Annotated in this window: 52 protein-coding genes and 3 pseudogenes (2 of these 55 only partly in view); 19 read left to right on the top strand and 36 right to left on the bottom strand. The window is 63.5% G+C overall.

Features of this window, described 5'->3' with window-relative positions; translation table 11 throughout:
- From ACVCNR_RS18595 to ACVCNR_RS18570, 6 genes are all read left to right on the top strand, one after another.
- Positions 1–391 carry the 3' end of an ABC transporter permease gene (locus ACVCNR_RS18595; RefSeq protein WP_354195328.1) on the top strand. Its footprint begins 458 nt before the window's first position, so only the last 391 of its 849 coding nucleotides appear in the window; its start codon lies beyond the left edge, outside the window; it ends in the stop codon at positions 389–391.
- Between the two features lie 2 nt (positions 392–393).
- The gene (locus ACVCNR_RS18590; protein WP_354195330.1) at positions 394–1,185 is read left to right on the top strand and encodes an ABC transporter permease; all 792 of its coding nucleotides are present in this window, start codon (positions 394–396) and stop codon (positions 1,183–1,185) included.
- 40 nt (positions 1,186–1,225) lie between these two features.
- Complete coding sequence (locus ACVCNR_RS18585) at positions 1,226–2,287, top strand: ABC transporter ATP-binding protein (protein WP_447075971.1); 1,062 nt, start codon at positions 1,226–1,228, stop codon at positions 2,285–2,287.
- Positions 2,288–2,304: 17 nt separating this feature from the next.
- A complete protein-coding gene (locus ACVCNR_RS18580) occupies positions 2,305–2,694 on the top strand; it encodes a RidA family protein (RefSeq protein WP_447075970.1) in 390 nt (129 codons plus the stop codon).
- A 144-nt stretch (positions 2,695–2,838) separates the two neighbouring features.
- Complete coding sequence (locus tag ACVCNR_RS18575; protein ID WP_447075969.1) at positions 2,839–3,876, top strand: ABC transporter substrate-binding protein; 1,038 nt, start codon at positions 2,839–2,841, stop codon at positions 3,874–3,876.
- 131 nt (positions 3,877–4,007) lie between these two features.
- Positions 4,008–5,210 (top strand): pyridoxal-phosphate-dependent aminotransferase family protein, encoded by a 1,203-nt coding sequence (locus ACVCNR_RS18570; protein WP_447075968.1) that lies wholly within the window; start codon positions 4,008–4,010, stop codon positions 5,208–5,210.
- Positions 5,211–5,277: 67 nt separating this feature from the next.
- Here ACVCNR_RS18570 and ACVCNR_RS18565 read toward each other — a convergent pair whose 3' ends face one another.
- Positions 5,278–6,114: a universal stress protein gene (locus tag ACVCNR_RS18565; protein ID WP_354195340.1), complete on the bottom strand. Its 837-nt coding sequence runs from the start codon at positions 6,112–6,114 to the stop codon at positions 5,278–5,280.
- A 193-nt stretch (positions 6,115–6,307) separates the two neighbouring features.
- On the opposite strand from ACVCNR_RS18565, the gene ACVCNR_RS18560 reads away from it, so the two are divergent.
- Entirely contained in the window at positions 6,308–7,144 is an 837-nt protein-coding gene (locus ACVCNR_RS18560; RefSeq protein ID WP_447075967.1) for a universal stress protein, read from the top strand.
- 13 nt (positions 7,145–7,157) lie between these two features.
- On the opposite strand, the gene ACVCNR_RS18555 is transcribed toward ACVCNR_RS18560, so the two are convergent.
- Complete coding sequence (locus tag ACVCNR_RS18555) at positions 7,158–9,839, bottom strand: bifunctional acetate--CoA ligase family protein/GNAT family N-acetyltransferase (RefSeq protein ID WP_447075966.1); 2,682 nt, start codon at positions 9,837–9,839, stop codon at positions 7,158–7,160.
- A gap of 183 nt (positions 9,840–10,022) precedes the next feature.
- Here ACVCNR_RS18555 and ACVCNR_RS18550 point away from each other — a divergent pair, with 183 nt between their 5' ends.
- A complete protein-coding gene (locus ACVCNR_RS18550) occupies positions 10,023–10,409 on the top strand; it encodes a hypothetical protein (protein WP_447075965.1) in 387 nt (128 codons plus the stop codon).
- A gap of 58 nt (positions 10,410–10,467) precedes the next feature.
- Entirely contained in the window at positions 10,468–10,914 is a 447-nt protein-coding gene (locus ACVCNR_RS18545; protein ID WP_354195348.1) for a universal stress protein, read from the top strand.
- 48 nt (positions 10,915–10,962) lie between these two features.
- Here ACVCNR_RS18545 and ACVCNR_RS18540 read toward each other — a convergent pair whose 3' ends face one another.
- The 4 genes from ACVCNR_RS18540 to ACVCNR_RS18525 form a co-directional block, all read right to left on the bottom strand.
- Positions 10,963–11,679, bottom strand: coding sequence for an LrgB family protein (locus ACVCNR_RS18540; protein ID WP_354195350.1), 717 nt, complete (start codon positions 11,677–11,679; stop codon positions 10,963–10,965).
- Entirely contained in the window at positions 11,676–12,044 is a 369-nt protein-coding gene (locus ACVCNR_RS18535) for a CidA/LrgA family protein (protein ID WP_354195352.1), read from the bottom strand. Before ACVCNR_RS18535 ends, ACVCNR_RS18540 begins: the two co-directional genes overlap by 4 nt.
- Before the next feature lie 148 nt (positions 12,045–12,192).
- Positions 12,193–12,873, bottom strand: coding sequence for an FMN reductase (locus ACVCNR_RS18530; RefSeq protein ID WP_447075964.1), 681 nt, complete (start codon positions 12,871–12,873; stop codon positions 12,193–12,195).
- Positions 12,874–12,943: 70 nt separating this feature from the next.
- Positions 12,944–14,083, bottom strand: a complete 1,140-nt coding sequence (locus tag ACVCNR_RS18525; RefSeq protein ID WP_447075963.1) for an LLM class flavin-dependent oxidoreductase — start codon at positions 14,081–14,083, stop codon at positions 12,944–12,946.
- Between the two features lie 313 nt (positions 14,084–14,396).
- Here ACVCNR_RS18525 and ACVCNR_RS18520 point away from each other — a divergent pair, with 313 nt between their 5' ends.
- Entirely contained in the window at positions 14,397–15,521 is a 1,125-nt protein-coding gene (locus tag ACVCNR_RS18520) for a GNAT family N-acetyltransferase (RefSeq protein WP_447075962.1), read from the top strand.
- On the opposite strand, the gene ACVCNR_RS18515 is transcribed toward ACVCNR_RS18520, so the two are convergent.
- From ACVCNR_RS18515 to ACVCNR_RS18495, 5 genes are all read right to left on the bottom strand, one after another.
- Positions 15,472–16,818 carry a glycosyltransferase gene (locus ACVCNR_RS18515; protein WP_447075961.1) on the bottom strand — a complete coding sequence of 449 codons (1,347 nt, stop codon included), beginning with the start codon at positions 16,816–16,818 and terminating at the stop codon, positions 15,472–15,474. The two genes, ACVCNR_RS18520 and ACVCNR_RS18515, sit on opposite strands and share 50 nt — an antisense overlap.
- A 7-nt stretch (positions 16,819–16,825) precedes the next feature.
- Complete coding sequence (locus ACVCNR_RS18510) at positions 16,826–18,037, bottom strand: GNAT family N-acetyltransferase (protein WP_447075960.1); 1,212 nt, start codon at positions 18,035–18,037, stop codon at positions 16,826–16,828.
- A 285-nt stretch (positions 18,038–18,322) separates the two neighbouring features.
- Positions 18,323–19,720, bottom strand: a complete 1,398-nt coding sequence (locus tag ACVCNR_RS18505) for an NAD(P)/FAD-dependent oxidoreductase (protein ID WP_447075958.1) — start codon at positions 19,718–19,720, stop codon at positions 18,323–18,325.
- A gap of 56 nt (positions 19,721–19,776) precedes the next feature.
- On the bottom strand, positions 19,777–20,148 hold the full coding sequence (locus ACVCNR_RS18500) for a cupin domain-containing protein (protein WP_447075957.1): 372 nt from the start codon (positions 20,146–20,148) through the stop codon (positions 19,777–19,779).
- 116 nt (positions 20,149–20,264) lie between these two features.
- Positions 20,265–21,968 carry an amidohydrolase gene (locus tag ACVCNR_RS18495; RefSeq protein ID WP_447075956.1) on the bottom strand — a complete coding sequence of 568 codons (1,704 nt, stop codon included), beginning with the start codon at positions 21,966–21,968 and terminating at the stop codon, positions 20,265–20,267.
- 247 nt (positions 21,969–22,215) lie between these two features.
- Between ACVCNR_RS18495 and ACVCNR_RS18490 the strand changes: the two genes are divergently transcribed.
- Positions 22,216–23,070, top strand: coding sequence for a LuxR C-terminal-related transcriptional regulator (locus ACVCNR_RS18490; protein WP_354195370.1), 855 nt, complete (start codon positions 22,216–22,218; stop codon positions 23,068–23,070).
- Positions 23,071–23,085: 15 nt separating this feature from the next.
- Here ACVCNR_RS18490 and ACVCNR_RS18485 read toward each other — a convergent pair whose 3' ends face one another.
- The 4 genes from ACVCNR_RS18485 to ACVCNR_RS18470 all read right to left on the bottom strand — a co-directional run bounded on the left by ACVCNR_RS18485 (position 23,086) and on the right by ACVCNR_RS18470 (position 27,078).
- Entirely contained in the window at positions 23,086–23,883 is a 798-nt protein-coding gene (locus tag ACVCNR_RS18485; protein WP_354195372.1) for an ABC transporter permease, read from the bottom strand.
- 12 nt (positions 23,884–23,895) lie between these two features.
- Positions 23,896–24,780: an ABC transporter permease subunit gene (locus ACVCNR_RS18480; RefSeq protein WP_447075955.1), complete on the bottom strand. Its 885-nt coding sequence runs from the start codon at positions 24,778–24,780 to the stop codon at positions 23,896–23,898.
- 10 nt (positions 24,781–24,790) lie between these two features.
- Complete coding sequence (locus tag ACVCNR_RS18475; protein WP_447075954.1) at positions 24,791–25,864, bottom strand: ABC transporter ATP-binding protein; 1,074 nt, start codon at positions 25,862–25,864, stop codon at positions 24,791–24,793.
- Positions 25,865–25,986: 122 nt separating this feature from the next.
- Positions 25,987–27,078, bottom strand: a complete 1,092-nt coding sequence (locus tag ACVCNR_RS18470) for an extracellular solute-binding protein (protein WP_447075953.1) — start codon at positions 27,076–27,078, stop codon at positions 25,987–25,989.
- A 132-nt stretch (positions 27,079–27,210) separates the two neighbouring features.
- Between ACVCNR_RS18470 and ACVCNR_RS18465 the strand changes: the two genes are divergently transcribed.
- The 4 genes and pseudogenes from ACVCNR_RS18465 to ACVCNR_RS18450 all read left to right on the top strand — a co-directional run.
- Positions 27,211–28,149 (top strand): LysR family transcriptional regulator, encoded by a 939-nt coding sequence (locus ACVCNR_RS18465; RefSeq protein ID WP_447075952.1) that lies wholly within the window; start codon positions 27,211–27,213, stop codon positions 28,147–28,149.
- A 116-nt stretch (positions 28,150–28,265) separates the two neighbouring features.
- Positions 28,266–29,225: an agmatinase gene (speB, locus tag ACVCNR_RS18460; RefSeq protein WP_447075951.1), complete on the top strand. Its 960-nt coding sequence runs from the start codon at positions 28,266–28,268 to the stop codon at positions 29,223–29,225.
- Between the two features lie 118 nt (positions 29,226–29,343).
- Positions 29,344–30,792, top strand: a complete 1,449-nt coding sequence (locus ACVCNR_RS18455; protein WP_447075950.1) for an aldehyde dehydrogenase family protein — start codon at positions 29,344–29,346, stop codon at positions 30,790–30,792.
- Between the two features lie 191 nt (positions 30,793–30,983).
- Positions 30,984–31,226, top strand: a pseudogene (locus tag ACVCNR_RS18450) (NAD(P)/FAD-dependent oxidoreductase); the annotation flags it as partial.
- Between the two features lie 123 nt (positions 31,227–31,349).
- Here ACVCNR_RS18450 and ACVCNR_RS18445 read toward each other — a convergent pair.
- The 14 genes and pseudogenes from ACVCNR_RS18445 to ACVCNR_RS18380 form a co-directional block, all read right to left on the bottom strand.
- Positions 31,350–31,712, bottom strand: coding sequence for a hypothetical protein (locus ACVCNR_RS18445; protein ID WP_447075949.1), 363 nt, complete (start codon positions 31,710–31,712; stop codon positions 31,350–31,352).
- A 94-nt stretch (positions 31,713–31,806) separates the two neighbouring features.
- Positions 31,807–32,166, bottom strand: a complete 360-nt coding sequence (locus tag ACVCNR_RS18440; RefSeq protein ID WP_447075948.1) for a type II toxin-antitoxin system PemK/MazF family toxin — start codon at positions 32,164–32,166, stop codon at positions 31,807–31,809.
- The gene (locus tag ACVCNR_RS18435) at positions 32,163–32,387 is read right to left on the bottom strand and encodes an antitoxin MazE family protein (RefSeq protein ID WP_447075946.1); all 225 of its coding nucleotides are present in this window, start codon (positions 32,385–32,387) and stop codon (positions 32,163–32,165) included. Before ACVCNR_RS18435 ends, ACVCNR_RS18440 begins: the two co-directional genes overlap by 4 nt.
- A 21-nt stretch (positions 32,388–32,408) precedes the next feature.
- A complete protein-coding gene (locus tag ACVCNR_RS18430; protein WP_447076658.1) occupies positions 32,409–32,780 on the bottom strand; it encodes a LysR substrate-binding domain-containing protein in 372 nt (123 codons plus the stop codon).
- Positions 32,781–32,888: 108 nt separating this feature from the next.
- Positions 32,889–33,518, bottom strand: a pseudogene (locus tag ACVCNR_RS18425) (IS256 family transposase); the annotation flags it as partial.
- A pseudogene (locus ACVCNR_RS18420) lies at positions 33,515–34,252 on the bottom strand (ABC transporter ATP-binding protein); the annotation flags it as partial. The pseudogenes ACVCNR_RS18425 and ACVCNR_RS18420, both read right to left, overlap by 4 nt.
- Positions 34,212–35,072, bottom strand: a complete 861-nt coding sequence (locus tag ACVCNR_RS18415; protein ID WP_447075945.1) for an ABC transporter ATP-binding protein — start codon at positions 35,070–35,072, stop codon at positions 34,212–34,214. The gene ACVCNR_RS18415 and the pseudogene ACVCNR_RS18420, both read right to left, overlap by 41 nt.
- Positions 35,069–36,127, bottom strand: coding sequence for a FecCD family ABC transporter permease (locus tag ACVCNR_RS18410; RefSeq protein WP_447075944.1), 1,059 nt, complete (start codon positions 36,125–36,127; stop codon positions 35,069–35,071). Before ACVCNR_RS18410 ends, ACVCNR_RS18415 begins: the two co-directional genes overlap by 4 nt.
- Positions 36,124–37,176 carry a FecCD family ABC transporter permease gene (locus ACVCNR_RS18405; protein WP_447075943.1) on the bottom strand — a complete coding sequence of 351 codons (1,053 nt, stop codon included), beginning with the start codon at positions 37,174–37,176 and terminating at the stop codon, positions 36,124–36,126. The genes ACVCNR_RS18410 and ACVCNR_RS18405 overlap by 4 nt, the downstream gene beginning before the upstream one ends.
- Positions 37,173–38,003 carry a siderophore-interacting protein gene (locus tag ACVCNR_RS18400; protein ID WP_447075942.1) on the bottom strand — a complete coding sequence of 277 codons (831 nt, stop codon included), beginning with the start codon at positions 38,001–38,003 and terminating at the stop codon, positions 37,173–37,175. The genes ACVCNR_RS18405 and ACVCNR_RS18400 overlap by 4 nt, the downstream gene beginning before the upstream one ends.
- Position 38,004: 1 nt before the next feature.
- Positions 38,005–39,099, bottom strand: coding sequence for an iron-siderophore ABC transporter substrate-binding protein (locus tag ACVCNR_RS18395; RefSeq protein ID WP_447075940.1), 1,095 nt, complete (start codon positions 39,097–39,099; stop codon positions 38,005–38,007).
- On the bottom strand, positions 39,053–41,629 hold the full coding sequence (locus ACVCNR_RS18390) for a TonB-dependent siderophore receptor (protein ID WP_447075939.1): 2,577 nt from the start codon (positions 41,627–41,629) through the stop codon (positions 39,053–39,055). The genes ACVCNR_RS18395 and ACVCNR_RS18390 overlap by 47 nt, the downstream gene beginning before the upstream one ends.
- Before the next feature lie 153 nt (positions 41,630–41,782).
- Entirely contained in the window at positions 41,783–42,682 is a 900-nt protein-coding gene (locus ACVCNR_RS18385; protein ID WP_447075938.1) for a FecR family protein, read from the bottom strand.
- A gap of 151 nt (positions 42,683–42,833) precedes the next feature.
- Entirely contained in the window at positions 42,834–43,325 is a 492-nt protein-coding gene (locus ACVCNR_RS18380; protein WP_447075937.1) for an RNA polymerase sigma factor, read from the bottom strand.
- 600 nt (positions 43,326–43,925) lie between these two features.
- On the opposite strand from ACVCNR_RS18380, the gene ACVCNR_RS18375 reads away from it, so the two are divergent.
- On the top strand, positions 43,926–44,300 hold the full coding sequence (locus tag ACVCNR_RS18375) for a hypothetical protein (protein ID WP_447075936.1): 375 nt from the start codon (positions 43,926–43,928) through the stop codon (positions 44,298–44,300).
- 480 nt (positions 44,301–44,780) lie between these two features.
- On the opposite strand, the gene ACVCNR_RS18370 is transcribed toward ACVCNR_RS18375, so the two are convergent.
- Positions 44,781–45,902, bottom strand: a complete 1,122-nt coding sequence (locus tag ACVCNR_RS18370) for an IS110 family RNA-guided transposase (protein WP_447075935.1) — start codon at positions 45,900–45,902, stop codon at positions 44,781–44,783.
- Positions 45,903–46,234: 332 nt separating this feature from the next.
- Here ACVCNR_RS18370 and ACVCNR_RS18365 point away from each other — a divergent pair, with 332 nt between their 5' ends.
- The 3 genes from ACVCNR_RS18365 (at position 46,235) to ACVCNR_RS18355 (ending at position 50,168) form a co-directional block, all read left to right on the top strand.
- A complete protein-coding gene (locus ACVCNR_RS18365; RefSeq protein WP_447075934.1) occupies positions 46,235–47,107 on the top strand; it encodes a carbon-nitrogen hydrolase family protein in 873 nt (290 codons plus the stop codon).
- Positions 47,108–47,215: 108 nt separating this feature from the next.
- Positions 47,216–48,139: a polysaccharide deacetylase family protein gene (locus ACVCNR_RS18360; protein WP_447075933.1), complete on the top strand. Its 924-nt coding sequence runs from the start codon at positions 47,216–47,218 to the stop codon at positions 48,137–48,139.
- Positions 48,140–48,338: 199 nt separating this feature from the next.
- The gene (locus tag ACVCNR_RS18355; RefSeq protein ID WP_447075932.1) at positions 48,339–50,168 is read left to right on the top strand and encodes an ABC transporter substrate-binding protein; all 1,830 of its coding nucleotides are present in this window, start codon (positions 48,339–48,341) and stop codon (positions 50,166–50,168) included.
- A 683-nt stretch (positions 50,169–50,851) separates the two neighbouring features.
- Here the strand turns inward: ACVCNR_RS18355 and ACVCNR_RS18350 are convergent.
- The 6 genes in view from ACVCNR_RS18350 to ACVCNR_RS18325 are tightly spaced (at most 34 nt apart) and all read right to left on the bottom strand, a layout consistent with a single transcriptional unit that may run on beyond the window.
- Positions 50,852–51,982 carry a pyridoxal-phosphate-dependent aminotransferase family protein gene (locus tag ACVCNR_RS18350; protein ID WP_447075931.1) on the bottom strand — a complete coding sequence of 377 codons (1,131 nt, stop codon included), beginning with the start codon at positions 51,980–51,982 and terminating at the stop codon, positions 50,852–50,854.
- On the bottom strand, positions 51,975–52,766 hold the full coding sequence (locus ACVCNR_RS18345) for an ATP-binding cassette domain-containing protein (RefSeq protein WP_447075930.1): 792 nt from the start codon (positions 52,764–52,766) through the stop codon (positions 51,975–51,977). Before ACVCNR_RS18345 ends, ACVCNR_RS18350 begins: the two co-directional genes overlap by 8 nt.
- On the bottom strand, positions 52,763–53,557 hold the full coding sequence (locus ACVCNR_RS18340) for an ATP-binding cassette domain-containing protein (protein WP_447075929.1): 795 nt from the start codon (positions 53,555–53,557) through the stop codon (positions 52,763–52,765). The genes ACVCNR_RS18345 and ACVCNR_RS18340 overlap by 4 nt, the downstream gene beginning before the upstream one ends.
- Positions 53,554–54,384, bottom strand: a complete 831-nt coding sequence (locus tag ACVCNR_RS18335) for an ABC transporter permease (protein WP_447075928.1) — start codon at positions 54,382–54,384, stop codon at positions 53,554–53,556. Before ACVCNR_RS18335 ends, ACVCNR_RS18340 begins: the two co-directional genes overlap by 4 nt.
- Positions 54,381–55,370 (bottom strand): ABC transporter permease, encoded by a 990-nt coding sequence (locus tag ACVCNR_RS18330; RefSeq protein ID WP_447075927.1) that lies wholly within the window; start codon positions 55,368–55,370, stop codon positions 54,381–54,383. The genes ACVCNR_RS18335 and ACVCNR_RS18330 overlap by 4 nt, the downstream gene beginning before the upstream one ends.
- A gap of 34 nt (positions 55,371–55,404) precedes the next feature.
- On the bottom strand, positions 55,405–56,739 hold the 3' portion of the coding sequence (locus tag ACVCNR_RS18325; protein WP_447075926.1) for an ABC transporter substrate-binding protein. 270 nt of this gene lie beyond the right edge of the window; only the last 1,335 of its 1,605 coding nucleotides appear in the window; its start codon lies off the right edge, out of view — the gene reads right to left on this strand; it ends in the stop codon at positions 55,405–55,407.

Below are 56,739 nucleotides of genomic sequence, written 5' to 3'. Positions count from 1 at the left end.
GACGCTGGCGATGGTGCACATCCTCGCCCCCTACATGGTGATGAACATCTATTCGGTGATGCGCAAGATCGACCCGGTGCTGATCCGCTCGGCCGAGAGCCTCGGCGCGAAGGGCTTCGCGCTGTTTCGCCACGTCTACCTGCCGCTGACGGCGCCGGGCATCGCCAACGGCTCGGTGCTGGTGTTCGTGATCTGCCTCGGCTTCTACGTCACGCCGGTGCTGCTCGGCTCACCACGCGAGCAGATGGTGGCCGGGCTGATCGGCAACCAGATCGACGAATTCCTTGCCTTCGGCATGGGTTCGGCCATGGCCATGGTGCTGCTGGTCGTGACGCTGGTGATCCTCACCATCTATCACCGCCGCTTCGGCCTCGACAAACTCTGGGGTTGACCATGAACCGCTTCCTGCGCTGGCTCGGCATCGTGGTGGTGATCTTCATCGCCGCCCCGCTGGTGATCGTCATTCCGATGTCGTTTTCGAATGCGCGCTCGCTGCAATTCCCGCCGCCCGGTTACTGGCTGGGCTACTACCAGGCCTATTTCAGCGACTGGAACTGGCTGCGGCCGACCTGGAACAGCATCCTCATCGCCAGCGCCACGACAGTGTTGACCATGGTGCTGGTGGTGCCGGCGACCTTCGCGCTGGTGCGCCACCGTTTTCGCGGCAAGGGCATCGCCGACCTGATGATGCTGATGCCGCTGGCGGTGCCGCATATCGTCATGGCGGTGGGCTACTATTCCTATTTCGGCAGCTTCGGCATCGTGCACACGCATCTGGGCGTCATCCTCGCCCACACCTGCCTGTCCGTTCCGATCGCCTTTCTCGTGCTGTCGGCCAACCTCAAGGGCTTCGACCGGACGCTGGAGCGCGCCGCGCTCAGCCTCGGCGCCAGCCCGACGCGCACCTTCATCCATGTCACGCTGCCGATCCTGCGGCCCGGCCTGATCATCAGCGCGCTGTTCGCCTTCATCCAGTCCTTCGACGAGACGGTGGTGGCCATCTTCATATCGGGCCGCGATGCCGAGACGCTGCCGCGCAAGATGTTCGACAGCATCCGGCAGGAAGCCGACCCGGTCATCGCCGTGATTTCGACGCTTCTGTTCGTGGCCGTGATCGTCGGCGTGACCGCACCGCTGGTGGTCGCACGCATCCGCAACAGACGGGCACGCCTCGGCGCCGCCTGACCAATCCGGCGCGCCTGACCGCGCTGCCACAGGAGTTTCCATGAGCTATCTGAAACTGACCGGCATCTCCAAATCCTATGGCGAGTTCAACGCCCTTCAGGGGGTCGACCTCGACATCGCCAAGGGCGAGTTCGTCACCTTCCTCGGCCCCAGCGGCTCGGGCAAGACGACGACGCTGATGATCATCGCTGGCTTCGAGACGGCCACCTTGGGACAGGTGGAGATCGAGAACAGGTCGCTGTTCGGCCTTGCGCCGCACCAGCGCAACATCGGCATCGTGTTCCAGAACTACGGCCTGTTTCCGCACAAGACGGCGGCGCAGAACGTCTATTTCCCCTTGCAGATGCGCGGCGTGAGCAAGGCCGAGGGCCTGCGCCAGGCCGAGGAGATGCTGGAACTGGTCGGCCTCAAGGGTTTCGGTCATCGCTACCCCAAGGAGCTTTCCGGCGGCCAGCAGCAGCGCGTGGCGCTGGCGCGCGCGCTGGTCTTCAAGCCGTCGCTTCTGCTGCTCGACGAGCCGCTTGGCGCCCTCGATAAGAACCTGCGCGAGCAGATGCAGATCGAGATCAAGCGCATCCAGCGCGCGCTCGGCGTCACCACCATCTTCGTCACCCACGACCAGACCGAGGCTATGTCGATGTCGGATCGCATCGTGGTGTTCGAGAAGGGTCATATCCAGCAGGTCGCGACGCCGCTGGAACTTTACCACAGACCGCAGACGCGCTTCGTTGCCGGGTTCATCGGCGAAAGCAACCTGATCGACGTCAAGATCACCGACGCCGCGAAGGGCGAGGCCCACGCCCCGGCCATCGGCGCGATCGAATATGCCGGGAGCGACCGCGCCGCGACCGGAGCTGATGCGACGCTGATGATCCGGCCCGAGCACATCAAGCTTTCGCGCAACCCGGTCGAAGGCCGGCACAATGTGCGCATGAAGGTCGAGACCATCGTAAACTACGGCGACAATGCATTGGTGGTCGGCAAGGTCGGCGAGCAGGCCATGCGCGTACGGGTGCTCGGCGCCGACGTGGTGATCATCCAGGAAAACGAGGAGTGCTGCATAAGCTGGCTGCGCGACTCCGTCTATCTGATCGCAAAGTGACGCCCACGGAGACCGACATGACCTTGCCCAACGAGATTGCCGCACTCGCCGATCTCGTCACCCGCTTTGGTGTCGGCCAGCGTGCCAGCCTCGCCACCGTACACAACGGAACCGGCTATTTCGCCGTCACCCCGCAGGCGCCCTACGATGCGTCATTGAGCGTGGCAGAGCAGACCGCCCAGCTCCTGGCCAAGGCCGAGGCCCGCCTTGCCGAAATCGGCAGCGGCAAGGGCCAGATCCTGTTCGTCGCGATCATCCTCGCGGACATGGCCGGCTATGCCGAAATGAACGCGGTGTGGGACGGCTGGGTCGGCGACATCAGGCCGCCTGCCCGTGCCTGCTTCAGCGGGGCGCTGGCAAGCCCTGCACTGAAGGTGGAGATGATCATGATCTGCGCCGTTTCCTAGGCGCGCATCGCCGCAGCCAGGTGCGGACCCGTTTCCCAGACCCGCGGAAACGGCCAGCGAAGCTTCACGAACCGACCGCAGTCCATCGCGCAACGGGCGATGGCGCAAGCGACTGCACTTCAATTCGCAACCGGGAGGAACATCATGTTGGAACAATCCCTGAAACACAAAACCGATCGCCGCCACTTCCTGATCGGCTCGGCAATGCTCGCCGGCGGGCTTGCCATGCCGGCCATGGTCCGCGCCGAGACCAGGAGCATTTCGGTCAATTCCTGGGGCGGCTCATGGCTGGATGCCGCCCGCGCCAATCTCTTCGATCCGTTCACCGTCGAGACCGGCATCGGGATCGAGACGGTTTCGCCCGTTTCCTTCGCCAAGCTGGCGGCACAGGTGAAGACCGGTGTCTATGAATTCGACGTGACCACGCTGGGAGCGGCCGAGCTGCTGCGCGCCAACCAGAGCGGCCTGCTGGAGGATCTGGAGGAGCCGTATCCCGGCGGCCTGCTGCAGAACGGCGTCGGCTCGCACGCTTTCGGCACCCTGATGGCCTGGCGCTCTGACAAATACGGCAACGAGCCCAAAAGCTGGGCCGATTTCTGGGATGTCGAGCGCTTTCCGGGCTCGCGTTCGCTGCAACGCTATCCGGCCCGCGTGCTGCCCATCGCCCTCCTCGCGGATGGCGTCGACAAGAAGGATCTCTATCCGCTGGACGTGGACCGCGCCTTTGCCTCGCTCGACCGCATCAAGAAGCACGTCGTCGTGTGGTGGACGGCAGGCGAGCAGTCGGCGCAAATCCTGCGTGACGGCGAGGTCGACATGATCGGCATCTGGAATTCTCGCTATTTCGCCGCGCAGGATGCCGGCTCCCCCGTCGCCATGACCTGGAACGAGTGTATCCTCGACAAGGCCTATTGGGTGGTGGCCAGGAACACGCCGAACGGCGATGCGGCCAGGCAATTCGTGAAGTTTGCGACCTCGGCCGGGCCGCTTGCCGGATTTGTTACGGCGCAACAGGACGGGCCGCTGAACCCGGCCGCCCTCAAACTGATCGAGCCCGCGCAGGCCAAGCGCATGCCCACCAACACGCGCTATGCCGATCTCGTGGTTTCCCAGGACATCGAGAACTTCGGGATCGAGCCGGCCGAACTGGCCGAGCGGTTCGAGGAATGGATCCTGAGCTGATCCTGGCCCGAGGCGGATGTCCGGCTGGCGTATTCCAAGCGGGATTTCATCGCGCTAGGCAATGATATGCTTCGGGCGACGACGGGTTCCCCTCGCCGCCCGTTACCACTGTTCCAGCTTCGGAAATTCCCATGAGCCTCGCATCCGGTCGTCACTATCTGGCCATCCCTGGCCCTTCGGTCATTCCCGACAGGGTGCTGGGCGCGATGCATCGCGCGGCGCCCAACATCTATCAGGGCGAGCTGGTAGAGATGATGCCGGGTCTGGTGCGCGACCTGCGACGCGTTGCGCGAACCGAGGCGGCGAATGTCGCCATCTACATCGCCAATGGCCACGGCGCCTGGGAAGCGGCCAATGCCAACCTGTTCTCGCGCGGCGACAGGATCCTGTCCGCCGTCACCGGGCATTTCGGGAACACCTGGGCGCTGAGCGCGAAGAACATGGGAGTCGATGTCGAGGTGATCGACTTCGGCACACAGCCGCTCCAGCCGGCCCGCATCGAGGAAGCCCTGCGGGCCGACGATGCGCACCGCATCAAGGCCGTGTTCGTCACCCACACCGACACGGCGACCACCATCCGCAACGACATCGCGGCGGTGCGCAAGGCGATGGATGCGGCGGGGCATCCTGCCCTGTTGGTCGTGGACGCCATCGCGTCGCTCGGCTGCGACCCGCTCCATTTCGACGACTGGGGCACCGACGTGCTGATCGGCGCCAGCCAGAAAGGGCTGATGACACCGCCCGGCCTCAGCTTCCTGTGGTTCTCGGACAAGGCGCTGGCGGCTTCCGAAGGGTCCGGTCTGGTGACGCCCTACTGGGATTGGAAGCTGCGCAGCCAGAGCACGGAGTTCTATCGCTATTTCGGCGGAACCGCTCCCACCCACCACCTCTACGGCCTGCGCGAGGCGCTGGCCATGCTGCTCGACGAGGAAGGGCTGGAGGCGGCGTGGGCGCGTCACGCGGCGCTGGCATCCTGCGTCTGGGCCACCTTCGACGCCTGGTCCCGGAACGGCGACATTGCGCTCAACGTCAGGGACAGGTCGTTGCGTTCGCATTCGGTAACCGGTGCGCGCATCGGCAATGGCGGCGCGGTTCGCCTGCGCGAATGGCTGGAGAAGAAGGCCGGTGTCACGCTGGGCATCGGACTTGGCATGGCTGCCCCCACCGACCCGGCCTATGGCGACTATCTGCGCATCGCCCACATGGGCTATGTCAATGCGCACATGACGCTCGGTGTCCTTGCCGCGCTGGAAGCGGGCATGCGCTCCCTTGGCATCCCGCACGGAACGGGCGGGCTCGATGCAGCCGCACAGGCCATCGCCGAGGCTGTCTGAGCCACGAAGCCGACCGAAGGTCGTGGCCGGCAGGGTCTACGTACCTCCCGGCCACGGGCTGAAACACTCAATGCGAGATCAGGATGGGCATCAGCGGATCGTTGAGGACGCCGTTGGTCGCGCCGCCGAGCACGAAGTCGCGCACCCGCGAATGCCCGTAGCCGCCCATGACGAGCAGGCCCGCCCCGCGCTCGATGGCGCGCTGCTGGAGCGTTGCCGCGATCGGGCAATCCTCCGAACGGAGGGCGACCGTCTCGGCATCGAGGCCACGGCTGCGCAGGCCCTCGACCAGCCGTTCGCCGGCATCCCTCTCCTTCAGCGGCTTTTCATCGACGACGGTCAGGACCGAGACGCGATCGGCGCGTTGCAGGAAAGGCAATGCGTCACCCACCGCGCGGGCCGCGACGCGGCTGCCGTCCCAGGCGATGGCCACATGATCCATCGCCCCGATGTCGCAAAGCTCGGGAAGCAGCACGGACGGTCGCCCGGAGCCGAAGATGACGGCCTCGGCGGTTGCCCGCGATGTCTGGTTGCCGGCTTCCAGGCCGACGAGGGCCAGATCGAAATAGCGTGCCTGTATGGCCGCAGTCTCCGCCAGCAACGCCAGCGGCGCGGATATCGCACTCTTTCTGGAGGTTATGCCGGCGGGCGTCGCCGCCTGTTCGATGAGCGCCAGGAGGTGCTCGCCGCGCTTGCGGCTTTGCGCCTCCGCACCGCGGATCATCTCCGGCACGTCGAGGAGGAAGCGTGACAGCGCGTTGGAAACGGGCGGTATGTCGACATTGATCGCCAGCGCATGGATCTCGGCGCGGATCAGGTTCGCTACCGCGACGGCATGTGCGGCGACGATATCCGAGTTGGGATCGGGATGGGTGACGAGCGGGAGCAAGGCCTGCAGTTGCATCGGAACTCTCTTTCTCGGGCTGAGGCGGACACATTGTTCATTGCTCATATTCGCGCATATGCAGCCAGCCAGCTTTGATTTGCCTCAATGGGCGGAACAATCATCGCCGACGCAGGCATTTTGACCCAAAGCAAGGAATGGCCCTTCGCTTCTGCTATCAAGGAAGCATTCAACGCATCATGGGGACGCCCCGATGACCTTCAAGACCATCCTAGCTGTCACAGCCCCCGGGCTCGGCGATGCCGACCTGAAGCTCGCCGCAACGCTTTGCGAAGAAGCCGGGGCGCATCTTGCCGTGTTCGTCGTCGGACTGGCCGCTCCGCCGCCGATCGGCGCCTATGCCGCCGTCGTTTCGGAAGCCTGGTTCCAAGAAAGGCAGCTCGATCTGGAAAGGCTGCAGGCGCGCACCGACACCGTCTCCGGCCTGCTTGCCTCGATGACCGTTTCGTCCGACGTCTCCAGCGAGTATCAGGAAATCGCTTGGGCCGACGAGGCCATCGGCCGCCGGGCACGCTATGCCGACCTCACGGTTCTGGGGCCGGAAAGCCTGTCCTCGGAAGAACTGAAGACCAACGTGATCGAAGGTGTGCTGTTCCATTCGGGAAAGCCGCTCCTGTTGGTTCCCCAAGGGGCTGCCCCCACCTTGAAGCCTAGGCAGGTCATGGTCGCCTGGGATTCGCGCCTTGAGTCTTCCCAGGCCCTGGCCGCGTCGCTGCCGCTGCTGGTGGAGACCGAAGAGGTGCATCTGGTGCTGGTCGATCCGGTCGAGAGCGAGAACGAGCATGGCGCGGAACCGGGGGCCGATGCCGCCACCTATCTCGCCCGCCATGGCGTCAAGGTCACCGTGGACCGGCTGCCGAGCCAGGGCCGGCCGGTCGCCGCTGTCCTGCGCCAGCAGGCGGTAGATACCGCCGCCGAGCTCCTGGTCATGGGCGCCTACGGCCATTCCAGATTGCGCCAGCGGATTTTCGGCGGCGTCACCAGCTCGATGATCGAGGATCCGCCCATTCCGGTGCTGATGGCCCGCTAAAGCGGGCCCTTATTCAGGCAAGGTCGAGCGCCACCAGCATCAGGCCCGGCTGATCGGCGTGGTGCGTCACCGAGAAACCGAACTCGGCGCACATCTGCAGCATGGCCGTATTGTCCGACAGCACGAAGCCTTCGATGCGCGCGATGCCTTCCGCCTGCGCGTAGCTGATGATCTGCCGCAGAAGCTGCCAGCCGATGCCGCGGCCCTGCAGGTCGGTGCGCACCAGCAACGCATATTCGCCTCTGGTGCGGTCGGGATCGCAGGAAAGGCGGCCGATGCCGGCGAGGTCGCCGCTTTGTGCTTCCAGCGCTACAAAGGCCATGTCCCGGTCATAGTCGAGCTGGGTGAGACGCTTGAGCATCTCGTCGGGAAAATCCTTGCGCGGCGCGAGGAAGCGCAGCCTGATGTCGTCGGGCGACACCCGGGCGAGGAAGGCCGGGTAAAGCTCGATATCGGCCGGCTTGATCGGCCTGATATGGTAGGTCGCGTCGCCGCCGGTGAATTCCTTCTCCCAGCCGGCCGGATAGGGGCGGATGGCAAGGGCGGGGTTGGGGCCTTCTTCCTCCACCGCCTGCGGATCGATCTCGATGCGGGCATCGAGCGCGACGGCTCCTTCCGCATCGGCCAGCAGCGGGTTGATGTCCACCGAGACGATGCAGGGGAAATCGACGATCATCTGCGACAGCCCGTTGAGCGCGGCGGCGATGGCCTTGGTGTCCGCCGCCGGCCGGTCGCGGAAGCCGGCCAGAAGCCGCCCGATTCGGGTGCGCTCGATCAGGTCGCCGGCGAGCACGTCGTCGAGCGGCGGCAGCGCCACCGCCGTGTCGTCCATGGCCTCGACGGCGACGCCCCCTGCCCCGAACAGGACGACCGGGCCAAAGATGGGATCGCGGCTCATGCCGAGGATCAGTTCATGCGCGTGCTTGCGCACCACCATGGGCTGCACGGCATAGCCTTCGATGTCCGCCTCCGGCGCGCTTTCGCGCACGCGGCCTTCGATCCGGCTTGCGGCCTCCTCGGCCTGCCCTGGGGTCTCGATGCCGAGGACCACGCCACCGACGTCGGATTTGTGGGTGATCGCCTTGGAAAGCAGCTTCACCACCAATTTCGCCGACGTCTCCAGCAATTGCGCGGCGGCCTGGCCTGCCTCGGCCGGCGAAGGCGCGACGATGGTCTGCGGCACGCAGATGCCGTAGGCGGCGATAACCGCCTTCGCTTCCGGCTCGGTCAGCATGCGCCGGCCTTCCGCCGCAGCCGCGCGGAACACGGCGTGCACGGCGGCGCTGTCGCCGGCCACATCCTCGCTGCGGCTCGACGGCACGCGCATCAGCGCCTTCTGCGCCCGCGACCAATCGGCAAGGTAGGACACCGCCTGCGCCGTCTGGGCAGGCGTCTCGAAGCTGGCGATGCCGGCCTCCTGCAAGATGTGGCGGGCCGCGCGCGCCGTATGTTCGCCCAGCCAGCAGGCAAGCACCGGCTTGCCGGCGATGCGTCCGTGCTCGGCAAGTCCCGCCACGGCGGCGGCGGCATCGACCGGCGAGGCAAGGCCGGTCGGGCAGTTGAGCACCATGAGCACATCGACGCCCTCGTCCGCTGCCACGGCCTCGACGGCGGCGCGGTAGCGCTCGGGCGGCGCATCGCCGATGATGTCCACGGGATTGGCGTGCGACCATGTCGACGGCAGCGCCGCATCCAGCCGCGCAATCGTGGCCGGTGCCAACTCGGCGAGCGTGCCGCCGCCCTCGGCGATCTGGTCGACCGCCAGCACGCCCGCCCCGCCGCCATTGGTGACGATGCCGATGCGGGCCCGCCGCAGGGGTGGAAAGCGCGCGGTGATCTCGGCCGCGTCGAACAGTTCCCCCAGCCCGTTGACGCGCAATATGCCGGCTCGCGAAAGGGCGGCGTCGACCACGCGGTCGGCCCCGGAAAGCGCGCCCGTATGGGTAGCCGCTGCCTTGGCCGCCGCCGCGTGGCGCCCGGCCTTGACCGCGATGACCGGCTTGATGCGGGCCGCCGCGCGCGCCGCCGACATGAACTTGCGCGGATTGGTGACGGTCTCCAGATAGACGACGATGGCGCGTGCCCTGGAATCGCCGGCCAGCAGGTCCAGCCAGTCGCCGACATCTACGTCGGCCATGTCCCCCAGCGAGACGATATGCGAGAAGCCGACGCCGTTCTCGGCCGCCCAGTCGATCAGCGAGGTGGCGATGGCCCCCGATTGGGACAGCAGCGCGATGTTGCCGGGGGCGGCCGCCATATGGGCGAAGCCGGCATTGAGCTTGGCGGGCGGAACCATGAGCCCCACGGTATTGGGGCCGATGATGCGCAGGAGATGCGGTTTCGCCGCATTCAGCATCGCCTGCCTCAGGCCATTGCCGTCGTTCAGCCCGGCGGTGATAACCACGGCGGCCCGGCAGCCCTTGGCGCCGAGTTCGGAGACGATGCCGGGCACCGTCGCCGGCGGCGTGGCGATGATTGCCAGATCCGGCGCGCCCGGAAGTTGCGCTGTGTCGCGATAGCAGCGCAGGCCCTGGACCTCGCCATATTTCAGATTGACCGGCCACACCTCTCCCTCGAAACCGCCGTCGAGAATGTTCTTCAGCACGATGTGGCCCACGGAGCCCTCGCGTTGCGAGGCGCCGAAGATCGCGAGCGATCGGGGACGGACGGCATGGTCGAGGTTTCTTATCGTCACTGGCTGTCTCCGGTTTGGCCGGTTTCGCGGATGTTGGAGTGGGAACCGTTCGGCCGTCAAGAAGGGCGGTTGCCGATTCGATGTGCTGCGGCACTGTTTGCCTGCCGACCGTGCTGCTTCTTTGATGCCGATCAAAGCATAGCGCGCGCAGCCCTGCATTGTACGGCGATAAGGAGATCGACAATGCCGGAAATGAAAGACCTGACACCGAACTTCCGCCACGTGCGGCTTCTTCTTGCGCGCAGCACGGCTCATCCGCAGGGCGAGCCGGACGAAGGTTACGACCTGCTCCTGCCGCTCGACGAGAGCGGACGGCTCGACACCGCCACCTGGAAGACGCACCAGGCCTTTTGCCGCGTCCGGCGTTTCGGCGAGGAAGGTGAGGCGCGGATCGGCCGCTTGCGGCGCAAACCGGGCGGCCAATGGTATTTCGACTATGAGGAAGGCGATGTGGATGACGAGATCGGCTTCCGGCTGGGAGAGGAAAGCTTCGTAACCGGCGAATATGTCTCCATAAAGCAGGACGGGACCATGCGGACGTATCAGGTCGCGAGGGTCGAGAAGCCCTGAACAGGGAACGCGCCGATTTCGCGGAAAATGCACCGGAAACACGTCAAGCGAGGGTGAAATGTACAGGCATATCCTTATTGCGACCGATGGTTCGGAATTAGCGGCCAGGGGCGTCGAACACGGTCTGGCCCTTGCCGGCCCGCTGAAGGCGAAGGTGACGGTGCTCAGCGTTTCGGAACCGCTGCGGCCGACCGCGACCCGCGCGGCCATGATGGGTGGCGTCGACGATCCGGTCGCCCGCTACGACCAGCAGATCGACGACGACATGAAGAAGCGCTTCCAGTCGATCGAGCAGCGTGCCACCGAGCATGGCATCGTCGTCGATCTTGTCCATGAGATCGACGACTTTCCCGCCGAGGCCATCGTCAGGACGGCCAGGCTGAAGGACTGCGACCTGATCGTCATGTCATCGCATGGCCGGCGCGGCGCGGCACGGTTGCTGCTCGGCAGCCAGACCGCGGAAGTGCTGGCCCATACCAAGCTTCCGGTGCTCGTCGTCCGCTAGCGCGGGGCAAAGGCGAAACGCACCGGATCGATCAAGGCTGTCCCTTCCCTACAGGAACAGTCTGACCAGCAGCGGGATGATCAGCGAGGTCGCGATCGCGTTGAGCGCCATGGCGATGCCGGCGAAAAGCCCGGCGGTGTTGTCGACATCGAAGGCACGTGCCGTCCCGATGCCATGCGAGGTCAGCCCGACCGCGAAGCCGCGCGCCGCATAGTCCTTGATCCGCATGGCATTCATGAAGGGCGTGACCACCAGCGCGCCGACGATGCCGGTCAACACGACCAGGACGGCCGTCAGCGAAGGGTTGCCGCCCATCGACGCCGAGATCGCCATCGCCACGCCGGCCGTCGCCGATTTGGGCAGGAAGGACAGAAGCACGTCCTGGGAAAGGCCGGCCCATTTACCGAGGATCATGATCGACAGCGCGGCGGAAAGGGAGCCTATGACAAGGGCCGCCGCCATCGGCAGCAGCGCTTCCTTCACCTGACGCCACTGGCGGTAGAGCGGCACGGCGATCGCCACCGTGGCCGGACCGAGCAGGAAGTGGATGAATTGCGCGCCCTCGAAAAACCTTTCGTAGGGCACGTCGAAGACCTGCAGGGTGCAGGACAGAAGCACGATGGAAATGAGGACCGGATTGGCCAGCGGGTGACGGTTGCACCGCACCGAGATGCTGGTGGCGGCGATCCAGATGAACAGCGTCAGCGTCAGCCACAGAAGCGGCGAGGTGGAAAGATAGACCCACAGTTCCGCAGGGTGTTTCATGAGCTATGCCCCCTGCCCGCCAGCCGCCGGACGATGATGAAAGTCCACACCGTGGCGGCGAGCGTGAAGACGGCCGAAGCGACGAGGATTGCCAGCAGGATGACGGCCTGGCTCTGCAATGCGCCCCACAGCGCCACGATGCCGACGCCGGCCGGCACGAACAGCAGGCCGAGATTGGCCAGAAAGCCGTCGGCAGCGGTTTCAGCCTCGGCAAAGAGGCCAAGGCCGAGCATCTTGCACGCCTGCATCGCGGCGAAGAGGAGGACGAGACCCACCACCGGCCCCGGCAGCGGAATACCGGAGAGGAACACGGCGCTTTCGCCGAGCAACTGAAACAGCAGCAAAAGTGCAATTCCCTTGATCATCCGTGATCCTTTCTCCGGTGGGGCACCAGCGGCAGGCTATGATGGCGCGACGGCCGGGTCCATCGCCATGGATCGTGTTTCCACGGTCCGACGCAGCGGGCCCCCGCCGCCAGGCTAGACATGATCAGGACAGCAGGGCTGGCTACGGCTAACGCGCTTTGCCGTTGCCGGTGTGGCCTTGCAGCATGGTCATGAACGGGGTGACGGCCTGATCGATGTGCACACCCGAGATGCGCCTCCTGGCATGCGTCTCCGTCTGCGCAAAACCGTCGACGCCGGTCTGTTCGGCGACCACCAGCGCGGCAAATTCCGATGCCGCCCGCCGGATCCTGCCGGCAAGGCTTGCCCCGGCCTCGCCGTCGCCGAAATCCTCGGTCGCTGCGAAGACGCCTGTCGGCACCACCACGGCGCGCAGATAGGTGAACAGCGGCCGCAGCGCATAGTCGAGGACCAGTGAATGCCGTGCCGTGCCGGCCGTTGCCGCAATGATGACCGGCATGCCATTGAGCGCTTCCGTATCGAGCACGTCGAAGAACATCTTGAACAGACCGCTATAGCTTGCGGTGAACACGGGCGTGACGGCGATGATGCCGTCGGCCGTGCTGATCGCTTCCTTCACCCTGGCCAGCTTCGGCGTGGAAATGCCGCCGGCGCTCATCGCGGTGGCAAGGTCGACGGCGAGGTCCTTCAGCTCGACGACCTCTATCTCCGCGCTTTCGCCGCGTCCGCCGATCTGTGCCGCGACGGCCTGGGCAATGCGGTCGGCGAGCAGACGCGTGGAGGACGGTTGGGACAGGCCTGCACTGAGAACGAGGATACGACGCGACATGACATCATCCATTTCTGGGAAAAGAGGGAAGCTCCGCCCCGGTGCGGGGCGAAGCTATCTTTCGGCCGGCTCAGGCAGCAGCTTCGGCTTCGGCTTCGAGGTTGGTGGCAGAAATGACCTGCCGGTATTTCGAACCCGGTCCCTGCGCCACCAAGGCGGCATGGCTGGGCGGATCGCTCGGCACATGGGCCGGACGCCTCGCCTCGAACTCGCGGCGCAGCACCGGCACCACCTCGGTGCCCAGGATCTCGATCTGCTCCAGCACGACCTCTTCCGGCAGGCCGGCGTGGTCGACCAGGAAAAGCTGGCGCTGGTAATCCCCGACATAGTCGGCGAAGCCCAGCGTGCGCTCGATGACCTGTTCGGGCGAACCGACCGTCAGCGGCGTCATCTCCGTGAACTCTTCCAGCGAAGGCCCGTGGCCATAGACCGGGGCATTGTCGAAATAGGGCCGGAACTCGCGCACCGCATCCTGGCTGTTCTTGCGCATGAACACCTGGCCGCCGAGGCCGACGATGGCCTGATCGGCGCTGCCATGGCCGTAGTGCTCGAAACGCGACCGGTACAGTTCCACCATCTGCTGGGTATGCTCCTTGTTCCAGAAGATGTGGTTGTGGAAGAAGCCGTCGCCATAGAAGGCGGCCTGCTCGGCAATTTCCGGGCTGCGGATCGAACCGTGCCAGACGAAGGGCGGGGTCTCGTCGAGCGGGGCCGGCGCCAGCGTGAAGCCGCGCAGCGGCGTGCGGAACTGGCCTTCCCAGTCCACCACCTTCTCGCGCCACAGACGCCGCAGCAGATGGTAGTTCTCGATGGCCAGCGGAATACCCTTGCGGATATCCTTGCCGAACCACGGATAGACCGGCCCGGTGTTGCCGCGCCCCAGCATCAGGTCGACGCGCCCGTCGGCCAGATGCTGCAGGACGGAGAAGTCCTCGGCGATCTTCACCGGATCGTTGGTGGTGATCAGCGTAGTCGCGGTTGAAAGCTGCAGCCTCTCGGTGCGAGCCGCAATCCAGCCGAGCATGGTGGTGGGCGAGGCCGGCACGAAGGGTGGGTTGTGATGCTCGCCGGTCGCAAAGACGTCGAGCCCCACTTCCTCAGCCTTGAGGGCATATTTCATCATCGCCTTCAGGCGCTCGGATTCGCTCGGAGCACGCCCGGTGGTGGGATCGAGGGTCACGTCGCCGACACTGAAGATTCCAAACTGCATCGTTCTTTCCCCTTGCGTTTGCCGCGCAAGTCCGCGCGGAAGGTGGCCGCCGGATCGGTGGTCCGGTCGATTTGCCGATGCTTCCAATTAGGGAAAAACCGCCGGCAGTTTCAGGTGCCGTCCGGTGAACAGTCAGTCAATGCTGGCGGCAGCGTGGTTTCCAGGCAGTCTGCCGGACTTTCCCAAAGCATCCGCCGGGTCATGGCTTGCTGTCGTTCACGATATATTATGACGCATTGGCTAGCCCTCTTATGGTGTAATGCTGTCGTCGCTGGCAGCCGAAGCACACCAGGGGCGCCGGGGAATGCAAGCTGTGAAGATTCTTAAGCCTGAGGACGTCCGTACCGGGCCGCCGGCGCCGGCGCAGTCCAACGAGCCGAACCCGTTCTTCCAACCCTGGATACTGGACAATGCCCGCCGCCACCTGCTGGCCCCTCACGAGCGGTTCATGCTCGCCGGAGACGAGCGGCGGATCATCCTTCCGCTGGCGGTCGACCGGCGTATACCGGGCTGGCTGCCGACGATTGCCCACATATGGGGCCACAAGCACTGCTTCGATTCGACACCGCTGGCGCAGAACCCTTCCCGCGACGATGTGAAGTCGCTGTTCGATTCCCTGGCCGGAGAGGGCATCGACATATTGAGGTGGCGGCGCCTGCCGATGGATACCGCCTTTGCCGCGGCGCTGCTCGAGTTCCTGAAGGGCCAGGGGCTGGCGCATGAGGAGACGAAGAGCTACGAGCGCTCGCTCCTGATTGCCGACGGCAGCGGTCCGGACAGCTTTTTCGACCGTCTCGGCAAAAGGCGTCGCAAGGATCTGCGCCGGCGCCGGCAACGCCTGTCCGAACTGGGCGAGGTGGAATTCGTGACCTATCAGGGCCGGCATGACGCGATGCAATGGTGCCACGACTTCATCGAACTGGAGGCTTCGGGCTGGAAGGGGCCGTCCGGCACCCGCACCGCGATCGGCTGTTCCGAAAGCGAGCGTGCCTTCTTCGAAGCCATGGCGAGGGACGGTGCTGCCAGCGGGAACATCATCGTTCACAGCCTGACACTGGACGGCAAGCCGGTTGCGATAACCGTCAACTTCCGCTCCGGCACATGGGTCTGGGCCTACAAGGTGGCCTATCGCGAGGATCTCGCCAGCCTGTCGCCGGGCGTGCAGCTCGAGGTGGAAGGCAGCCGCGCATTCCTCAGCGATCCGGGGATTGCCTGCGTCGATTCCTGTGTCGCATCGGGGCGCAGCCTGATGAACGACCTGTGGCCCGGCCGTCGGGCGATGGCGGAATTCCTGATCGCGGTCCGGCCGTCCGCCAATCCGATGGTCCGCACCAGCGGCCTGCTCTGGCGCCGCTATCTCGCGCTGAAAAATGCGGCAAGGGATACGATCAGGAGCCGGCGTTTCCCGCCCCGGGCTTCGGCTGCTGCATCCGCATAGAGGCCCGCTGCCTGTCCAGAAGATCCATGTAGATCTGTTCGACCACATCGGCCAGATGCGTATAGTCGCGATTGGCCTTGACCCATGCCGGGCCCCGGGCGCCCATGGCCTCGGCCTTTTGCGGGTCGGCGAACAGGCGCGCCACGCCTTCCGCCATGGCCTTGCCTGAAAATGCGGTGACGAAGCCGGTGCCGCTGCCGTGGATCACCTCGTTCTGGTCATAATGCACGGTACCCACGACGGGGCGGCCCATGGCCAGATATTCGACCAGCTTCGTGGGCGTGGCGACCTGCTGCGCGGCATCCATCATGAACGGCGAAAGGCACACATCGGCGCGCTTCACCCAGCCGAGTGCCTCGGCCAGAGGCAGGCGTCCGGTAAAGATCACGCGGTCGGACACGCCGAGTTCTTCCAGCCTGGCATCGAGCCGCTTCCGCTCGAAATCGGACACCGCACCGATCAGCACCAACACGGCGTCATGGCCTTCGGCGACCAGTTCGGCCAACGCGTCCACCGTCAGATTGGTCAGGATGCTCACGACATTGGCGCACAGATAGGCCAGGCTCTTTTTGCCGGCCAGGCGTGGATCATCCGCCGCCCGGATGGAAGCGATGTTGTAGCGCTCGGTCGAGACACCCATGGGGATGGGCGTCATCTTCTGCATCGCTATGCCACGGAAGCCGACGCGCTCACGCATGCGCTTCGACTGCACGATGACATGGCTGCTGAGCGGCAGCGCCACCTTGTAGAACAGGAAGTCGGCGACAGTCGCATAGACAATGCGCACCAACCGCGATGGCCAGCTCATCGGAACCAGGTTCTTGAGGGCATCGCGCAGCCGTCCCTCCAGCACCGGATAGCTCATCCAGAACAGGCACGGCGTTCCGGAGATCCTGCCGGCCAGGGCATAGGTAATGGCCCACAGGGGCTGATCCCTGATCTGGATCAGGTCGTAGTCGCCGCGCGCCGCCCGCCACGCCAGCTTCAGCCGGAGCCAGTTCTCTGCCATGCGGTAGCGCAACGCACCGAATTTCCCCGACATCTGGCGGCGCGCCACATGGAACCGCTCGGCGCCGCGCTCGTCCACGCGCGCCGGTCCATCCTGGAAAGGACGCAGGCTCCAGTCGATCTTCAGCCCGCGGCCGACGAGATGGTTGGAAAACAATTCGACGAGATCGACGCGGAAGGCCGGATAATCGTCCGGCGCCACGAACAGCATGCGCGCGCCGGCCAGCGGTCCCTGTGCCGGGACCCGTTCGGAAGCTTCGGCTTCAGCCTTCATGACCAGGCTTGTCATCGAGACCTCATGGAGAAGAGCGCCGGGACAGAAAGGCACGCGCCCTTTTCAGATATTGCCACAGCACCTTGTTGCGGCGCATCAGGTGCTTCACCGCCTCGGCAGACCGGATCGCCGCGATCGTGGCCGAACCGAGCGGCGTGAAGGCGGCATATATGTCATCCAGTTCATGGATGATATCGCACCAGTGCGTCTTGTATTCCTCGTAGCCGACGCCGAGATCGAAGGCGGACAATCCCCGTTCGCAACATTCCTCGACATGCCGGAACAGGAGCGCCCGGCCGGGACCGTAAGAGACCAGTTCGTCACTGGCGTAGGTGGAGAAGTAGGCATTGACGCGGCCGCGATGGATGCCGGAGCCCTTCACCGCCCGCATCGTGCCATCGACGGAAAGTTCCATCATCTCCAGGATAGGCTCTTCCATGGCCATGGAGCGGTCGAGGAGTTCGTGGAAGAAGTCCTGCACCCCCGGTTCGGCAAAGCTGTCGGCCTTGCCTTGCTCAGCGAGCCTCTGCCCCTTGTGCTCGAAAAAGAAATCGAGCGCCGCACCGGCACGGGCGGGGTCGCGCAGCGTCGCGTAGCGCAGGACGCCGAACTCCCCCATCTTGCGCTCCTGCTTGCGGATGCTTTTCCTGCGCCTGGAGCCATCGGTTTTCTTCAGCACGGCGTCGAAACCGCCGGCGAGATCGAACGAATACCCTTCCGTCGACGAAGGGCGGCTCGGCAGGCCGGCAAGCGGCTGGGCCACGCCGTCATGGGATTTCGGCGTTCTGGCAAGCACCGCACAATCGGCATCGCCGAGCGCCCGGCCGAGCATCCTTTCAATTTCGGCGCGCCCCAGCAAGGCCATGGCCGCGACCGCTTCCATGCTCCAGAGCCCGAAATTGTAGCCGGAATGATCGCCGCCGATCCATGTCGCCATGCGCGCCGGACCAACCTTCGAAATCGCCAGCGGCAGAATGAAAGCCGGCTGGCCGTGAAGCCTGCCCAGAACGATGGCGGGGCGAGCCTTCAGGTGCGGCAGGACATGCGTGACGTAGGAATCGACCCAGTCGTAGCGCTGGAAAACGGTCGTCACGCCCTCCGATTCGAGCCGGCGCCATTCCCGTTCGATATCCGACGGCCTGTCGAACCTCTCGACTTCGAAGCCGGAACCCGTTCGATCGACTGTTCCGGCCTGCGCCGCTGTGCTGGTGACCGTATTCGGCTGCGAGGTCATCTTTCCTGAAGCTCCCTGGACCCGTTGCCGGTGCGAACGGGTCAAGTCGGCCAACCGTACGGGCGTGCCACGCCCGGTTTGAAGCATATCCCCGGTTAAGGAAAGGTCTTGAAACTATTGCAAAATGGAAATCAAGGGGAAATCCCGTGCCGTTTGTCACGAAGAACAGGGTCGAAACCGAAACGCCGACCACGTGGGGTGCGCCGGCGGCAGCGATGCCGGCCGGCCGTGCCGGAGCTTGACGGCGCCCTCGCACGGAACAGTTGAGCGGCCCCGCCGGGCCAATCAGCTCAGCGGGAAGCCCAGCCTGGTCACCATATTCAGCCAGGGCCGGCGCCAGCCGCCCTTTTCGTCGGCCGTGTCCAGCGCGTACATGGTGATTTCCGCGCCCAGCCAGCGGAACGGCTCCGGGGGCACCACCGTCGGCATGGAGGTGGCGAATTCGAGGTGGCTTTCCGGCTGTCTGGAGCCGTTCAGTATGTCCAGCCCGATGCGCGCGCCGAAGCGCGAGGCCGAGACGCCGAACCCCGAATAGCCGCCGGCATAGACCGCCTTGCCGCCATGGTAGCGCTGGAAATGCACCGCCATGCGCGTGGTCAGGTCGATAGGGCCGCTCCAGGCGTGGGAAAAGCGCAGGCCGTCGAGCTGCGGGAAGGTCGAGAAAAAGGCGCCGGCCAGCGGCTCGTAAGTGTCCAGTTCTTGGTCCACGGACGGCGAGATTTCGCCGCCATAGGCATAGGCGAGCCGCCCGCCGAAGATGATGCGGTTGTCCTTGGTGAGGCGCATGTAGTTCATCTGCGTGCGGGTGTCGTAGACGCCTTGCCGGTTCTGCCAGCCGATCGACTGCATCTGGGCATCGGAAAGCGGCTCGGTGGCCAGCACGCGGTCGCGCACCGCCACAACGCGCCGCTTGATGCGGCGGTCGCCCTCGGCGAAGGCGTTGGTGGCCAGAAGCACCTTCGGTGCCTTGATCCTGGCACCGATCGAGGTCTCGACGATCAGCGTGGCTCCATTGTCGACCACCCGCTTGAGCCGGGTGTTCTCGTAAAGCCGGACGCCGAGTTCGATCGCCGCACGCTTCAGGCCCCAGGCCAGAAGGGCCGGATGCACCGTGCCGCTGATGTTCTTCGACCAGATGCCGCCGAAATAGCGCGGCGAGTTGATCTGTGCGCGCACGCCTTCCGTGTCGAGCAGGGTGGAGTCATGGCCATGCTCCAGATGCAGCCGGTGCTCGTCCGACAGCGCCGGCACGTGGTCCGGATCCACCGCGACGGTCAGTTCCCCGCCCCATTCGGCGTGGCAGTCGATGCCATGCCGGGTAATGGTGTCGAGGAAACCGTGCATGTTCTCGTGGCCGAGACGCTCCAGTTCGTCGATATCCTTCGGGAAGATGCGCGCGGCGTTGGACAGGCCATGCATGACCGAGGTCGAGACGACGCCGCCGGGCCGGCCGGAAGCGCCATGGGCAACCCGGCCCGCCTCGATCAGCACCACGTCGAGATCGGGGTTCTGCTCCTTGGCCTGAATGCCGGCCCACAGGCCGGTGAAGCCGCCGCCGGCGATCAGCAGGTCGCATTGGGTCGCGGTCTCCAGCGGAAACCTGGTATCGGGCGCATCGGGCCGATCGAGCCAGAACGGCTTCATCGTCACGCCTGAAAGCGCTTTGCGGGCCTGTTGGGTCATGACTTTGCTCCTGAAGGTGCTTCGGCCGGGATTTCCCGCCGCGGCGGATCGCTCGCTCAGGCCTTTGGCGTATGGAGGACGTAGATCTTGCGCATGGTCTCGAGCACCTCGAAGCGGCCCTCGAAACCGGCGGTCAGCACATAGGATTCCCCGGGACCGAAGGTTTCGACCTTGCCGTCCGGGTCGGTGATGGCCAGCTTGCCGGAAACCACCGTGCAATATTCGGTGCTGTCGGGATAGGACAGGATCTCGGCATAGGGCGTCGATCCCCAGGTGCCGATGACCAGCGAGCCGTCGGCGGTCTCGAAATGCACTTCGCCCCGCTCGTTGGCGGCGCCCGAAATCACCGCTTCCGGCGGCACCACGGAGCATTTTTCGAGGCCCGCGGCGCCTGCGCCGTCGCGGCCAATGCGGATGATGGAGGTCATGTCTTCGTCCTGTTCTTTAGGGTTCGGTTTGTATTTTGGAAGCGGCCGCAGGGCGCGGCCGCTTCCGGTACTTGCATCGCAACCGCGGCCGCGAAGTTGTTAGGGCCTGCCCGGCATCAGGGCTTGCGATAGACCTCGTTGCCGGCAAGGTACGTCGCCTCGATCTTGCGCTCGCGGATCGAACGGTCGAGCGGATCGGCCAGCGTGCCGTCGATGACCACGAAGTCCGCCCATTTACCGACGCTGATCGAGCCGATCTCGGCGCCCCAGGGCGTCATGTCGGCACCGGCCTGGGTGTAGGCGTGGAGCGCCTGGTCGAAGTTGACCGCTTGCTCGGCATGCCACGGACCGTCGCCGAGGCCGAACGGGCTCTCGCGGAACACGGCGTCGTTGATCTGGGTGAGCGGGCTGAGCGGCGAGGTCGGCCAGTCGGAGCCGAACACCAGCGGCACGCCGGCATCGAGCATGGAGTGCCAGACATAGGCGCGCGGCTCACGCTCCTCGCCGATGCGCTCGGTGATGTACTTGCCGATCGTGCCGGTGGCATGGTTCGGCTGCATCGAGGCAACGACCTCGAGATCCTTGAAGCGCTTGACGTCGTCGGTCTCGACGACCTCGATATGCTCAATGCGGTTCGGCTGGGCACGCGGCACGGCAGCTTCGGCGAAAGCATCCAGAACCAGGGTGACGCCGCCGTCGCCGATGGCATGGACGGCCGTGGGGAAGCCGTTCTCGTTGGAGGCGCGGATGGCCGCCGCAAGCTCTTCCTTGCTCGTGAAGGGCTTGCCCTTCCAGCCATGCTGATCCGAATAGTCCTCTTGCAGATAGGCGGTGCGGGTGGAAAGCACGCCGTCGATCACGGATTTGGTGTAGCCGAGCTTCAACAGCGGGCCCTTCTTCTCGACCTCACCGGACTCGGCCATCACCTTGTCGACCGCGTCACGATCCTTCACCGCGCCGGCGATGACCTTCGGGTCGCCCTCGAAGAAGCCGTACCAGACGCGCAGCGGCATTTTCTTGTCGGCGGCGATCGCGGCATAGTCGTGCACGCCAGCGAGGTCGCCCATGTCGTGGACACCGGTGATGCCGAGGCTGTTGGCGAACTTCATGGTCTCGAGCAGGCCCTGCCGGCGCTCGGTCTCGGAGACCTCGGGCATATGCTTGTCGATCAGGTCGCGCGCGCGTTCGAGGAGGATGCCGCTCGGCTCGCCCTTGTCATTGAGCACGACCTGGCCGCCTTCTGGCACTTCCGACTCGGCTGTGACGCCACCCACTTCGAGCGCCTTGGAGTTGACCCAGACGGAGTGGAAGTCGATGTCGCGCAGCATCACCACGCGATCCGGCACGACGGCGTCGATGTCTTCCTTGGTCGGCAGCTTGCCTTCGCCAAGCGTATAATCCCAGCCGCCGCCCAGCAGCCAGGCGCCCTTGGGCAGGCGTGCGTCGGCTTCCTTGATCTTCTCCAGCCAGGTCTTCTTGTCCGGGATGTAGGAAAGATCGACGCCGGTGACCATGTTCACGCCGAAGTCCAGATGAGTATGGCCGTCAATGAAGCCAGGCGTGATCGTCTTGCCGCCGGCGTCGATCACCTTGGTGTCGCCATCGGCCAGCGCCCTGATCTCCTCGTCGGTGCCGATGGCGGTGAACTTGCCGTCCTCCACGGCGAAAGCCTGGACCTTCGGTTTGGCGGGATCGACCGTGCGCACGTCGCCGTTGACGACGATCAGGTCGGCCGCCGCCCATGCCGGTTGCGCGGCGAACGCCAGGATCGCCAGAACCGATGTCGCGCCCATGGCGCGGATGCCTGTTGGCAGCTTCATCAAACCTCCTCCTCATGCGGCCGGACCAACTGTCTCCGGCTGGCCGCATCGCCGGGATTTCATATGATGACGTAAGGGATAGCAGAGGCGGAATACTCCATCGGGCTAGGTACAGCGTACCCGCTGAGGGCGATTTCCCCCGGCGGCAAAATGCGCTAAAGAAGATCATAGCGAGCCGTGAACAACGGGCGCATTGCGGCCAGCCATGCTCGGCCGAAGAAACAGCAAACCGGAAATGCAAGCCGACATGACGGCCGCCAGCACCCCGCCCCTCAACTCGATCGCGGTTTCACTGATCGCGAGCATCGGTCGCACGGATTTCCAGTTCGAGATGGCGCGTACTCTGCGCCAGTTTCTGGCCATCGATGCGGGACTGATCCTGCTTTACCGCAGGGGCAGCGCGCCGCGTATCCTGTACAATGATTGGGTGACCCGTCGCGGCCTGTCCGACATCCAGCGTTATCTGGGCGGACCCTACCGGCTCGATCCCTTCTATCAGCTTGCCGCCGACAACCCGACCGACGGGCTCTACCGGCTGAGTGAGATCGCGCCGAAGCGTTTCGACAACAGCGCCTACTATCGCGACTACTACCGCTATTCCGGCCTGCAGGACGAATTCAACTTCATGTTCTCGCTCGACAGCGACCGCAAGGTAGCGATCTCGCTGGGACGCGGCCGGGCGCTGGGCAGCTTCAACCGCGACGACGAGGCTTTGCTGGAAAGCGTCGCGCCGCTTCTGCAATCGGCCGTGATACGTCACTGGCGCGAGCTTCGGCCGGAGACGCTGGAGCCCTCCTCGACCTACCTGAACCACGCGCTGGGACAGGCGCTGGCGCGGTTCGGCAGCTCCGTGCTGACCGAACGCGAATGCGAGGTGGCGAACCTTATCCTGCGCGGCTATTCGCTGAAGGGGGCGGCGGAACGGCTGGGCATCTCGCCCGCCACCGTAAAGCTGCATCGGCGCAATCTCTACGCCAAGCTCGACATCAATTCGCAAACGGCGCTGTTCGCGCTGTTCATCGAAGCGGTATCGGCTGCCGGCAGCCTCTATGAGGACCCGCTGCAAAGCTATCTCAAGCGCCCATCAGCCAATATCGGCTGACCGGCAGCACCCTCGTCAGGCTGCGAGGGCCGCGCCGTCCTTCTTTCCGCGCGTCAGCAGCGAGGCGATCAGCAGCCCCGTCACCACGATGCCGAGCACGATGGTGGAGATGGCGTTGATCTCCGGCGTGACGCCGAACTTCACCTGCGAATAGATTTTCATCGGCAGGGTCGTCGCACCCGGGCCGGTGGTGAAGGACGAGATCACCAGGTCGTCCAGCGACAGGGTGAAGGAGAGCAGCCAGGCCGAGACCAGCGCCGGCAGCACATTGGGCAGCCCCACCTTGATGAAGGCCAGCGCCGGTGGGCAGCCGAGGTCGCGCGCGGCTTCCTCCAGCGACCGGTCCAGCTCCATCAGGCGCGATTGCAGGATCACGGCGGCAAAGCACATGGTGAAGGTGGTGTGGGCGATGGTGATGGTGACGGGTCCGCGATTGATGCCGAGGGTGACGAACATCAAAAGCATGGACACGCCCATCACGACCTCGGGCATCACCATGGGCGCCGCGACCATGCCGCTGAACAGGTTGCGGCCCCGGAACCAGCCGAGCCGCACGAGGATCAGCGCCGACAACAGGCCAAGGAACGTGGCGATGGTGGCGGAGATCGCGGCGACGGTGAAGGAGATGCGGGCGCCTTCGAGAATCGACTGATTGGCCAGCACCGTGCCGTACCACTTGGTGGAGAAGCCGCCCCAGACGGTGACCAGCCGCGATGCGTTGAAGGAATAGATCACCAGCACCACGATCGGAATGTAGAGAAACGCCATTCCGACGGCGATGGATACGGTGTTGAACCAGGAGAACCTGCGCATTGCCTGCCTCTCCTACATGCGGGTGCGCGCGAGGCGCGATTGCACGGCGATGATGGGAACGACCAGGATCGCCAGCAGGATCACGGTGATGGCGGAGGCGATAGGCCAGTCGCGGTTGTTGAAGAACTCGAGCCAGATGGTGCGGCCGATCATCTGCGTATCGGCGCCGCCCAGCAGGTCGGGGATGACGAACTCGCCGATGGCCGGGATCAGCACCAGCGCGCAGCCCGCCGCCACACCCGACAGGCTGAGCGGGAAGGTGACGCGCCAGAAGGCGGCAAAAGGCGAGCAGCCGAGATCGCGCGCGGCCTCGACCAGCGTCTCGTCGGCGCCGCTCAGCGCCGAATAGATCGGCAGCACCATGAACGGCAGGTAGGTGTAGACGATACCGATATAGATGGCCGTCTCGGTGTTCATGATCGCGAGCGGCGAGGAGATCACGCCGAGCTTCAGGAGCAGCCAGTTGAGCAGCCCGTCATTGCGCAGGATGCCGATCCAGGAATAGACGCGGATCAGCAGCGAGCTCCAGAACGGCACGATCACCAGGAACACCAGGATGGGACGCCAGCGATCGCTGGCCCGCGAGATGCCGTAGGCCAGCGGATAGGCGACCAGAAGCGTGATGAAAGTGGAGATGACGGCGATCTTCACGCTGGAGAGATAGGCGCGCACATAGATGTCGTCACGCAGCAGGAAGGCGTAGTTCTCGAAGTTGAGCCTGAAGGACAGCACCAGCCCGTCGCGGCTGAACAGCGGCGTGTAGGGCGGCATGCCGAGGCGCACTTCGGACAGGCTGATGGCCATGACCAGCGCGAAGGGCGCCAGGAAGAACACCAGCAGCCACAGATAGGGCGGCAGGATCAGGAGGGCGCGGCCGAAACGGTTTGGCGTTTTCATGCCCGCCTCCTCACTCGGTCAGCAGATGCGCGGCGCGGGCATCCCAGCGCGCCACGACCGGATCGCCGACGGCGAAGTCGTCGCCAAGGCCGTGATTGATGCGCAGGGCCTCCAGCGTCGCCCCGCTTTCCAGCCGCAGCCAGTAGCGGCGCTCGGCGCCGATGTAGCTGACATCCTCGATGGTGCCCGGCAGCCCTTCGCCGGACGGCCTAAGCTCGATGCGTTCCGGCCGCACCGACAGCCAGACGCGGTCGCCGGGACGCACGCCATCGATGCGCTGTCCGAGCAGGCGCCCGCCGGCCTCGTCGCTGTCCAGGGCGATGCTCTCGCCGTCGCGCTCGCCCGCCACGCCTTCATAGATGTTGGTTTCACCAAGGAACTTGGCTACGTAGCGCGATGTGGGCGTCTCGTAGACCGCTTCCGGCGTGCCGATCTGCAACACCTTGCCCTGCTTCATGATGGCAATGCGCGACGATACGGTCATCGCCTCGTGCTGGTCGTGGGTGACGATGATGAAGGTGAGGCCAAGCTCCTTTTGCAGGCGCACCAGCTCATGCTGGGTCTGGAGCCTGAGATTCTTGTCCAGCGCCCCCAGCGGCTCGTCGAGCAGGAGCACCTTGGGCCGCTTGACCAGTGCGCGGGCGAGCGCCACGCGCTGGCGCTGGCCACCGGAAAGCTGTGCGGGCTTGCGCTCCAACATCGGCTCCAGATGCAGCTTTTCGGCCACCTCGGCGATGCGCTTGCCGATCTCGGCGCGGTCGACGCGATCCTGCACCAGTCCGAAGGCGATGTTCTTGCGCACCGTCAGATGCGGGAACAAGGCATAGGACTGGAACATCATGTTGGTCGGGCGGCGATGCGCCGGGATTTCGGTGACGTCGGCGCCGTCGAGCAGGATGCGGCCGCTGTCCGGCGTCTCGAACCCGGCCAGCATGCGCAGCAGTGTCGACTTTCCGCAGCCGGACGGACCCAGCAGCGAAAAGAATTCCTCCTGCCCGATCCCCAGCGAGATGTCATCGATCGCCGTGAAGGCCCCAAAGGTCTTCACGACATTCTCGATCGAAATGAAGGACGGACTGGACACAGATCGGTTCCTCGAAGTGGATGGCGCATGCCTCGCGGATCGGCCGACCGGCGCCGCACACGCTCTCACCCCGCAAAAAGCGCCCGAACGTCGCCGTCCGGGCTCTGGAAGGGGCTCGGTTGTCAGTTTCCGCCAGACCGGAAGGTGGTCCACACGCGGGTGCGTTCGCGCGTCTGGCGCGGCGGCAGGGACTTGTCAACGAACAGCTTCTCGCGCACGTCCTGCGACGGGTAGATGTTCGGGTTGGTGCGGATCGACTCCTCCACCAGTTCCGTCGCCGCGGCATTGGCGTTGGCGTAGTAGACATAATTGGAGATGTCGGCCACGGTCTGCGGTTCAAGAATGTAGTTGATGAAGCTCAGTGCCAGTTCCGGATGCGGCGCGTCGACCGGGATCGCCATCGTGTCGAAGGAAATGATCGTGCCTTCCTTGGGGATCCGGTACTCCACCGCCACGCCCGCATCCGCCTCCTCGGCGCGCGAAGCCGCGATGCCGGCATCGCCGCTCCACATCAAGGCAAGGCAAAGCTGGCCCGAAGCCATATCGGAGACGAGCTGGCCGCTCTGCATGTGGCGGATATAGGGACGCAGGCCAAGCAGCAGCTTCTCCGCCTTTTCCAGATCTTCCGCATTGGTCGAATAGGGATCGAGGCCGAGATAGTTGAGGGCGATCGGAATCACCTCGTTCGGCGCATCGACCACGCCGATACCGCAATCCTGGAACTTCTGCGCGATTTCCGGCTTGAAGAAGATATCGAGGCTGTCGGTCGGCGCATCCGGCAGACGCTTGGACACAAGGTCCGGATTGTAGGCGATACCGGTCGTCAGCCACATATAGGGCACGAGATATTTGTTGCCGGGATCCTGCTCGGCGAGCAGCTTGAGCAGGTCCTTGTCGAGGTTGCCGTAGTTGCTCAGGCTCGCGGGGTCGATCGGCTGCAACGCGCCTGCCTGGATCATGCGCTCACCGACCGTGGAGCTCGGATAGACCACGTCGAAGCCGCTGCCGCCGGTCAGAAGCCGGGTTTCCAACACCTCCAGCGAATCGAACAGGTCGAGCCGCGTGTCGATGCCGGACTTGGCGATGAAGTTGGAAATCGTGTCCTCGGCAAAATAATCCGAGAAATTGTAGATGTGCAGGGTCTCGGCCGCACCGACCGGCGCGGCGGCCAGAATGCCGCCCACAGCCAGAACTTGCGCAAAACGCTTGAGCATCGATCAATCCTCCCCAGGGATCGTCAGCAGAAAATGACGGGTTCCGGAGAAGATTGTCATGCACTCACTTTTAATTCTATCTTGGGCATTCGAACTTTGCTTTGAGCTTTTTCAAACAAACTAGGGGAGACCATGCTGAACCAGCTTTCGGCCTCGGACATGCGGGCCCTGAACGTGTTCGCCTGTGTTGCGGAGGCCGGCAGCTTCGTCGGGGCGCAGGAAATCCTCAACATCAGCCAGTCCACCATCTCCGTGCAGCTTTCGACGCTGGAGGCACGGCTGGGCTATCGGCTGTGCGAGCGTGGCCGCGGCGGCTTTCGCCTCACCGAGCGCGGGCATGCCGTGCTCGACGCCTTCAAGGAACTGCGCACCTCCATCGCCGGCTTCCGCTACCGGCTCAACGACCTGGGAGCCAATGCAGTTGGCACGCTGCGGCTCGGCATACTGGATAATGTCATGAGCGAGCCGACCTTCCGCATCGTCGATACGCTGCGGGCGTTCCTCAACCGTGCCCCGGACGCCAAGATCGAGATCACCCAGGACACGCAGCAGCGACTGCGCGACGCCATTCTGGAAGACCGGCTCGACCTTGCCATTGGCTGCTTCGACACCCAGAACCTGGCGATCCGGGCCGTCGCGCTCTATCAGGAGCGCCAGCACGCCTATTGCGGCGTCGGCCATCCACTGTTCGGCCTGCCACGGGAAGCGATCTCGCAACGCCAGATCGAGGAAAGCGACTGGGTGCAGCGTGGCTATTTCCTCGGGCGCGGCGATCATTACGGGTTCGACGTGGTGCGTTCCACCGCCATTGCCGCCAGCATCGAGGCGGTCGCCATGCTGATCATGGCCGGCCGCCATATCGGCTTCCTGCCCAGCCACTATGCCGGACCTCACGAAGCTGCCGGGCGCCTGTATCACCTTTCCCCCGAAACCTTGACGGTGGACCGGGCGTTCTCGATCATCTCGCGCTCGGAGCGACAGGACACGCCTGTGATGACGGTGTTCCGCGAATGCCTGCAAGAGGTGGGGATGGACAGCGCGGCCAGCGCCGAACAGGAGGAGCCGGCCTGAGGCGAGCCATTCTTTGATTTCGCATAAAGTAAGCTTGCAAATATTTTCAATTTTTCAATTGAAGCGACGCGGTATCCTGTCGCCTGGTGATGGCATCGCGAAGGGAGAAGAACGACATGGACAACAGGCAATTCAACCAGCCGATGGGTGGCAACGAGATGCCCCGCTTCGGCGGCCCGGGCACGATGATGCGCTTGCCGCAAGCTGCCTCGGCCGAGGGGCTGGACGCCTGCTTCGTCGGTATTCCGATGGATATCGGCGCCTCCAACCGCTCCGGCACGCGCTACGGGCCACGCCAGGTGCGCGCGGAATCGGTGATGATCCGCCCCTACAACATGGCCACCCGCGCCGCGCCCTTCGAAAGCCTTCAGGTGGCCGATGTCGGCGACATCGCCATCAACACCTTCAACCTGCCCGCCACCGTCGGCCTGATCCGCGATGGCATCGCGCGCATCCTGGAACAGGATTGCATCCCGCTCACCATCGGCGGCGACCACACGCTGACCTATCCGGTGCTTCAGGCCATGGCCGAAAAGCACGGGCCGGTGGCGCTGATCCATGTCGACGCCCATGCCGACATCAACGATACCATGTTCGGCGAGAAGATCGCCCATGGCACGCCTTTCCGCCGCGCCTATGAGGCCGGCTGCCTGAAACCCGATCTGGTCTTCCAGATCGGCCTGCGCGGCACCGGCTATACGGCAGAGGATTTCGACTGGTCACGCGACAAGGGCTTTACCGTCGTGCCGGCCGAGGAATGCTGGCACAAGTCGCTAGCGCCGCTGATCGCCGACATCAAGGCACGCATCGGCGACCACAAGGTCTACCTGTCCTTCGATATCGACAGTCTCGATCCGGCCTATGCGCCCGGCACCGGGACGCCGGAGATCGGCGGCCTGACCGTCATCCAGGCGATCGAGCTGATCCGCGGCTGCCGCGGCCTCAACCTCGTCGGTTGCGACCTTGTCGAGGTCAGCCCGCCCTTCGACACCACCGGCACCACGGCGATCACGGCGGCCAACCTGCTCTACGAGATGCTCTGCGTGCTTCCCGGCGTGAAGTACAAGGACGCCTGATCGGGACGCCTGATCGATCCGGAGCGGCCGGCAGGAACGCCCGAACGCAAAAAAACTCGCGCCTTCCCATGTCCCCCGGCATGTGGAAGGCGCAGCTTCATTCGAGGACATTGAAACGATGGAAAATCCCCTGCTCTACCGCCCCGAGAGCCTGTTCGTCGGAGGCCGCTGGCTGCGCGCCGGCACCGCCCCGTTCCCGGTGACCGACCCCTCGACCGGCAGCACCCTGGGCGAGATCGCGCCCGGTCGCGCCGCCCATGTGGAAGCCGCAGCGCAAGCCGCCGCCGCCGCCTTCCCGAACTGGTCGCGGCTTGCCTCCGGCAAGCGGGCCAAATATCTCACGGCCTTCTCGGCCGGGCTCCGCGCGCGTCATGACATGCTTGTCGAACTGCAGATGGCCAACAACGGCAAGCCGCGCTTCGAGGCAGAACTGGATGTTTCGGACGCCATCGCCACCTTCGAATATTATGCCGAGCTGGCAACCGCGCTGGACGAGCGACAGGGCGCGGACGTGCCGGTTCCCGATGCCGGCTATCGCGCCCGCCTGCGGCAGGAGCCGGTGGGGCCGGTGGGCCTCATCGTGCCGTGGAACTTCCCGCTGGTGACCAGCGCCTGGAAGCTGGCGCCGGCGCTTGCCGCCGGCTGCACGGTGGTGCTCAAAACCTCCGAATTCACCCCCTTCGCCGAACTCGTCTATGCCGACATTGCCGCCGAGAGCGGCCTGCCGGCCGGCGTACTCAACATCGTCACCGGCGCGGCCGAGGCGGGCGAGGCGCTGGTCGCCAGTCCGCTGCTGCGCAAGGTTTCCTTCACTGGCTCGAACCGGGTCGGCGCGCTGGTCATGCGCACGCTGGCGGAGCGCACCGCGCCGGTGTCGCTGGAACTCGGCGGCAAGTCGCCGATCCTGGTCTTCGCCGATGCCGATCTCGACGCGGCGGTGGACTTCATCGTCGGCGGCATGTTCACCAATGCCGGCCAGATGTGCTCGGCCACCTCGCGGCTGCTGGCCGACAAGGCGATCCTGCCGGCATTGGTCGACAAGCTGACCGCGCGTGTTTCGACGCTGAAGGTCGGCTCGCCCTTCAACGATGGCACCGAAATGGGACCGCTGACCACGAAGCCCCAGTTCGAGCGCGTGAAGCAGGCGCTGAAGGAGGCCGAGGCCGACGGACTGAAGCCGCTCACCGGCGGCAAGGTGCGCGGCGGCGACGGCTTCTTCATCGGGCCGACCATCTATCTCGACGTGCCCGACGACCATGCCATCTGGCGGCGCGAGATTTTCGGACCGGTACTGGCGATACGCGGCTTCGCCGACGAGGACGAGGCGGTGCGGCTGGCCAACGACACCGATTACGGGCTGGTGGCGACGCTGGTCTCCCCCGATAAGGTGCGCACCGACCGCGTCGCGGCGGCCCTTGAAGCCGGCATGGTGTGGGTCAACTCGCAACAGGTGATATTCCCGCAGACGAGCTGGGGCGGCTTCAAGGCCAGTGGCATCGGCCGGGAGCTGGGACCATGGGGCCTGTCGGCCTTTACCGGGGTCAAGCACATCCTCGAGGCGATCTGACCGTCAATTCCTTGCCGCCCGCGTCGCCGCGCCGGTCTTCCACGGTGCGGCGCGTTTCCTGGCTCATATCGATGGCGAAGCCAGCCTTCCGCGCGATATTGGCGACATATGACCAATGGCATCATAGACCTCTCCATTGCCCCTCGATCAGTATAAATAAAAAATTTTCCCGGCAGGAATATGAGGTTCCTATGAAGCGAAGAGTGGCTGTCATCGGTGCTGGCCCATCGGGTCTTGCGCAATTACGGGCATTCCAGTCTGCGGCGAGCAAAGGCGCCGACATCCCGGAGATCGTCTGCTTCGAAAAGCAGGCCAACTGGGGCGGGCTTTGGAACTACACGTGGCGCACGGGCCTCGACCAGTATGGCGAGCCGGTCCATGGCTCGATGTACCGCTACCTCTGGTCGAACGGTCCCAAGGAGAATTTGTCCTGGCTATCCGAAATGCACGCCAGGACACGCTATGACACCACAACACATTGAACTATATGGATAATTCTGTTCTCCTCGCCGAAATCATATCCGAAACTTTGCTCCGACTTCCATCCGCGAGCCCCTTTACGGGCGGTGGTTCATGAAGGAGCTCGTGGAAAGGAAGACCTTCCGCCCCGTTGGCGTGACCGATACATTCCAGGCGATAACGACGAGGTCTTCTCCGACCGCAAGACCGCAATCCGGTCCGAACAGGTCATCGAAGAGATCGCCGAACCATGCCTCCAACACATCCACCTCGGCTTCGCTGACGAGCACGCTCTCGGGCCAGTCGTCGGTAACGGCCCATGTTTCGGGGTCGTGCTTCGGTGGACGCCCGATGCGGGGCAGCGGCTTGGCCTCGGCATAGGCGTAAAGATCGCTCGGCAGCGCGCCGGTTTGGGCGCGCCCCTGAAGTTTGGAGTGGCAGTTGGCGCGCGTCCTGGACATGCACCAAGGATCGCCCGAAGCGCGGGATTCCAGAATGGCCTATGTGCCGTCGATAACCGTCCTTTGCCGCTTGGTCGGGGTGCGGCCTCGAATGTCATGACTGCTTTCCCTTTCGGGCCCTTGGCGTCACCGCCATGCCGAGGAACACGGTCATCGCCTGGTTGAGCCGCACCATGTCCTCATCGTCGAGTCGCCCGACCTGCGCGCCCAGCTTGGTTTCTGGAACGGTCGTGATCTTATCCACCATCAGGCGGCAGGCCGAGCGCAAGCCGTTACGCTCGTTCGGCTCCACCACGAGGCGGAACAACGGCGCGTCAGTCGGATCGGTGGTGAAGGCGCAAATCGTGATCGAGTCGGTGGCGTCGAAACTGTCGTCCTGCACGATGACGGCAGGTCGCGGCTTGTCCGCATAATCATTGCTGCCGGAAACAGTCCAGACCTCGCCGCGCCTCACTCGTCACCCCAATCGGATACGGCGTCGATGAAAGCCTGATCCTCGTGCGCATGAGCGCTTGCGGCGACGGCCTGCGACTGGCGGTGAGCCTGCGCCTGGAAAGAGGGCGCACGCACGTCCGGCACCCAAATCTGGATCGGCCGCAGTCCTTGCGCACGCAGCCGCTCGCGATGCTCTTGCACTTTCACGCGCACTGTCTTGGGCTTCGATACCGCCACCATGATCAGTCTCCACATTCTTGGTTACATGTAACCTATCATGAGGCGATTCCAAACGCCAGACCTTTCGACCCCGATGCTCAAAATGGCGCGAGATTCGGGCACCATGCCGGCTTTGATGGCGTCGAAGAGACGGCCGAGCCGTTGGTCTGCCTCCGTGATTCGCCTTTGAAGCTCGGCAAGTTGTTCGCGGCGACGTTCGGTGCCAATCGCGCTCATGGAGACGATGAAGCGCTCGTTGCGGAGCTGGGGCCAGGCCAGCGCATTGCTGCCGGCCAGCGGATGCTGGACTGCCATCGCCACATGGACCCGCTCGCGCCAGAGTTCCTCGACGTCGCAGCCGGCTACCGGCGCATTGCCGGTGAAGAAGGCGACGTCGACTTGGCGGGCGCGGATCGCCCGCAGATGGTCGCGCCGGCCACCATCCAGAATTTAGGATGATGTCCCACCGGGTGGTGTAGCTTGCGACGTTGGTCGCCGTGCTTTCCGGCATTGCCGGGCTGATCAGCGTGCTACTGCTGGCAGGCTGATGAGGGGATCATCGCTCAACTGGCCGACGCTTTCCAGCGTCATGTAGCGGGCACGCTGGACAGCCCACTCGTCGTTCTGTTCGAGCAGCAGCGCGCCGACGAGGCGAACGATGGCGTCATCGTTGGGGAAGATGCCGACCACGTCGGTTCGCCGCTTGATTTCGCCGTTGAGGCGCTCGATGGGATTGGTCGAGTGCAGCTTTGCCCGATGTTCTTTGGGGAAGGTCATGTAGGCGAGCACGTCCGGCTCGGCGTCGTCGAGGATGGCGGCGAGCCTGGGCACCTTCGGGCGGATCTGGTCGGCGACGGCCCGCCATTGGGCGCTGGCGGCTTCCGGCGTCTCCTGCGCGAAGGCGGTGGCGATGAAGGCCGAGACGACGCGCCGTCCGCTCTTGCCGGCATGCGCCAGCACGTTCCTCATGAAGTGGACGCGGCAGCGTTGCCATGTCGCGGAGAGCACTTTGGTGACGGCCGCCTTGAGGCCCTCATGGGCATCGGAGACGACGAGCTTTACGCCGCGCAATCCCCGGCGCGTCAGCTTGCGCAGGAACTCCGTCCAGATCGGCTCGGCCTCCGAGGTGCCTATCTCCATGCCCAGCACATCGTCCTGTAGAACTCCAGCTTGGTCGTAAGATAGTTGCGGTTGTTCTCCGCAAACAGCGCTCGCTCGTGATCCTCGTTGGTGAACGCCTGCACCACGCGGATGCCGCCGACATTCTCTTCGATGCGGGCGTTGAACTCGCCGATCCGGCCGAACAGCGCATGCGAGCTTGCCATCATCCGCTTGCCGTAAAGCGTGGTGAGGACGGCCGTGACCGGAACGATGGTCGCGGTTATCAGCGCCAGCGGCACATGCACCCACATCATCAGCAGGAAAGCGCCGATCAGGGTCATGATCGCGATGAACAGGTCTCGGGGCCGTGATGGGCCACCTCGCCAATCTCTTCGAGATCCCTGGTCAGCCTTGCGACCAGGTGGCCGGTCTTCTGGTTGTCGAAGAAGCCGAAGGAGAGCTTTTGCAGATGGTCGAAGGCTTTCCTTCGCATCTCGGTCTCGATCTTCAGGCCGAGCATATGGCCCCAATAGGTGACGATGACCTGAAGGCCGGCATTGACCAGATAGATGAGGAACAGGCCGACCGAAGCAAGCGCGATCATGCCGATCTGGCCGGTCGATGAACAGCGTCACGGCGACGGGAAAGGCCAGTTCCAGCAGGCCCGCCGCAACGGCCGAAGAGAAGTCCAGTGCGAACAGGCCGCGATGCGGACGGTAGTAGGAAGCGAAGCGTTTCAGCAGGTCAGTCACGATGCCGCTCCTTTCCCGCGCGAGCGGACGCATCCAGCCGCACGACTTGCGAACTCTCCGTTGCGTCGGGTGACTGCCGTCCCTTCGGAACGATCAACGGCGTGCTGGAAACCGGGTCTGCGATGATGACGGACGGCAGGCCGAAGACGTCTTCGACCAGTTTTTCCGTGATGATGGTCGACGGCTTCCCTTCGGCAACGATCGCGCCGTCCTTCATGGCAATCAGGTGCGAGGCGTAGCGGCAGGCATGATTGAGGTCGTGCAGCACGGCAACGACCGTGCGACCCAACCGGTTGAGATCGGCCAGCAGGTCCATAAGTTCGATCTGGTGGGCAATGTCGAGGAAGGTCGTCGGCTCGTCCAGAAGCAGGATCGGCGTCTCCTGCGCCAGCACCATCGCCACCCAGACCCGTTGCCGCTGCCCGCCGGAAAGCTCATCCACCAGACGGCCGGACAGGTCGCTGACGCGGGTTGCCTCCATCGCCGCGATGACAGCTTCCTCGTCGGGTTTCGACCATTGCCGAAAGAAGGACTGGTGCGGATAGCGACTACGCGCCACCAGATCGGCAACCGTGATGCCTTCGGGGGCAATCGAGCTTTGCGGAAGCAAACCGAGGCGGCGGGCGACCTCCTTGGCGGCGAGATCGGAAATGCTGCGTCCGTCGAGGATCACCTGTCCGGCGGCGGGCTTGAGCAGGCGCGACAGGGCGCGCAAAAGCGTGGACTTGCCGCAGGCGTTCGGCCCAACGATAACAGTGAAGGAGCCACCGGGCACGGCGACCGAAAGATTTCGCGAGATCGTCCGCTCGTCATAACGCAGGGTCACATTGTCCGCGTGAAGGCGATCTGTCATTTGCGGCCCTCCCTGTAGAGCAGCCAGACGAAGTAGAGACCGCCGATGCTCACCGTCATGACACCAACGGGAAGCTGGACACCAAAGGCATGCTGCGCGGGCCAATCGGCGGCCAACAGCAGCAGGCCGCCCATCAGCGCGGAGGGAATGAGCGCGACACCGGCCGAGCGGGTCAGCCGCCTTGCAATCTGGGGGGCAGCCAGGGCAATGAAGGAAATCGGCCCGGCCGCCGCTGTCACGATTGCGGTCAGCGCCACGCCGAGCACCATCAGCAAAAGCCGCGTGCGGTTGGCGTTGACGCCGGATGCGCGGGCCGCGTCGTCGCCCATTTCGAGCTGCCGCATCGGACGCGACAACAGCAATGTAAGCGGCACCACAATGCAAAGGACAACCGCGACCGGCGCAAGCTGCTCGAAGCCGAGGCCGTTGAGTGAGCCTGCGCCCCAGATCGCAGCGGACATGGCCACCTGAAGTTCCGCCTCGCGGATCATCCAGGCGTTGAACGCCGACAGCATGGCGGCAACGCCGATGCCGACGACGATCAGGCGGAAACCCTGCACGCCGCGCCGGTAGGCCAAGAGATAAACGGCCATCGCCGTGACGATGCCGCCGATCAACGCCCCGGCCGCCGTCTCGTAATAGCCGCCCGACAGAAGCAGGATGACCACCAGTGCGCCGGTATAGGAGCCGGCCGAGAAGCCGATAATGTCGGGGCTTCCCAAAGGATTCCGGGTGAGGCTCTGGAAAATCGCACCGCTCATGGCGAGTGCGCCGCCCAGCAGAAAGGCCAACGCCACGCGCGGCAAACGCCATTCCACCACGATCATCCGTACCTGATCGTCGCCACGGCCAGCGAGAGCGCCGAACACGTCAGCCAACGCGATCGGATACTTGCCGCTTGCCAGCGAGAGACCGGCGATGCCGAGTGCGAGAATGGCAAGCGCAACGCCGATGAATATCGAAAGCCTGTCGAACCGGGCTGACAGACGACCGCGGAACCCTCGCACGACATGCACGGAGCGGCCGAAATCGATCGGGGGCGCGGCGGTCCTCATAGCCCGCTCGCTTTCTTCCGACGCGCCAGCAGGATCAAGACCGGAGCGCCGATGAAGGCGGTGACGATGCCTGCCTCAAGCTCGCCGGGAAACAGGATCAGGCGTCCGGCAATGTCGGCGGCGAGCAGCAGAACCGGCGCATAGATCATGGTCATGGGCATGATCCAGCGTTGATCCGGCCCGGTGAACCAGCGCATCACATGCGGAACCATCAGACCGACGAAGCCGATCGGACCGGCCGCGGCCGTACCAGCACCAGCAAGCAGCGTGACGGCAACAAGTGTGAGTATCCGGGCGCGAACAATATTGGCACCAAGGGAACGGGCCAGATCGTCGCCGAGCGCCATGGCGTTCAGCGGGCGCGAGGCAACCAGCGCGATTACCAGCCCCGCGCCAATGAAAGGCACGACCGCCGCCACGATCTCCATATTCCGTCCGGCAACCGAGCCGATGGACCAGAAGCGCATGGAATCGAAGGCTTGTGGATCGAGCAGCGTAATCGCCGAGCCGATACCGCCGAGCACGGCCGACAGCGCGACGCCCGCCAGCACAAGGCGAACCGGCGTCGCACCATCACGGCCCGCCGCACCGAGAGCGTAAACGGCAAGCGTGACAAGGATCGCGCCGAGAAAGGCGAACCAGAGATAAGCGTCTATGGAATGGAAGCCGAACAGGCCGACCGCAAGCGTCACGAAGAAGGCGGCACCGGCATTCACGCCGAGAATACCCGAATCGGCGAGCGGATTGCGTGTCGCTGCCTGTATCAGCGCGCCGGACACGCCGAAGGCTGCACCACATAGCAAACCGAGCAAGGTGCGTGGCAAACGATAATCGCGCACGATGATGTGTTCGGCCGAGTTGGCGTCGTAGGCAAACAGCGCGTCCAGCACCGTTGAAGCCGAGATCGGCCTTGCTCCGACCAGAAGGCTTGCCAACGAAACCGCCACGAGCAAAGCAAGCCCAAGCAGCAGGCCGGTCAACCGCGTGGTGTTGCTGATCGAAAATCCCGTTCCTCCGTTATCGTCGTGAAGCGAAAGAACAACACTCAAACCCGCGCCTGCCCTTCGATCCAGTAGCCGATGGCGTCAATGCGGTTCTTGTCGAAACCGAGTACGTCGCGGAAATGCTTGCGGCTGTCCGATACAGCTTTTGCTTCACCGGCAATGTAGATATAGCCCGGCCCCTCCGGCAGTTCGGTGATCGTTCCAGCGATACGCGAAAGCTCCGTGTAACCGGGCCGCTTCGGCTTCAGACCATGACAAGCGTGCCAGACGATCGAGGCGTCGGCGGCCGTATCGATGTCCTGACGATCGGCGTCGGAGGGAATCTCGACATGCACAATGGCCCTGAAACCTTCAGGCAGTTCCTCCAGCACCCGGCCGACAGCCGGCAATCCCGTAATGTCGGTCAGCATCAAAAGCCATTCACTGCCCTTCGGTATCCAGAAGCGTCCCTCCGGATTGCAGATACCGACCACATCACCGACTTTCGCATTCATGGCCCAGGACGCCGCCACGCCACCCTCATGCGCAACAAGGTCAATGACCATCTCGCATGTCGCCGGGTCCCAGCGACGGATCGTATAAGGACGGTTCGGGCAATGCTGTGAGCCATCAGGCCTGCCCCATTTGCCGTTCTCCATCAGGACCGGCAGCGTTACCGGAGTCTCCGGATCGGGCTGTAGAGCCAACCGCACCCATTCATCCGGATGCCCTGTCGGGGTCAGCCGTTCGCCGCCGTCGAGCTTCAGCACCACGCGGATCATGGATGGCGTCAGGCGCTCAACAGAGGTCGTTGTCGCAAGGAAGTTATCCTCCACATAGGGAGCATGATCGTGGTCATGCGTCCCGGAAAGGGCTTGTGCGTTCGCGTTCATGTCAACGTCCCTCCGCTTTCGCCGCCGCTTCGGCAAGCCTCGGCACAAAGCGCGAAAAACCGTATGGGATGGAAAGAACGCTGAGGGCCGACGTCGACCAGACAGATACCGGATCTTCAAGGGCGACATATCCGCCGCGTTTCACAACGCCGAGCGCCTGAAACAACGGTTGCGCTTCTGCTGCCTCCCGCGCACCGTCGCGATACCACATGACCAGAATGTCGGCGTCGACCTCACCTATCTGCTCAAGGCTGACGCTTACCGAGGTCTCGGTGGGATTGTCCTTTGCCAAACGTTCGACGCCCGACGACGGCTTCAGGCCGAGATTGACAAGCGCTGCGACGCGGGGATCGTTGGGCAGGTAGACCACGAGGCCGTTCGACCCCGGAAAGAAAGTTCCGAAGGTGAAGGTCTTTCCCTGCAAGACAGGGTGGTCTTCACCGAGTGTCCGGAGAAGGGCATCGATGTCCTGCAATAGCTGCTGTGCTCGATCCGGCACACCCAGAGCAAGACCCGTCAGGCTGGTGACTTCCCGCCAGTCCGCGGCCCACGGACCAGAACGATAGACGACAGTAGGGGCAATAGTCGAAAACCGCTTGTATGACACCTCATCGATCCCGGAATAGATACCAAGAATAAGATCCGGTCGAAGAGCCGCTACGGCCTCGAAATCGATCGAGGAATCTGACAAAAGAGCAGGTCTTTCATCGCCAATAGCAGTCTCATTCCACGGGAATATCCCTGATGGGAAAAACTTGTACTCCGTCATGCCAACCGGAACCGTACCCAAAGCCAATACGGCATCTTCGCCGCTCCATCCAATGGTGACGATACGTTTTGGGATTGCTGCAATCCGCGCTTCTCCAAGAGCATGCTGGACAACACGAGGAAATCCATCTGGCTCTTGGGCTGACGCGCCGTCTGACAGTACAAGGCAAAACACTACGAGCTGGAATAATCGAAAAATCGCTTTTGTTGGGTGAACCACGGGCACCTCCGCTGAAAAACCGACAGTCGGAAAATCCGACTGCCGGCCAATCTCATCATTCTCAGAAAGTGCTGCGCAGGGTGACGAGGAAATTGCGCGGCGCGCCATAGACGTTATTCTTCGTCAGCGTTCCCAACTGAGAGAAGTATTTCTTGTCGAACACGTTGTTGACGTTCAACGTCAGGGACGTCGAGTCGCTGATGTCATAACGGAGGCTGATATCCGCGACCGCGTAAGCTCCCTGCGAGATATTGTACGCAACGGTTCCCAGGTCGGACGAAATCCACTCCTCGCCCTTCACGGTCGTCTTGCTCTGCGCGCGAACGCCCGCACCAAGCGTCCAGGCGGAATATTCACCCGGAAGGTTGTAGGTTCCCCAAAGCTTGAACAAGTGTTTCGGCGTTATGGCGCTATAGCGGACGTTTTCGACTTCATTCTTGTTGAAGTTCAGGGTGTAGCCAGCAAAAACCTGAAGGCCGTCAAGGACCTCACCGCTAACTTCAAGATCAATGCCGCGACTAACGACCTCGCCCGATGCCGTGTAGCAGCAACTGCTACCATCGACGGGATCGTAGGCACCCGTGTACGTCGGATCGTAAACGGCCTCACCATTTCTGGTGGTGTGATACACAGCAATGCCTGTATTTAATCTGCCATCCAGAAGCTGGCCCTTCAGACCAATTTCGTAGGTCCGCCCCGTGATCGGATCAAGCGGTGTGCCCGGCTCCGGTCCCTGAAGATAACGCGCCTGTGACAGGTATATCTCGGCGAAACTGGCATAGCCCGTCCACTGATCAGTGAAATCATAGGTTATCGCGCCGAATGGCGTGAACACGCCGTTGTCGTTGAAGTCATTTCCTTCTGACCAGATCTGCGAACCGTCACGAAAATATGCCGCACGATGGAAAGAATAATCATAGTTTCCATATCTTGCGCCTACGATCAGGCGCAATGGATCGGTAATTTGAAACCGGCCGCGCAGATATGCTCCATAACGCGTCTCTTCGTAAGGATGGAAATTCATATATGTGTCGGAAGGGAATGTCGGCGTATCGCTGCTCGACCAGTATGACGATGAAAGGTCGTTGAGGTTGACGGAAGCTCCGGAAAACTCTCCGCGATATAGATCTGCGGAATGCTTGGCATAATCGAAACCTGCCACAATCTCGTGTTCACGGCCGAAAAGCTCGAACGTTCCGTCAACATGTGTGTCGAACTGGACCTGATATCCCTCCGACCAATTGTATGAACCATAATAACTCAAGCCGTCGAGCGTTACAGGATCGACTGCCCCATACAGGTAGCCATACTTGGCATCATATTTATGCTTCACGTAGGAGGCCGATGTGGTCCATGTCCAGCCGCTATCGAACTCGTGTTTGATCTCTCCAAATGCTTCCCAACTCTCGTGGTGCAGGTAGCTCCAATCTGTGCCAAGGCTCGTCGAACGCGAGAAATCAATGGCGCTTCCGTCCGTGTATCTTGGCAAGCCCCTTTGCCACGGCGTGCTATTCGTCTTCTCGTATGATCCGCCCACCATAACGGTGGTGTTATCCGTTAGGTCTGCTTCAAGCACGCCATAGAGAGTCAAATTGCGGCTGTCGCTAATGTCGTAGAAGGTATCACCTCGATCGAATGAACCGACAACTCGTCCTCGCAGCCCTCCGTCTTTCGTCAGCGGCCCGGTAACATCGAGTGTGGACTTCAACGTATTCCAGCTTCCGGCCGACAGCTCCGTTGTCGCCTGAAAGCGATCCAGAGGCCGCTTGCGTGCCAGGCTAATCACGCCTCCCGGTTCTCCGTTGCCGGAATAGAGACCGTCAGCGCCGCGTAGAACTTCGACGCGATCATATTTGGCAAGACTGGTCGGAGATATCGCGTCATATGAACTTGTAATTCCTACAGCGCCGCTATCGACACGTACACTCGTGACCTCGAAACCGCGCGAGAAGTATCGGCCGGCGCCGTAATACTCGTCTGGAGTGACTGTAATACCGGTCGTCGCCTCAAGTGCATCTGTGAGCGTTGTCATCCCCTTGTCTCTGATTTGTTGGGACGTGATCACCGTTACAGATTGCGGCGTTTCCTTCAGAGTTTCAGATGTCTTCCCAATAGTAGTCTCACCGGTAGCGTATGAGCCGGTCCCCTCGGTTGTCGCACCGCGTCCTTGAACCGTGATCGTTTCGAGAACGGTCGCCCCGTCCTCCCCGGCAGCGCCCACGTCCGCACGCGCGGGATCGGTGACCGTCACGGTGTTGCCGCTGACGCGATAGACGAGTCCGGAGCCGGCCAGCAACCGGCCGAGCGCCTCCCCGCGCGTAAGCGATCCGCTGACACCCGGAGAGTTCTTCCCGCGCACCAAATTCGCATCGAAGAAGAGCTGTGTGCCGGTGGCGTTGGAAAATTGTACGAGAGCGCTGGAAAGAGGCTGCGCGGCAATGCTGTAGGACGTCCGGCTCGCTTGTCCTGCCGCAGTCGCGGTCTGAGCATGGACAGGCAGCGAATATGTGACGCCAACGGCAACGAGAGCGGTCGTCACCATCAGCGTAGCCATCAGCCGCGATTTCCGCAGTACCGCTTCGGCAGCCGGGATTCCTGTGATGTTTCGTCCGCTTCTTGTCGTTTCCTCGGCCTGCATTCGCTCGGTCCCCATGTCTGACAGGCCCGCAAAAGAGCGGGCAAGGTTGCATCTACGAGGGGTCGGTATCGACAGGCCCTCATATTGTTAGACACCTGAGCGAGCCCAACTAATGATCGGCCAATCGATTTTTTTTCAAAAATTTTCGCGAGCCTAGCGGCGATAGACGACGGCGATGATCCCGTCCGGGTTCAGCACACGGATCGGCAGGGTGTTGGCGATGGTCTTAAGCGCAGCCTCGGCCCGCCGCGTCTCGAAGATCGCCGTCACCGGAATGTTGCCGATACTTTCGTCCATCAGCACGATCCTGCCGCGCCGGTAGCGTTCCAGTTCCCGCAGGACGGTGCGCAGCGGCACATCCTCGAAGACGATCCGGTCCTGCCGCCACGCCTGAGCCGTTCCCAGATCAGTCCGGTGCGCGGGATCGATTCCGCCGGCGGAATAGCTCACTTGCCAGCCTTCACCGACCTCGACCGGATCGACGGCGGGAAGCTCGACCGAAACGGAATGCTCGACGACGGTAACCGTCACGGTGTCGTCGGTGAACTTCATATCGAACTGTGTGCCAAGCGCGCGGGTAGCACCCGCACCCGCTTCGGCGACAAACGGGCGGGAAATGTCGGGGGCAACGGTGAAGAACCCCTGTCCCCGATGGAGCGTGAGGCGTCTTTCCTCTCCGGTGAAATTCACCGACAGCGACGAATAGCTGCCGAGTTCCACCGTACTGCCATCGGGCAGCGTAAAGGCGCGGCGTTCGCCTATACCCGTCGTATAGTCGGCAAACAGGCCCGGCCTTGTCAGAACGTAGGCACCAGGAGCAACGATGGCGGCCGCCAGCCCGCCCAAAAAGAAATCGCGGCGGCCGATACGCCCAGCTTTGCGGAGCCGTTCATATTCAGGCTTAACGATGTCGAAACGATCCCAGAGCGCCTGCGCGCGTTCATAAGCCACGGCATGGGCCGGATCGGCCGCGATCCATTGCGCGAAGGCACGCTGATCCTCCGGGCTGGCTTTCTCGTCCTTGATGCGGACGAACCATTCCAGCGCCTCCATATAGATCGGATCGGTCTCGTATTCCTTCATGTGCTTCCGGTCGCGCCTCAAGGTTGCCTCGCCATCGCTTCGCCGACGACGCCGATTCAGGCCCCTCTATTCATTAAGACACTTGGGAAACGGCAGCTAATGACCGAAGCGCGAAATTTTTTCAGATTCGCCGATCAAGCTCGGCCATCGCGGTCACGACCAGGGTGATGACGGTATTGCGCGATATGCCCATCCGCTCGGCGACCTCATCATAGGACAGGCCCTCGATCTTATTGAAGACGAAGGCTTCCCTGCGCCGCGGCGGCAAGGCCGCGACCGCCTCAAGCAACCGTCGCAACTCGCTGCGGTAAAGCACGACCGTCTCCGGCGTGGGGCGCAGATCGGCGATGTCGGCAAGATCGGCATCGGAGATTTCGATGTCGGCGCGACGTCTGGCGTCGCGCAGATGATTGAGCGCCAGATTGCGGACGGCCTGCACCACATAGGCCGAGTTCGGCGTCTTGTCGTCGAGCCTGTCGAGTAGGTTGGCGAAGGCCTGCTGCACCACGTCTTCGGCAGTCGCCGGATTGCCGACGATCCAGCGCACGAACGAGCGGAGGCGGCCGTGCTCGGCTTCATACAGCTTCGTTATGTCCAGTACGCGGGTAGTCATAAACGCGGAACACCCTCACAAAAACGTCCCCAAGGAACGATGGTTCCTACCCGCCTATCACTCAAATTTTTTCGTGCAATCGCAACGATTTAGATCGGCTCTAAGACTTCAGCGTTAAACTTGCCTATTGCTCTCATGTTTTGCGTTTAAAAATCATTGGCTTCGCCGGCTGGATAATCGGAGCCGGACATTCGGCTTCAGTCGGCTGGGCAGGCGCTTTTCCGCCCTGTTGTTGTGGAACTGCAACAGTTCTGTCGCCGATGCAGGCTGTCAGTTGCCTTAAATCGTGGAGTGACCGAGCTTCAGCCGGGGTGTCGGTGGCCCCTAACCGTCCAATCGGCGCTTAGGAGAGGCAATGCATTCCGCGTTCTATTGGGGGAATAATGGACGGATGAATCTGCGAGGTGTTCGTAAAAACAAACAAAATCAAATATTTAAAATAAACAATGGCGCACATGCCCGTTGGCGTATTGCGCGGCGGTCTCCAGGTGGTTGAATCTTGAGGCCGAGCAAATGCTGAAGTGGTCTGAAATGCGGCGCTCAAAGGACACCATTCTTGCGGTGTGGCCAGAATACCAGCCCCTTAACGGGCGATGGTTCATGAAGGAACTCGTAGAAAAGGACGGCCTCCCGCCCCGGTGGCGTGACCGCTACATCCAAGGCGAAAACGACAGAGTCTTCTCCGACCATTACCCCGACCGCGAGGCCGCAATCGCCGCGGCCGATGCCCTGAACCCTGGCCTGCGGGAAGCCATAGCGACCCGCACGAGCGATCCCGCCCTCCTCCGTTCGACGCAGCTCAAGGTAGACAAGGCGCTCGAATCCAAGCGACGTCTTCAAGACGAAGAGGCTCTGATGCTGGCCGAGGCCATTCGTCGCCACGCTGGCGATTCTCGCCCGGATCCAGAATCACTGAAGCTCGCGACGGAGGCCGAGCCCTATATGGTATGTGCCCACCCATTGGACTGGCGCTAAGAGCTACGCCGCGAAGGTGGACGCGTCCGCTAGAATGGCGACAAAACGAATATGTTCACGTCGCCTAAAGGGATGATGCGGGCAGGGAAGAATGGAAGTGGCGCGCCGTCTCAGGCGAAGAAGAGAACTATGTTTACTCTATAGCACTCTCATGATGGTCACGTCTGGATGAGCGCAAGGCTATTCTGACACCGGCACGAAGTCCGATGCAAGATGTGGATTGAACGGCCTGACGGATGTGCTGCGCGCGTCTGTTTCTGACGACGATTGATCAAACTCTCATCCGCGGATTGGCTACCGCACGACCCTGTTCCGTCGCGGACCTTCCTCCAGCTCCAAACCGGGCGTCGCAAGATACTGCCCAAGGGCTATATCGAGGATTGTCCGCGTCAATCAGGGCGCGCAGCACGCCAGCCAGGCCGCGATGTCAACGATCCGATCTTCTCCTTTCCGTTCGTTCGACAGAGGGTGAGGTGAACGTCACGCCAGCCTTGAGGCCGTCACCGGCGTATGGTGGGCGATGTCCCAGATGAATCCCGCCAGCTCGTGTGCGACCGCCACCACGATCTTCGCCGCATGCTTGCCGGTTCCGGCCAGACGGCGGAACTTCGCGCACAGGCGGGTCTGCGCCTTCCAGGCGATGGCCCGGATGTGATCGGGCAGTCCGGCATTGCGTTCCCGCAGCGCTCGCCCCTCCCGCGCAGGATAGCGGCATTGCCACGCGGATTCGATCAGCATGGCGCGGGCGGCGGCATTGCCGGTCCGGGTGAGTTCGCCGCGCCTGATCCGCGTTCCGCTCGAATGCTCGGCCGGCACAAGACCCAGCCAGGCCATCAGTTGTTTCGGGCTGTCGAAGCGATGCAGATCACCGATCTCCGCAACGAGCGTGATGGCCGCGATGAACCTGATCCCGCGCAGCGCCTGAAGCGCGGTGACGACCGGGGCCAGAGGCCAATCCAGGACCGCTTCCTCAAGAACCTGCTCCAGCCGCACGCAGCGCTCTTCCAGTTCATGGATGCGACGCTTGTATTCTTCATAGACGAACTGCTGGTGGGCAAAGGCAAAGCGCTGGTCCGAGAGCCAGCGCCAGTGCATCCGGCCCCATATGGCCTTTCCCGGATACCGGCGGTCGTGCCGCAACAGGAAGCTCTTCAGCGTGTTCTTCGCCGAAACCAGATCCTGCTTTGCCTGCCGGCGTGCCCGCACCACATCGCGGATCGCCTCATGCGCCTCGTCCGGCACCCAGACGACGGTGAGTTCACCGGCGCGCAAGAGCCTGGCCAGCGTCTGCGCATCGCGGCGGTCGGTCTTCACACGATCATTCGGCCGACGCGGCATGGAGGACGGTGAGATCACGACGCAGTCAATCCCGAGACGCTTCAGGACTCGGTAGATCACAAACCCGCACGGGCCGGATTCGTAGCAGATCTTCAGCAGCGCACCGTCCCTGCCGATGCGCGTCAGCGCCTTGTGCAGCATCTCACAGTCATTGGCGATGGTCCCGAAGAACCGCACCTCCCAGTCGCTACCGTCATCGGCGATCGCTATCGATATCGTGTCCCGATGAACATCAAGGCCGATGAATTTCATCAATACGGTCATGGCTTCTTCCTTCCGTTGCACATTTCTCAATGCACAACATCCAGAACCCCCATCACCCGGGGCAAGTCACCATCATAGGGTCTCTAAAAATACACGAAATCCCGTTCAAGAGGAGAGTAGTCCGTATACCTTCAACGCGGTATGAGGTTTACAAATAGCGCCGTAACCGTGCCGCTGGCAGATCGTGAAAGCCAACAGCAGCAGTTCAGTCCGCCACTTTGAATCCAGTTCCGCTTACCACCTCCTACGTATTTTCACGTATTGAGGCGCCCTCCCGGTTGGCGGACGATTTCCGCGAGGATTTGGTCAGGGACCAAACAGGGAGAAGAACCATGACACGCAACGTTACGATTTCCGCATGCCAGTATTTGGTGCGGCCGATTTCCGGCTTCGAGGAATTCCGGGCGCGCGTCCGCTCGCTACTTGATGAAGCAAGCGGTTCCGACATCGTGCTGTTTCCGGAACTGTTCACCATCGAACTGTTCACCACCTACAAGGACTGGCAGAAACTGCCGATCTCGGAGCTTGTTCGCATCGACGAATTCACGGATGCATACGTCGATCTGTTCAAGGAGGAAGCGCGCAAGCGCGGCCAGTATATCGCCGGCGGTTCGCATCTTCTGAAGGTCGGCGACCGCTTCGAGAACATCGCCCATCTGTTCGGGCCTGACGGTTCGCTGTTCAAGCATTCGAAGACGCACATCTTCCCGGCCGAGGCGAACTGGTCGACGTCGGAAGGCGACAAAATGGAAGTCTGCCAGCTTCCCTTCGCCAAGGTAGGTTTCAACATCTGTTACGAAGCGGAAATTCCGGAGTGTTCGGCGTCTTTGACCGAACAGGGGGCCGAGATCGTCCTTTGTCCGTCCGCCACCTTCACCGAACAGGGCTTCTGGCGCGTTAGGCACTGTGCCCAGTCGCGCTGCATCGAGAACCAGGTCTACTTCGCGCATTGCTGCCTCGGCGGCCAGCCTGGCGCTCCCCTTCCGAATGCTTGGGCGCGAAGTTCCGTGCTGGGGCCCTGCGACACGATCTGGGACAATCCGGCCGGCATCATCGCCGAGGCGGAAGCCAATCGGGAAATGGTGGTGAGCGGCACGGTCGACATCGACAAGCTCTATGACAACCGCGAGCGCGGCGCGGCCACGACATTCAAGGATCGCCGACGCCAGGCGCATCTCTACAAGGCCTGGCCGACGCACCTCTAGGTCCGCGTTCCGCCCCTGGGGCGAGAAGCAAAAACATCCGCAGAAACTGCACGGATGGCCCGCAGGCCGTCCGGCATGACGGCTCTTTGCAACGTGAAGGAGGATTCCATGGGCAAAGTGAAAATGCCGAAAGGCAAGAAGATCGCAGTGAACATCGGCGTCGATTTCGATGCCCAGTCGTTATGGCTAGGCGGTTTCAACAGACCCAGCCCGTCCTTCATGTCTCGCGGCGAATTCGGCGCTGCCGTCGGCACGCCACGGCTGATCGAACTGTTCAAGAGACATGGCATCGTGACGACATTCTTCACACCGGCCCACACCGTCGACACGTTTCCGGACATCAGCAAGAAGGTGTTCGAAGCCGGGCATGAAATCGGCCACCATGGCTACTACCATGAAAATCCCACTCTGATTACGCGCGATACCGAGCGGCGGCTGCTCGATCTGGCGTTCAAGACCTACAAGAACCACTTCGGCATTCGACCGACAGGCTATCGCTCTCCCTATTGGGATTATAGCGACAGCACGCTCGACCTGGTCGAGGAGTCCGGCTTCCTTTACGATTCCAGCCTGATGGCGCGAGACCTCGTGCCGTATCGCCCGCAGCGCTGGCAGGTGCGCTGGGAAAAGGGCAACATCGCCGGTCCGGCGAGCAAGGTGCTGGAGATTCCGGTCAGCTGGTATCTCGATGACTTTCCAGCCCTTGCCTATACCGGCAACCAGGAAGGCATGTCCGACACCGACGCCGTCTACCGGAGATGGCGTGATATTTTCGACTACGCCTACAAGAACCAGGAAAACGGCGTCTACGCGATGGCGCTGCATCCCCAGATCATCGGCCAGGCGCATCACATGATGATGCTCGAGCGCCTGGTCGAACACATCAAGTCGCATGACGGCGTATGGTTTGCGACCTGCGAAGAAATCGCCAAGGCCTGGGAGGACGATGACGAGGATCGCAGGCTTATGGCTTTGCCCGACGCACGAGGCGTCGAGAAGATGCCCGACGACTATCACTGGCCCGGAAAGTAATTTCCGTCGGTCGCGGCGGGGACAATCTCGCCGCCATCGGATCGGCTAAATACCCATGAAGGAGGCAGGTTGCCCGTGACGAACGCGTCACCTATGCTGACGTGAGCAGTCGGGAACTTGCCTTTTTCCGCGAGACACGAACACATTTAAGAAACCGAACAGCCCGAGGCAGAAGGCATATCTGAACGGGACCTTTGACGTGACAACTTCGACGGTCGTCCAGAACGCACCAGTCCAAGCCGAGACTTCAGTCGTCGGTGGGCACGCAGTCGTCTCCGATACTGCTGACGTTTTGTGTTCCTGGCCGGAATACGTTTATGTCGACACCGCCGGGGTGATCGAGGACCTTACGGGAAAAGTCGGTCGCCTTCGTCTCAAAGAGCGGAAAGTCCTCGTCGGTTATGCCGGAGCTTTGCTGAGTTCCGACCGCAACGAGCTCAGATTCATCTGGATCGACGAAACGGGCCGATGGCTTTCCGTCTGGCTCGAGGTCGAGCACGACAATCGCACCAGCCCCAGAACCAGAATGCAGGCTGAGATCGTAGAGCCCGCATTCAGCCTTACTATCCGGGAACTGGACGTTCTGACCTTGGCGGCGGCAGGTTTCAGCAATGATGTGATTGCGGCCCGCCTTTCGATCAGCGCGCGGACCATCGCAAAGCATGTCGAGAATATTTTCGCCAAGACGAAGACCTGGACACGGGCGGGCGTGGCCAGCATGGCAACCGATCGAAGCCTTCTGCGGCTGCCCACGCCCGGCGGATGCGACGGTTACCCCCTCGGAACCGGTGCCGTCGAGCGTATTGCCCAGCAACCTTTGGCTGCCCGGAGATCTGAGCCGCGACAGCTGAACCTGCGCCCGATCCTGATAGGCATGCCGCTTTCGCTGTCGATGCGCGGCAATGCCGATGCGCTGGAGATGTTGAACGGCGCAACCTTGGCCATCGAACAGCTCAACGAGCGCGGCGGCATCAACGGGCGGGAACTGCGATTGCTGACAGCCGATGCCGATATCAGCAACGCCACCTCTCTCGCCCCCGCATATGAGACACTGATCGACGCGGAGGTTGATGCGATCACCGCCGGATATTCCCTTGCCGACCCCGCTATCTTAAAACTTGCGGGCGATTTTAGCGGGCCGTATCTGCACGCCGCCACGATGGAGAGCGTCGTCGATTGCGTTCGGAACGACTTCTCGCGGCTCGGCAATGTTTTCCAGGTCTGCGCCAGTGACATCAACTATGGCCTCGGGCTTCTCAGGTTCCTGAACGATCTGGAGGCAAAGGGAGACTTGAACCCGCGGAACCGCAGGATGGTGGTCCTACAGCCATTCTGGCCCGGCCTGAATATCGGCTTGGACCAGATCGACCGGGGTCTCGGCAACAAGAACTGGCAGATCGAGGTCATCTCCGATCTGCCGCGGGGCGGGGTCAGTTGGGACCCGGTTCTGGACAGGCTGCATCATCTGGACCCGAGCGTCGTCGTGCTTGCCTCTTATTTTGTCGAAGACAGCATTGCCCTGCAAAAGGCCTTCATGGCGCGGCCGATCCCGTCGTTGCTCTACAAGGTCTATAGCCCCTCGATCCCTGCATACCGGCAGGAACTGGGGCATCTCACAGACGGCGTCGTTTGGGCAACCACCACCGGCCTTTATTCCGACCGGATAGGGCATCAGTTCAAGGTCCAGTACCGGCAGCGCTTCGGCCGCGACCCTGGGCAATCCCATGCCGGCATCGCCTATGATCGCATCAACATCCTCGCCGGCGCATGGGCGCGGGCGGGGAACTCGCGGCTTTTCTCAAAGGTCATCGAAGACCTTCGTTCGACGATCCACCGGGGTGTGAACGGTTCCTATTATTTTGGTTCCGAAGGCCAGGTCGGGCTCGCCTTTCCCGACGACACCCAGGACCCGTCCATCAGCCAGGCCCATCTGGTGTTCCAAATTCAGAATGGCGAGCAGCGCATTCTTTCACCGCACCCCTATGCGAATGCGCGTTTCCAGAAGCCGAACTGGCTACCGGACCAATAATAGCCGAGATGCGGCCAATTCGATGCGTAAGCTTCGCCTCGGCCTAGAGTGTCAATAGACCGTTAGCGATTCGAACTTTTTCACCGCCGGGTGCCGTCGTTTCCATGCTTCTTGACGCACAGGCTCCGCCCTCTGTTGAAGGCACAGGCGTACGTTCGGCGGCTATAGCGTACCATAGAGGGCAATCGGCGGTATTTGGCGCACCTGCCGCGACTCGAACGCGGGACCTTCGGCTTCGGAGGGTAGCGCTCTATCCAGCTGAGCTACGGGTGCTTCCTCACTGTCCTTACGCGAGAACTCCGCGATTGTGAAGCGACGAATAGGCCTTTGGATGCGCCGTCGGTTCGTGCCCAAACGTCCGAAGCTTTCGCTTAGCGGATAACCGCTGTTGCCGACTGCCTCGCCGCCGATGAAGCGACACATCCCGCAGAAGCACGATTCTCTATGGTAGCAATTTGGTTGCAATCGCTCGCTGCTACAGAGGCAGACTTGCGTCTGATACTTCAAGTAGTTGAAACTACTGATATTTTTGTCGTTCTGTGCGCGACTCCGGAACTGCTCTTTGGCCTTCGGAGGGTAGCGCTCTATCCGACTACATCGCAACCTGGACTGTCACCAACAGGGAGGAGCAAAACAAGGGCTGAAGCCGCCCATCGAGGATAAGGCACGCGCCGGTCCGACCGTCAATTCGTATCGCCGCTGCCTGTACCGAATTGACCGGCATAGGCGGCGGCCACGGCGGCATCGGCCGATGCCGCGTCGGTTCCGACACCTGCCTTGTCGAGGATACGGCCGACAGCGCGCACGCCTTCCAGCACGGCTTCGCGGCTGGCGCGCCGACCGGTGTGATCGAGGCGCAGAAGCTTTGACGCAACGCAACCGATACCGGCCGACAGGCCTGCCGCGACGGCTGCGTCGTCCTCGGCCAGCTTTCGCGCGTCGAGCCCATCCGGTAGCAGGATGGTGGTGACGAGACGCGAGGCGTCGCGCTCCTCCTCGACCCACAATCGCGCGCCGACCGCCACCAGACCGGCGCGGGCAGCGCGCTGGGCGCGGAGATGGCGGGCGATGGTGCCGGCAATGCCTTCAGCCTCGACGCGGTCGAGTGCCGCTTCGAGCGCTTGGAATTCCAGCGCGGAGGGCATGCCGGCCAGCACGCCCCGCCCCGCATCCAGCCAGTTGTGCCTGATGTCGGCAAGTGACAGCACCGAACGCCGCGGGGCGTCCGGCCGGTCGATGGCCTGCCATGCGCGCGCGCTGATCGAGACGGCGGAAATGCTGGCCGGACCGCCCAGCGCCTTTTGCGGGCCGATGATGGCGATGTCGATGCCGAGCGCATCCACGTCCAGTTCGTACCCGCCAGCGGAGGCCACGGCATCGACCAGCAGCAGCGCGCCCTTTTCCCGCGCCAGCTTGGCGATCTGAGGCAGCGGGTTGAGGATGCCGGACGCCGATTCCGCATGGACGAGCGCCACCAGATCGATCCTGTCCGCGCCCGCCAGCGCTTCTGCCACCGCCACGACCGTGACCGGCAGGCCGGGTTCGGCCTTGAGGTCGATGACGTCCGCCCCCGCGCGCCGCAGCCAGAAGCCGAACAATTCTCCATAGGGGCTGGTGACGATGTTGAGCGCGGTCATGCCCTTGGCACCAAGGCTGGTTGCTGCCGCTTCCAGCGCCACCACGGCTTCCGCCTGCACGAACACTACATCGTTCTTCGTGCCGATGAGGGCCGCGATGCGGTCGGCAAGTTTTGCATATCCCGTCGCCGGATAGGGCGGCAGGTCGAGCAGCAAACGGCGGTCGGGATCAGGCATCTTGAGGTGCTTCCCTGTAAAGGCGGGGAATGGCGGCCACCAGCGCGCGGCCGGTTTCCGATTGCGGATCGGCCACGACCGTGGCGGCCGGACCCGCCTCGACGATGCGGCCATGATCCATGATGGCGATGCGGTGCGAGACGGCGCGCACCACCGCCAGATCGTGCGAGACGAACAGATAGGCAAGGCCACGTTCGCGCTGCAGGGAAACCAGGAGGGCGAGGATCTGGCCGCGCACGGTGACATCGAGCGCTGACACCGCCTCATCGAGTACGATCAGCTCCGGCTCGGTGGCGAGCGCACGGGCAATGGCCACGCGCTGGCGCTGCCCACCGGAAACGGCGTGGACAGGCCGCGTGGCGAGATTTGCGGGCAGGCCGACGCTTTCCAGCAATTGCGCGATTCGGCGGGGACGTTGTGCGCGGGAGGCGAGCCCGTGGATGCGCAGCGGATCGGCCAGCACATCGGCAACCGTGGCGCGCGGGTTGAAGGCGGCGGACGGGTCCTGAAACACCATCTGGATGCGCTTGCGCATGGACCGTAGCGCCTTGCCATCCAGCGCGATGAGGTTCTGCCCGGCGAAGGCCACCGTACCCACATCCGGCTCGATCAGCCGCATGACGACGCGCGCCAGCGTGGACTTGCCGCTGCCGGAAGGGCCGACAAGGCCAACGGTTTCGCCGGCCGCGACCGACAGCGACACGTCATCCAGCCCCTTCACCTCGCGGCCTCCCGAACGGTAGGTCTTGCTGAGGCCGCGGACGGCAAGCAGCGGCGCGCTCACGCCGGCTCTCCCGCAATCAGCGGCGGCGTGTCGAGCCCGATATGGCTGGCGAGCAGCTTCGCCGTGTAGGCTTGCTTGGGCGCGCCGAGCAACGCGGCGGTGGGGCCGGTTTCCACCAGACGCGCATCGCGCAGCACGACGATGCGGTCGGCGAAGCCGGAAGCGAGCGCAATGTCATGGGTGATGAAGATCAGCGTCATGCCTTCGGCGCGTACCAGTTCGTCGAGCAACGCCACGATCTCGGCCTGCACGATGGTGTCGAGCGCGCTGGTCGCCTCGTCGGCGATCAGCAGCGAAGGCTTGGCCGCGATGGCAGCAGCGATCGCCACGCGCTGGCGTTGGCCGCCGGAAAGCTGGTGCGGGAAAGCGGCAAGGGCCGTGTCGGGATCGGGAATGCGCACCCGCGCCAGCAGGGCGCGGGCCCGTTCACGCGCCTCGCGGCGCGACATGCCGAGATGAAGGCGCGCGATTTCGGCGATCTGCCTGCCGATCGGGATCACCGGGTTGAGGCTCGCGCCCGCATCCTGAAACACGAAGCCGATGTCGCGGCCGGGCCGTGGCTGGGCGGCAAAACCCGGCCAGCCGATGCTGCCCTCGATATGCGTTTCCGGAGGCAGCAGCCCGCCCAGCGCCAGTGCCAGCGTGGACTTGCCCGAACCGCTTTCGCCGATGACGGCCAGCCGCTCGCCTTTGAGAATGTCGAGGTCGAGCCCGTCCAGCGCCAGATGTGTGCCTTGTTCGGCGGCGTAAGTGACGGTGAGGTCGCGCAGGCTGGCATGCAACTCGCTCATAGCCGCGCCTTTCTGGTCGCCAGCGCATCGGCCAGCCCTTCGGCCAGCAGATAGACGCCGAGAACGGTGACGACGAGGCCAATGCCGGGCACGATGGACAGGAACGGCGCCGAGCGCAGCACGTTGCGCCCTTCCGAGATCATCGAGCCCCATGTGACGATGTTGGGATCGCCGAGGCCGAGAAAGGAGAGCGCGGATTCGATCAGAACCGCATTGCCGACGATCACCGCCGCCAGCGCCAGCACCGGCGGCAGCGCGTTGGGCAGAACTTCGCGCAACGCGATCTCGGCCGGATGCATGCCGATGATGCGCGCCCCCGCCACATAGTCGCGCTCGCGGATGGACAGCACCTCGGCGCGCGCCAGCCGCGCCGGACCGGTCCATGCACCGAGCGCGATGGCGAGGATGACTACGGCCAAGGACGCGCCCGCGACACTGACGAAGGCCAGCGCCAGAAGGAAGCCGGGCACGGTCTGGAAGGCATCCACCACGCGCATCAAAGCCTCGTCCACCAGCCCGCCTGCAAACCCGGCCACGGTGCCGACCAGCGCGCCAGCCACGATGGACACGGCCGCCGCCGCCAGCCCCACGGCAAGCGACGCCTGTGCGCCATGAAACAGGCCGGCCAGCACGTTGCGGCCGAGCCGGTCGGTGCCGAGCGGAAAGGCGGGATCGGTGAAGGGCGGCGTCAGCGGCGGACCGGCAATGGCCAGTGGATCGCCGGGAAAGAGCAGCGGCGCGCACAGTGCCGCCAGCGCCAAAAGGGCGAGCAGCGCCAGACCGGCCGCGCCGGCGGGCGAGCGCAGCAGGCGCTTGAAGACATTCATACCGCCACCTCGTTGGCGCCGACACGCGGATCGAGCAGCGCATAGGCCATGTCGACGGCGAGATTGACGAGGATGACCAGCACGGCGCTGACCAGAATAATGCCGGTGAGCAGCGGCGCGTCGCGGCCGGCCACGGCCTCATGCGCCAGCCGCCCGAAGCCCGGAATGGCAAAGACGCTTTCGATGACGACGCTGCCGCCCAGCATGGAGGCGGCCTGCAGGCCGAGCATGGTCACCAGCGGCAAAAGCGCATTGCGGGCAATGTGGAAGACGGCGATGCGGCGATGGCCGAGCCCGCGCGCACGGGCGGCCAGCGCATAATCCTGCCGCCAGGCCTCGGCCATGCCGGTGCGCATCATGCGCAGGAAAAGCGCCAGATAGATGAGGCCCAATGCCGCCACCGGCAGGGCCAGATGCCAGGCGATGTCGCGCCCCCGCGCCAGCCCTTGCTTGCCCGAGGCGATGGTCTCGATGCCGGAGGTCGGGAACCAGCGCAGTTGCACCGAGAACACCACGATCAGCACGAGGCCGAGCCAGAAGCTCGGCACCGCATAGAGCGCCAGCGAGCCGGTGGAGAGCAGCCGGTCGCGCCAGCTTCCGGGCCAGGAGCCGGCAACGATGCCAAGCGCGGAGCCCACGGTGAAGGAAAGCGCAACGGCGCTGCCCATCAGCCACAGCGTGTTGGGCAAGCGCTCGAGGATGAGGTCGGAAATCGGGCGATTGAAAATGACGGACCAGCCGAGGTCGAGCCGTGCGAGCGACGTGAGGTACAACCACAGCCGCGCGCCGGCCGAGCCTTCCAGCCCGTAGCTCTGGCGCAGCGCCTGCACCAGCGCCGGATCGCCGCCGCCGATGGACAGCAGGTATGCGTCGGCTGCGTCGCCGGGGGCAAGCTCCAGCAGGAAGAACGCGCCGACAATGACTATCAGCAGCACCGGAATGCTGCTGATCAGCCTGCGCCGGAGAAGGCGAAGCGCACGGTTCATGCGGGGGGACTCTACCGGGACTTGCTTCGGCCTGTCACGCTTCCAGCTCGGTATCGGCCCAGTTGGAAACCGCCCAGCGCGGATTGTTGGAGACGTTCCTCACCTGCGAACTGGCCACGGTGATGAAGCCCCAGTCGGCCACGTTGATGATCGGCAAATCTTCCGCCACCAGCACCTGAAGGCGCTTGTAAAGCTCGGTGCGCGCGGCCGCATCGACCGTCTCGCCGGCCTTGTCGATCAGCGCGTCGATCTCCTTGTTCTCGTAGCCGCCCTGATTGGAGAAGGGCACGCCCGCCGGCGTGCCGGAGCGCACCAGAATGGTGGTGGAGATGGCCGGATCGCCACGGAACACGGTGGGCGCGACGGCGAGATCGAACTCATGATCGGTGTAGACCGCCTTCTGGTGGGCGGCCGAATCGTTGTTCACGATGGCCGCATCGATGCCGATGGCGGCCAGCGCCTGCCGCAGATAGTCGCCGAACTGGCGCGTTTCGGTGAAATAGGGCGCGGGCAGCAGGCGCAGACTGAAGCGGTTGCCGCCGTCCTTCCTCGGATAGCCGGCCCCGTCGAGCAGGGCGTTGGCCTTCTCGACATCGAAGGAATAGAGCGGAACGTCGCCATTGTAGAACTCGGGCGCATTCTTCGGCACTATGCCGGTGGCCGTCTCCGCATAGCCGAGGAAGATGGTGCGCACCACGAAATCGCGGTCGATGGCGTGGGCGATGGCTTGCCGCACCTTGACGTTGGCCAGTTCCGTACGGCGGTGGTTGATCTCGACCGCGAGCTGGTAGGTCAGCGCCTCGTAGCCCTTCGAATAGACCTCGATGCCCGGCACCTTGGAGATGCGGTTAAGATCGGTGAGCGGCACCTGGCTGAAGGCGGCAAGCTGGATCTCGCCGGCCTCCAGTGCGCCTGCAGCCGCCGCGCGGTCCGGCAGCACCCGGAAGATGATCTCGTCCAGCTTCGGTTCGCCCTCACCCCAATAGTCGGGGTTGCGCTCCAGCCGGTAATATTCGCCCGGACGGTGCTCGGCGAAACGGAACGGGCCGGTGCCGACAAGCCTGTTGTTGGCGTCACTGGCGGCAATGTCGGCCACGCCCTCGAAAATGTGCTTGGCCACCACGCTCGACACCACCGGCAGCGCGTTGCGGATGAGCTGGAACGGCGTCGGCTTGGCAAAGCGGAACACGGCGGTGTGGTCGTCCGGCGTTTCGACCGCTTCGAGATTGGCGAACACCAGCCGGCCGAGATTCTGCAACGGCTTCCACACCTGCAAAGCGGAGAAGGCGACATCGGCCGAGGTAAAGGGCTTTCCGTCATGCCACGTCACGCCCTTGCGCAGCTTGAAGGTGGCGGACAAGCCGTCGTC

Source organism: Aquamicrobium terrae, from assembly GCF_052978165.1.
Note: the sequence above shows the minus strand (reverse complement) of the source record. Positions and strands in the feature narration are given on the sequence as shown.

Excerpts from the sequence above, each read along its gene's own strand:
- ACVCNR_RS18590 (WP_354195330.1), top strand. The coding sequence starts at position 394 with ATGAACCGCTTCCTGCGCTGGCTCGGCATCGTGGTGGTGATCTTCATC.
- ACVCNR_RS18585 (WP_447075971.1), top strand. The coding sequence starts at position 1,226 with ATGAGCTATCTGAAACTGACCGGCATCTCCAAATCCTATGGCGAGTTC.
- ACVCNR_RS18580 (WP_447075970.1), top strand. The coding sequence starts at position 2,305 with ATGACCTTGCCCAACGAGATTGCCGCACTCGCCGATCTCGTCACCCGC.
- ACVCNR_RS18575 (WP_447075969.1), top strand. The coding sequence starts at position 2,839 with ATGTTGGAACAATCCCTGAAACACAAAACCGATCGCCGCCACTTCCTG.
- ACVCNR_RS18570 (WP_447075968.1), top strand. The coding sequence starts at position 4,008 with ATGAGCCTCGCATCCGGTCGTCACTATCTGGCCATCCCTGGCCCTTCG.
- ACVCNR_RS18565 (WP_354195340.1), bottom strand. The coding sequence starts at position 6,114 with ATGCAACTGCAGGCCTTGCTCCCGCTCGTCACCCATCCCGATCCCAAC.
- ACVCNR_RS18560 (WP_447075967.1), top strand. The coding sequence starts at position 6,308 with ATGACCTTCAAGACCATCCTAGCTGTCACAGCCCCCGGGCTCGGCGAT.
- ACVCNR_RS18550 (WP_447075965.1), top strand. The coding sequence starts at position 10,023 with ATGCCGGAAATGAAAGACCTGACACCGAACTTCCGCCACGTGCGGCTT.
- ACVCNR_RS18545 (WP_354195348.1), top strand. The coding sequence starts at position 10,468 with ATGTACAGGCATATCCTTATTGCGACCGATGGTTCGGAATTAGCGGCC.
- ACVCNR_RS18540 (WP_354195350.1), bottom strand. The coding sequence starts at position 11,679 with ATGAAACACCCTGCGGAACTGTGGGTCTATCTTTCCACCTCGCCGCTT.
- ACVCNR_RS18535 (WP_354195352.1), bottom strand. The coding sequence starts at position 12,044 with ATGATCAAGGGAATTGCACTTTTGCTGCTGTTTCAGTTGCTCGGCGAA.
- ACVCNR_RS18530 (WP_447075964.1), bottom strand. The coding sequence starts at position 12,873 with ATGTCGCGTCGTATCCTCGTTCTCAGTGCAGGCCTGTCCCAACCGTCC.
- ACVCNR_RS18525 (WP_447075963.1), bottom strand. The coding sequence starts at position 14,083 with ATGCAGTTTGGAATCTTCAGTGTCGGCGACGTGACCCTCGATCCCACC.
- ACVCNR_RS18515 (WP_447075961.1), bottom strand. The coding sequence starts at position 16,818 with ATGACAAGCCTGGTCATGAAGGCTGAAGCCGAAGCTTCCGAACGGGTC.
- ACVCNR_RS18510 (WP_447075960.1), bottom strand. The coding sequence starts at position 18,037 with ATGACCTCGCAGCCGAATACGGTCACCAGCACAGCGGCGCAGGCCGGA.
- ACVCNR_RS18505 (WP_447075958.1), bottom strand. The coding sequence starts at position 19,720 with ATGACCCAACAGGCCCGCAAAGCGCTTTCAGGCGTGACGATGAAGCCG.
- ACVCNR_RS18500 (WP_447075957.1), bottom strand. The coding sequence starts at position 20,148 with ATGACCTCCATCATCCGCATTGGCCGCGACGGCGCAGGCGCCGCGGGC.
- ACVCNR_RS18495 (WP_447075956.1), bottom strand. The coding sequence starts at position 21,968 with ATGAAGCTGCCAACAGGCATCCGCGCCATGGGCGCGACATCGGTTCTG.
- ACVCNR_RS18490 (WP_354195370.1), top strand. The coding sequence starts at position 22,216 with ATGACGGCCGCCAGCACCCCGCCCCTCAACTCGATCGCGGTTTCACTG.
- ACVCNR_RS18485 (WP_354195372.1), bottom strand. The coding sequence starts at position 23,883 with ATGCGCAGGTTCTCCTGGTTCAACACCGTATCCATCGCCGTCGGAATG.
- ACVCNR_RS18480 (WP_447075955.1), bottom strand. The coding sequence starts at position 24,780 with ATGAAAACGCCAAACCGTTTCGGCCGCGCCCTCCTGATCCTGCCGCCC.
- ACVCNR_RS18470 (WP_447075953.1), bottom strand. The coding sequence starts at position 27,078 with ATGCTCAAGCGTTTTGCGCAAGTTCTGGCTGTGGGCGGCATTCTGGCC.
- ACVCNR_RS18465 (WP_447075952.1), top strand. The coding sequence starts at position 27,211 with ATGCTGAACCAGCTTTCGGCCTCGGACATGCGGGCCCTGAACGTGTTC.
- speB (WP_447075951.1), top strand. The coding sequence starts at position 28,266 with ATGGACAACAGGCAATTCAACCAGCCGATGGGTGGCAACGAGATGCCC.
- ACVCNR_RS18455 (WP_447075950.1), top strand. The coding sequence starts at position 29,344 with ATGGAAAATCCCCTGCTCTACCGCCCCGAGAGCCTGTTCGTCGGAGGC.
- ACVCNR_RS18445 (WP_447075949.1), bottom strand. The coding sequence starts at position 31,712 with ATGTCCAGGACGCGCGCCAACTGCCACTCCAAACTTCAGGGGCGCGCC.
- ACVCNR_RS18435 (WP_447075946.1), bottom strand. The coding sequence starts at position 32,387 with ATGGTGGCGGTATCGAAGCCCAAGACAGTGCGCGTGAAAGTGCAAGAG.
- ACVCNR_RS18415 (WP_447075945.1), bottom strand. The coding sequence starts at position 35,072 with ATGACAGATCGCCTTCACGCGGACAATGTGACCCTGCGTTATGACGAG.
- ACVCNR_RS18410 (WP_447075944.1), bottom strand. The coding sequence starts at position 36,127 with ATGAGGACCGCCGCGCCCCCGATCGATTTCGGCCGCTCCGTGCATGTC.
- ACVCNR_RS18400 (WP_447075942.1), bottom strand. The coding sequence starts at position 38,003 with ATGAACGCGAACGCACAAGCCCTTTCCGGGACGCATGACCACGATCAT.
- ACVCNR_RS18395 (WP_447075940.1), bottom strand. The coding sequence starts at position 39,099 with ATGGCGCGCCGCGCAATTTCCTCGTCACCCTGCGCAGCACTTTCTGAG.
- ACVCNR_RS18390 (WP_447075939.1), bottom strand. The coding sequence starts at position 41,629 with ATGCAGGCCGAGGAAACGACAAGAAGCGGACGAAACATCACAGGAATC.
- ACVCNR_RS18385 (WP_447075938.1), bottom strand. The coding sequence starts at position 42,682 with ATGGAGGCGCTGGAATGGTTCGTCCGCATCAAGGACGAGAAAGCCAGC.
- ACVCNR_RS18380 (WP_447075937.1), bottom strand. The coding sequence starts at position 43,325 with ATGACTACCCGCGTACTGGACATAACGAAGCTGTATGAAGCCGAGCAC.
- ACVCNR_RS18375 (WP_447075936.1), top strand. The coding sequence starts at position 43,926 with ATGAAGGAACTCGTAGAAAAGGACGGCCTCCCGCCCCGGTGGCGTGAC.
- ACVCNR_RS18370 (WP_447075935.1), bottom strand. The coding sequence starts at position 45,902 with ATGACCGTATTGATGAAATTCATCGGCCTTGATGTTCATCGGGACACG.
- ACVCNR_RS18365 (WP_447075934.1), top strand. The coding sequence starts at position 46,235 with ATGACACGCAACGTTACGATTTCCGCATGCCAGTATTTGGTGCGGCCG.
- ACVCNR_RS18360 (WP_447075933.1), top strand. The coding sequence starts at position 47,216 with ATGGGCAAAGTGAAAATGCCGAAAGGCAAGAAGATCGCAGTGAACATC.
- ACVCNR_RS18350 (WP_447075931.1), bottom strand. The coding sequence starts at position 51,982 with ATGCCTGATCCCGACCGCCGTTTGCTGCTCGACCTGCCGCCCTATCCG.
- ACVCNR_RS18340 (WP_447075929.1), bottom strand. The coding sequence starts at position 53,557 with ATGAGCGAGTTGCATGCCAGCCTGCGCGACCTCACCGTCACTTACGCC.
- ACVCNR_RS18335 (WP_447075928.1), bottom strand. The coding sequence starts at position 54,384 with ATGAATGTCTTCAAGCGCCTGCTGCGCTCGCCCGCCGGCGCGGCCGGT.
- ACVCNR_RS18330 (WP_447075927.1), bottom strand. The coding sequence starts at position 55,370 with ATGAACCGTGCGCTTCGCCTTCTCCGGCGCAGGCTGATCAGCAGCATT.